At 73.5% G+C, this 57,167-nt stretch carries 49 protein-coding genes and 1 riboswitch (1 of these 50 running past the window's edge); of the genes, 19 read left to right on the top strand and 30 right to left on the bottom strand.

Annotated features, from left to right (window positions below):
* Positions 1-120 precede the first annotated feature (120 nt).
* The 3 genes from ACZ7GX_RS21620 to ACZ7GX_RS21630 all read right to left on the bottom strand — a co-directional run bounded on the left by ACZ7GX_RS21620 (position 121) and on the right by ACZ7GX_RS21630 (position 3,786).
* Positions 121-1,302 (bottom strand): S8 family peptidase, encoded by a 1,182-nt coding sequence (locus ACZ7GX_RS21620; RefSeq protein WP_498778942.1) that lies wholly within the window; start codon positions 1,300-1,302, stop codon positions 121-123.
* Between the two features lie 114 nt (positions 1,303-1,416).
* Entirely contained in the window at positions 1,417-2,364 is a 948-nt protein-coding gene (locus tag ACZ7GX_RS21625) for a DMT family transporter (protein WP_498778944.1), read from the bottom strand.
* 162 nt (positions 2,365-2,526) lie between these two features.
* Positions 2,527-3,786, bottom strand: a complete 1,260-nt coding sequence (locus ACZ7GX_RS21630; protein ID WP_498778946.1) for a cytochrome P450 — start codon at positions 3,784-3,786, stop codon at positions 2,527-2,529.
* A 103-nt stretch (positions 3,787-3,889) separates the two neighbouring features.
* A riboswitch (cobalamin riboswitch) is annotated at positions 3,890-4,002 on the top strand.
* 91 nt (positions 4,003-4,093) lie between these two features.
* Between ACZ7GX_RS21630 and ACZ7GX_RS21635 the strand changes: the two genes are divergently transcribed.
* The 5 genes from ACZ7GX_RS21635 to ACZ7GX_RS21655 are packed head-to-tail and all read left to right on the top strand — an operon-like array spanning position 4,094 to position 9,758.
* Positions 4,094-5,395, top strand: coding sequence for a peptidase (locus tag ACZ7GX_RS21635; protein ID WP_498778948.1), 1,302 nt, complete (start codon positions 4,094-4,096; stop codon positions 5,393-5,395).
* 37 nt (positions 5,396-5,432) lie between these two features.
* On the top strand, positions 5,433-6,257 hold the full coding sequence (locus tag ACZ7GX_RS21640) for a hypothetical protein (RefSeq protein WP_498778949.1): 825 nt from the start codon (positions 5,433-5,435) through the stop codon (positions 6,255-6,257).
* Positions 6,254-7,330, top strand: a complete 1,077-nt coding sequence (locus tag ACZ7GX_RS21645; RefSeq protein WP_498778950.1) for a CbiQ family ECF transporter T component — start codon at positions 6,254-6,256, stop codon at positions 7,328-7,330. The genes ACZ7GX_RS21640 and ACZ7GX_RS21645 overlap by 4 nt, the downstream gene beginning before the upstream one ends.
* Entirely contained in the window at positions 7,327-8,928 is a 1,602-nt protein-coding gene (locus tag ACZ7GX_RS21650) for an ABC transporter ATP-binding protein (protein ID WP_498778951.1), read from the top strand. Before ACZ7GX_RS21645 ends, ACZ7GX_RS21650 begins: the two co-directional genes overlap by 4 nt.
* A complete protein-coding gene (locus ACZ7GX_RS21655) occupies positions 8,925-9,758 on the top strand; it encodes an ECF transporter S component (RefSeq protein WP_498778952.1) in 834 nt (277 codons plus the stop codon). Before ACZ7GX_RS21650 ends, ACZ7GX_RS21655 begins: the two co-directional genes overlap by 4 nt.
* Here ACZ7GX_RS21655 and ACZ7GX_RS21660 read toward each other — a convergent pair.
* The 6 genes from ACZ7GX_RS21660 to ACZ7GX_RS21685 form a co-directional block, all read right to left on the bottom strand.
* The gene (locus tag ACZ7GX_RS21660; RefSeq protein ID WP_498778953.1) at positions 9,703-10,368 is read right to left on the bottom strand and encodes a hypothetical protein; all 666 of its coding nucleotides are present in this window, start codon (positions 10,366-10,368) and stop codon (positions 9,703-9,705) included. The two genes, ACZ7GX_RS21655 and ACZ7GX_RS21660, sit on opposite strands and share 56 nt — an antisense overlap.
* Before the next feature lie 99 nt (positions 10,369-10,467).
* Positions 10,468-11,034, bottom strand: coding sequence for a hypothetical protein (locus tag ACZ7GX_RS21665; protein WP_498778955.1), 567 nt, complete (start codon positions 11,032-11,034; stop codon positions 10,468-10,470).
* Positions 11,031-12,224 (bottom strand): sugar efflux transporter, encoded by a 1,194-nt coding sequence (locus ACZ7GX_RS21670; RefSeq protein WP_498778957.1) that lies wholly within the window; start codon positions 12,222-12,224, stop codon positions 11,031-11,033. The genes ACZ7GX_RS21665 and ACZ7GX_RS21670 overlap by 4 nt, the downstream gene beginning before the upstream one ends.
* A gap of 70 nt (positions 12,225-12,294) precedes the next feature.
* Complete coding sequence (locus tag ACZ7GX_RS21675; RefSeq protein WP_498778958.1) at positions 12,295-13,914, bottom strand: methyltransferase; 1,620 nt, start codon at positions 13,912-13,914, stop codon at positions 12,295-12,297.
* A gap of 73 nt (positions 13,915-13,987) precedes the next feature.
* Complete coding sequence (locus tag ACZ7GX_RS21680; protein ID WP_498778959.1) at positions 13,988-15,364, bottom strand: acyl-CoA reductase; 1,377 nt, start codon at positions 15,362-15,364, stop codon at positions 13,988-13,990.
* Positions 15,361-16,428 (bottom strand): acyl-CoA reductase, encoded by a 1,068-nt coding sequence (locus ACZ7GX_RS21685; RefSeq protein ID WP_498778961.1) that lies wholly within the window; start codon positions 16,426-16,428, stop codon positions 15,361-15,363. The genes ACZ7GX_RS21680 and ACZ7GX_RS21685 overlap by 4 nt, the downstream gene beginning before the upstream one ends.
* 399 nt (positions 16,429-16,827) lie before the next feature.
* On the opposite strand from ACZ7GX_RS21685, the gene ACZ7GX_RS21690 reads away from it, so the two are divergent.
* The gene (locus ACZ7GX_RS21690) at positions 16,828-17,772 is read left to right on the top strand and encodes an ATP-binding cassette domain-containing protein (RefSeq protein ID WP_498778963.1); all 945 of its coding nucleotides are present in this window, start codon (positions 16,828-16,830) and stop codon (positions 17,770-17,772) included.
* Positions 17,769-18,581, top strand: coding sequence for an ABC transporter permease (locus ACZ7GX_RS21695; protein WP_498778964.1), 813 nt, complete (start codon positions 17,769-17,771; stop codon positions 18,579-18,581). The genes ACZ7GX_RS21690 and ACZ7GX_RS21695 overlap by 4 nt, the downstream gene beginning before the upstream one ends.
* A gap of 136 nt (positions 18,582-18,717) precedes the next feature.
* Here ACZ7GX_RS21695 and ACZ7GX_RS21700 read toward each other — a convergent pair whose 3' ends face one another.
* The gene (locus tag ACZ7GX_RS21700) at positions 18,718-21,801 is read right to left on the bottom strand and encodes an ATP-binding protein (RefSeq protein WP_498778965.1); all 3,084 of its coding nucleotides are present in this window, start codon (positions 21,799-21,801) and stop codon (positions 18,718-18,720) included.
* Between the two features lie 384 nt (positions 21,802-22,185).
* Here ACZ7GX_RS21700 and ACZ7GX_RS21705 point away from each other — a divergent pair, with 384 nt between their 5' ends.
* On the top strand, positions 22,186-23,988 hold the full coding sequence (locus tag ACZ7GX_RS21705) for a Crp/Fnr family transcriptional regulator (protein ID WP_498778966.1): 1,803 nt from the start codon (positions 22,186-22,188) through the stop codon (positions 23,986-23,988).
* A gap of 7 nt (positions 23,989-23,995) precedes the next feature.
* On the opposite strand, the gene ACZ7GX_RS21710 is transcribed toward ACZ7GX_RS21705, so the two are convergent.
* On the bottom strand, positions 23,996-25,219 hold the full coding sequence (locus tag ACZ7GX_RS21710) for an FAD-binding protein (RefSeq protein ID WP_498778968.1): 1,224 nt from the start codon (positions 25,217-25,219) through the stop codon (positions 23,996-23,998).
* A 170-nt stretch (positions 25,220-25,389) separates the two neighbouring features.
* On the opposite strand from ACZ7GX_RS21710, the gene ACZ7GX_RS21715 reads away from it, so the two are divergent.
* Entirely contained in the window at positions 25,390-27,192 is a 1,803-nt protein-coding gene (locus ACZ7GX_RS21715) for an outer membrane protein assembly factor BamB family protein (RefSeq protein WP_498778969.1), read from the top strand.
* Positions 27,193-27,366: 174 nt separating this feature from the next.
* On the opposite strand, the gene ACZ7GX_RS21720 is transcribed toward ACZ7GX_RS21715, so the two are convergent.
* The 8 genes from ACZ7GX_RS21720 to ACZ7GX_RS21755 all read right to left on the bottom strand — a co-directional run bounded on the left by ACZ7GX_RS21720 (position 27,367) and on the right by ACZ7GX_RS21755 (position 36,898).
* Positions 27,367-27,774, bottom strand: a complete 408-nt coding sequence (locus ACZ7GX_RS21720; protein WP_498778971.1) for a carboxymuconolactone decarboxylase family protein — start codon at positions 27,772-27,774, stop codon at positions 27,367-27,369.
* A gap of 71 nt (positions 27,775-27,845) precedes the next feature.
* A complete protein-coding gene (locus ACZ7GX_RS21725) occupies positions 27,846-29,363 on the bottom strand; it encodes a class I adenylate-forming enzyme family protein (protein ID WP_498778972.1) in 1,518 nt (505 codons plus the stop codon).
* On the bottom strand, positions 29,360-30,751 hold the full coding sequence (locus ACZ7GX_RS21730) for a CoA transferase (protein ID WP_498778973.1): 1,392 nt from the start codon (positions 30,749-30,751) through the stop codon (positions 29,360-29,362). Before ACZ7GX_RS21730 ends, ACZ7GX_RS21725 begins: the two co-directional genes overlap by 4 nt.
* 130 nt (positions 30,752-30,881) lie before the next feature.
* The gene (locus tag ACZ7GX_RS21735) at positions 30,882-32,435 is read right to left on the bottom strand and encodes a class I adenylate-forming enzyme family protein (RefSeq protein ID WP_498778974.1); all 1,554 of its coding nucleotides are present in this window, start codon (positions 32,433-32,435) and stop codon (positions 30,882-30,884) included.
* A complete protein-coding gene (locus ACZ7GX_RS21740) occupies positions 32,432-33,751 on the bottom strand; it encodes a protoporphyrinogen/coproporphyrinogen oxidase (protein WP_498778976.1) in 1,320 nt (439 codons plus the stop codon). The genes ACZ7GX_RS21735 and ACZ7GX_RS21740 overlap by 4 nt, the downstream gene beginning before the upstream one ends.
* A complete protein-coding gene (locus ACZ7GX_RS21745; RefSeq protein ID WP_498778977.1) occupies positions 33,751-34,674 on the bottom strand; it encodes a UbiA family prenyltransferase in 924 nt (307 codons plus the stop codon). The genes ACZ7GX_RS21740 and ACZ7GX_RS21745 overlap by 1 nt, the downstream gene beginning before the upstream one ends.
* Positions 34,675-34,685: 11 nt before the next feature.
* On the bottom strand, positions 34,686-35,813 hold the full coding sequence (locus tag ACZ7GX_RS21750) for a DegT/DnrJ/EryC1/StrS family aminotransferase (protein WP_498778978.1): 1,128 nt from the start codon (positions 35,811-35,813) through the stop codon (positions 34,686-34,688).
* Positions 35,810-36,898 (bottom strand): DegT/DnrJ/EryC1/StrS family aminotransferase, encoded by a 1,089-nt coding sequence (locus ACZ7GX_RS21755; protein WP_498779140.1) that lies wholly within the window; start codon positions 36,896-36,898, stop codon positions 35,810-35,812. Before ACZ7GX_RS21755 ends, ACZ7GX_RS21750 begins: the two co-directional genes overlap by 4 nt.
* 298 nt (positions 36,899-37,196) lie before the next feature.
* Between ACZ7GX_RS21755 and ACZ7GX_RS21760 the strand changes: the two genes are divergently transcribed.
* The 6 genes from ACZ7GX_RS21760 to ACZ7GX_RS21785 all read left to right on the top strand — a co-directional run bounded on the left by ACZ7GX_RS21760 (position 37,197) and on the right by ACZ7GX_RS21785 (position 42,836).
* Positions 37,197-38,219, top strand: a complete 1,023-nt coding sequence (locus ACZ7GX_RS21760; RefSeq protein ID WP_498778980.1) for a Gfo/Idh/MocA family protein — start codon at positions 37,197-37,199, stop codon at positions 38,217-38,219.
* The gene (locus ACZ7GX_RS21765; protein WP_498778981.1) at positions 38,209-39,027 is read left to right on the top strand and encodes a sugar phosphate isomerase/epimerase family protein; all 819 of its coding nucleotides are present in this window, start codon (positions 38,209-38,211) and stop codon (positions 39,025-39,027) included. Before ACZ7GX_RS21760 ends, ACZ7GX_RS21765 begins: the two co-directional genes overlap by 11 nt.
* A 31-nt stretch (positions 39,028-39,058) precedes the next feature.
* Positions 39,059-40,297, top strand: a complete 1,239-nt coding sequence (locus tag ACZ7GX_RS21770; RefSeq protein ID WP_498778982.1) for a M20/M25/M40 family metallo-hydrolase — start codon at positions 39,059-39,061, stop codon at positions 40,295-40,297.
* Positions 40,298-40,396: 99 nt separating this feature from the next.
* Positions 40,397-41,449 carry an Ldh family oxidoreductase gene (locus tag ACZ7GX_RS21775; RefSeq protein WP_498778984.1) on the top strand — a complete coding sequence of 351 codons (1,053 nt, stop codon included), beginning with the start codon at positions 40,397-40,399 and terminating at the stop codon, positions 41,447-41,449.
* 80 nt (positions 41,450-41,529) lie between these two features.
* On the top strand, positions 41,530-42,417 hold the full coding sequence (locus ACZ7GX_RS21780) for a Gfo/Idh/MocA family protein (RefSeq protein WP_498778986.1): 888 nt from the start codon (positions 41,530-41,532) through the stop codon (positions 42,415-42,417).
* A complete protein-coding gene (locus ACZ7GX_RS21785) occupies positions 42,417-42,836 on the top strand; it encodes a DUF6917 domain-containing protein (protein ID WP_498778988.1) in 420 nt (139 codons plus the stop codon). The genes ACZ7GX_RS21780 and ACZ7GX_RS21785 overlap by 1 nt, the downstream gene beginning before the upstream one ends.
* A 55-nt stretch (positions 42,837-42,891) precedes the next feature.
* Here the strand turns inward: ACZ7GX_RS21785 and ACZ7GX_RS21790 are convergent, their stop codons facing one another.
* The 3 genes from ACZ7GX_RS21790 to ACZ7GX_RS21800 all read right to left on the bottom strand — a co-directional run bounded on the left by ACZ7GX_RS21790 (position 42,892) and on the right by ACZ7GX_RS21800 (position 45,108).
* Entirely contained in the window at positions 42,892-43,434 is a 543-nt protein-coding gene (locus ACZ7GX_RS21790) for an EF-hand domain-containing protein (protein WP_498778989.1), read from the bottom strand.
* A gap of 78 nt (positions 43,435-43,512) precedes the next feature.
* Positions 43,513-44,760 carry a nucleotide sugar dehydrogenase gene (locus ACZ7GX_RS21795; RefSeq protein ID WP_498778990.1) on the bottom strand — a complete coding sequence of 416 codons (1,248 nt, stop codon included), beginning with the start codon at positions 44,758-44,760 and terminating at the stop codon, positions 43,513-43,515.
* A 42-nt stretch (positions 44,761-44,802) separates the two neighbouring features.
* Positions 44,803-45,108 (bottom strand): hypothetical protein, encoded by a 306-nt coding sequence (locus ACZ7GX_RS21800; RefSeq protein WP_498778992.1) that lies wholly within the window; start codon positions 45,106-45,108, stop codon positions 44,803-44,805.
* A 638-nt stretch (positions 45,109-45,746) separates the two neighbouring features.
* On the opposite strand from ACZ7GX_RS21800, the gene ACZ7GX_RS21805 reads away from it, so the two are divergent.
* The gene (locus ACZ7GX_RS21805; RefSeq protein ID WP_498778994.1) at positions 45,747-47,162 is read left to right on the top strand and encodes a pyridoxal phosphate-dependent decarboxylase family protein; all 1,416 of its coding nucleotides are present in this window, start codon (positions 45,747-45,749) and stop codon (positions 47,160-47,162) included.
* Between the two features lie 723 nt (positions 47,163-47,885).
* Here the strand turns inward: ACZ7GX_RS21805 and ACZ7GX_RS21810 are convergent.
* From ACZ7GX_RS21810 to ACZ7GX_RS21825, 4 genes are all read right to left on the bottom strand, one after another.
* On the bottom strand, positions 47,886-48,761 hold the full coding sequence (locus tag ACZ7GX_RS21810) for an LLM class flavin-dependent oxidoreductase (protein WP_498778995.1): 876 nt from the start codon (positions 48,759-48,761) through the stop codon (positions 47,886-47,888).
* Between the two features lie 156 nt (positions 48,762-48,917).
* Entirely contained in the window at positions 48,918-50,093 is a 1,176-nt protein-coding gene (locus tag ACZ7GX_RS21815) for an endonuclease (RefSeq protein WP_498778996.1), read from the bottom strand.
* 146 nt (positions 50,094-50,239) lie between these two features.
* Positions 50,240-50,692 (bottom strand): hemerythrin domain-containing protein, encoded by a 453-nt coding sequence (locus ACZ7GX_RS21820; protein WP_498778998.1) that lies wholly within the window; start codon positions 50,690-50,692, stop codon positions 50,240-50,242.
* Positions 50,693-50,860: 168 nt separating this feature from the next.
* Entirely contained in the window at positions 50,861-51,622 is a 762-nt protein-coding gene (locus ACZ7GX_RS21825) for an alpha/beta fold hydrolase (RefSeq protein WP_498778999.1), read from the bottom strand.
* Between the two features lie 98 nt (positions 51,623-51,720).
* Between ACZ7GX_RS21825 and ACZ7GX_RS21830 the strand changes: the two genes are divergently transcribed.
* Positions 51,721-52,368, top strand: coding sequence for a HemK2/MTQ2 family protein methyltransferase (locus tag ACZ7GX_RS21830; RefSeq protein ID WP_498779000.1), 648 nt, complete (start codon positions 51,721-51,723; stop codon positions 52,366-52,368).
* Complete coding sequence (locus ACZ7GX_RS21835; RefSeq protein WP_498779001.1) at positions 52,352-52,543, top strand: CDGSH iron-sulfur domain-containing protein; 192 nt, start codon at positions 52,352-52,354, stop codon at positions 52,541-52,543. The genes ACZ7GX_RS21830 and ACZ7GX_RS21835 overlap by 17 nt, the downstream gene beginning before the upstream one ends.
* A gap of 10 nt (positions 52,544-52,553) precedes the next feature.
* Here ACZ7GX_RS21835 and ACZ7GX_RS21840 read toward each other — a convergent pair whose 3' ends face one another.
* The 3 genes from ACZ7GX_RS21840 to ACZ7GX_RS21850 are packed head-to-tail and all read right to left on the bottom strand — an operon-like array spanning position 52,554 to position 56,130.
* Positions 52,554-53,552 (bottom strand): iron-containing redox enzyme family protein, encoded by a 999-nt coding sequence (locus tag ACZ7GX_RS21840; RefSeq protein WP_498779002.1) that lies wholly within the window; start codon positions 53,550-53,552, stop codon positions 52,554-52,556.
* Positions 53,549-54,622: a carboxylate-amine ligase gene (locus tag ACZ7GX_RS21845; protein WP_498779004.1), complete on the bottom strand. Its 1,074-nt coding sequence runs from the start codon at positions 54,620-54,622 to the stop codon at positions 53,549-53,551. The genes ACZ7GX_RS21840 and ACZ7GX_RS21845 overlap by 4 nt, the downstream gene beginning before the upstream one ends.
* Positions 54,622-56,130: an FAD-dependent oxidoreductase gene (locus tag ACZ7GX_RS21850; protein WP_498779006.1), complete on the bottom strand. Its 1,509-nt coding sequence runs from the start codon at positions 56,128-56,130 to the stop codon at positions 54,622-54,624. The genes ACZ7GX_RS21845 and ACZ7GX_RS21850 overlap by 1 nt, the downstream gene beginning before the upstream one ends.
* 61 nt (positions 56,131-56,191) lie before the next feature.
* Between ACZ7GX_RS21850 and ACZ7GX_RS21855 the strand changes: the two genes are divergently transcribed.
* The gene (locus ACZ7GX_RS21855; RefSeq protein WP_498779007.1) at positions 56,192-56,629 is read left to right on the top strand and encodes a DUF6098 family protein; all 438 of its coding nucleotides are present in this window, start codon (positions 56,192-56,194) and stop codon (positions 56,627-56,629) included.
* Here ACZ7GX_RS21855 and ACZ7GX_RS21860 read toward each other — a convergent pair.
* Positions 56,626-57,167, bottom strand: the 3' end of a protein-coding gene (locus ACZ7GX_RS21860) for a neutral/alkaline ceramidase (RefSeq protein ID WP_498779009.1). 1,465 nt of this gene lie beyond the right edge of the window; only the last 542 of its 2,007 coding nucleotides appear in the window; its start codon lies beyond the right edge, outside the window; it ends in the stop codon at positions 56,626-56,628. The genes ACZ7GX_RS21855 and ACZ7GX_RS21860 overlap by 4 nt on opposite strands.

Here is a 57,167-nt window from a genome sequence, read left to right on the forward strand (position 1 = left end):
TTTGGGTGTGGGACTCGCCACCTTTTTCCGGGGGGGCGAGGCACTTTTGTTCTGGGTGGACCGTGGGGGTTTCCCCGGCGCGGGGGGGGAGGGCGCAAACCCCCCCCCCCCCGGGGAGGTTCACAGGCCGTTGGTGAACAGCAGGCGGTTGACCGTGCCGCCGGTGCCGCCGCCGCTGACGACGTTCGGCGTGGCGGCGGAGTTCAGCCAGTTGTGCACGGTGGCCGAGGACTGGTCGCCGAACCGCTGCTTGTAGAGCGCGGCCACGCCGGCCACGTGCGGCGTCGCCATCGACGTGCCGCTCATCGTGCCCGAGCCGCCGGTGCGGACGGTGGAGACGATCGAGCTCCCCGGCGCGTAGAGGTCGACGCACGCGCCCGTGCTGGAGAACGACGACCGGGCGTCGGTGTTCGTGGAGGACGCCACCACGCTGGCCGTCTCCACCTTGCGCGGCAGGCGGTCGCACGAGTTGCCGCCGGTGTTGCCCGCCGAGGTGGCCAGGAAGACGCCCGCGGCGATCATGTTGCGGATCGCGGTCTCCAGGCTGGCCGACGCGGTGAAGTTCCACGACGTGTTGGCCACGGCCGGCTTCGTGTGGTTGGCGGTGACCCAGTTGATCGCGTTGAGCGCCGACGTGGTGGTCGCGCCGCCGGAGCAGTTCATCATCTTCACGCCGTGCAGCCGCACGCCCTTGGCGATGCCGTAGGTGTTCGAGCCGATGGTGCCGGCGACGTGCGTGCCGTGGCCGTGGCAGTCGGTGTTGTTGGTGTCGATGCCGTTGTAGTCGAACGTGGCCCGGCCGCCGTAGTCCGCGTGGCCCGGCGTGATGCCGGTGTCGATGATGTAGGCGTGCACGCCCGCGCCGGTGTAGTTGTAGGTGTAGCTGCTGGACAGGGGCAGGTTGCGCTGGTCCACCCGGTCGATGCCCCACGACGGCGGGTTGGCCTGGGTGGCGTCGAGCGCGTCGGTGACCAGCACGTCCTGCTCGATCGTGGTGACCGCGGGGTCGCGGCTGAGCTTGCGCAGCTGCGCCGGGGTGAGCTTGGCGGCGAAGCCGTGGAACGCCGCGTCCCAGACGTGGGTCGGCGTCACGCCCGCCGCGGCGGCCACGCCAGCGCCGCCGCGGGCCGTCGCGCCGAGGGTGACGATGTAGGAGTCCTTGATCGGGTGGACGGTCGCGGACGCCGTCGCGGTGACGATGTCGGCCTCGTGCAGGGGTTCGGCCGAGGCGGTGGTGGCGGTGAGGCCGACGGCGGTGGTCGCGACGGCCAGGACGGTGAGCGTTCGACGGAAAGGACGCACGGGTTGGCTCCTTCTGGTGAACCCGGGCGAGTGCGCCCCGACGCAGGGTTGACGGAGCGAACGGTCACTCGTCCGAGGTCCAGACCAGCAGCCTGACCAGCGCTTATGCCATGGTCAACGGAGGTCGGCCGAACGGCCGCCGCCCCCGTCACGCTCGGTGGAGATAACCGACAACTGGTAACGCCCGGTTCGCTCTCCCGGCCGCTTGGCCGGGGCCAACCGGGTCAGGGCGACACCGACCAGCACCACGGCCATCCCGGCCACGATCCGCGCCGTCAGCGGCTCGTCCAGCACGATCGAGCCCAGCGCGACGGACACGACGGGCAGCAGGTAGCCGACCGTGGCGGCGCTGGTCGGGCCTTCGTCCTCGATGATCCGGTAGTTGAGGACGAACGTGATGCCGGTGCCGAAGACGCCGAGTACCACCACGGCGACGATCGCGGTGGCGTTGGGCGTGGCCGGGGTGTGGTCGAACGGGAGCATGACGGCGGCCAGCCCGGTGGCGGCGGTGAGCTGGGCGGCGGACACCGCGATCGGGCCGCCCTGGCCGACCAGCTTGCGTCCCATGTAGGCGAACGCGACGGCGTAGCCGGCCGCCGCGCCGAGCAGGACGAGGGCGCCGACGCCGGCCAGGCCGTGCCGCTGCCAGGGCGCGAAGATCAGCAGGACGCCGGCGAAGCCCAGGACGAGCCCGGCCACCCGGACCGGCGTGACGCCGCGGTCCGTGCCGATCGCCAGTCCGATGAGGAGCGAGAACAGCGGGGTGGTCGCGTTGAGGACGCCCGCCACGCCCGAGTCGACGGTCTGCTCGCCGATCGCGAAGAGCAGGAAAGGCAAGGCGTTGCAGAAGAACGCCGCGACCACCAGGTGGCCCCACAACCTCGCCGGGAACCTCTGCCGCCCGACCCGCGCCATGACCACCAGCACCGCCGCGCCGAGCGCGCACCGGATCACCGTGATCTGCACCGGCGACAACCCGGTCAGGGCCACCTTGATCCACAGGAACCCCGAGCCCCACAACAGGGCCAGCACACCCAACCGCAGCACACCACGTCCGGTCATGGGACCACCGTCCCCCACGACCGCCTTCAAGAAAAGTGAAACATCATGACGCCACGTTAAGCAGAGCTACAACGTCGCGGGCACGTCCGCCGCCCGAACGGAGAACTCGGGTACCCGAACGACCGCGTCCTGCGTTCGGGACACCCGAGTTCGACGCTCAGGTCAGCGGGTGTGCACGTACAGCGACTCGACGCCGTGCACGATCGACGCGGTCCGGAACGCCGGCCGCTCGTCGGCCAGGCGCAGGTTCGGGAAGCGGCGCAGCAGGGCCGGGTAGGCGGCGCGCAGCTCCAGCCGCGCCAACTCCGCGCCGACGCACCGGTGCGCGCCGTACCCGAACGCCAGGTGCGACGACGACGAACGGCCCGCGTCGAACTCCGAGGCGCCCTCGCGGTTCGCCGCCGACAGCGACACCACGACCACGTCGCCTTCCTCGATCTGCTGGTCGCCGACCCGCAGCGCGTGCCGCGCGAACCGCGGGAACGCCACCTGCACCACGCTCAGGTGCCGCAGCAACTCCTCGACCAACGGCGCGGCCGCCGCGTCGTCGTCACGCATCGCCGAACGCGCGGCGTCGTCCTTCAGCAGCACGATCGCGCCCAACGCGAGCATCGACGCCGTGGTGTCGAACCCGCCGGTCAGCACGCCGTCGGCGAGTCCGGCCAGCTCGACGTCGCTCACGTCGTCGCCGTGCTGCCGGATGATCGAGCCGATCAGGCCGTCGCCCGGGGACCGGCGCTCGCGACGCACGATCTCCTCCATGTAGGACAGCGACTCGGAGATCGCCCCCAACGCCTGCCCCGCGCCGCTGAACACGTCGAACCGGGCCGCCGCCAGCTCCTGGAACCGGTCGCGGTCCTCGTAGGGCACGCCGAGCAGCTCGCAGATGGTCAGCGACGGGACCGGCAGCGCGAACTCCCGCACCAGGTCGACCGGCCCGTCCGCGGCCTCCATCGCGTCCAGTCGCTCGGTGACGATCGCGTCGATGCGCGGCACGAGCCGCGACAGCCTGCGCATGGTGAACTCCGGCGTGAGCAGCTTGCGCAGCCGGGTGTGGTCGGGCGGGTCGGCGAAGCCGAGGCCACCGGGCGACTGCTCCAACCGACCGACGGCGGCGCCGAGCCGCGCGTAATCGTTACTGAACGCCCCTGTGTCGGAAAGCACGTTCTTCGCCTCGTCCTGACCGGTGACCAACCACACCCGCAAGCCGAACGGCACCGGGATCCGGTGCACCGCGCCGGACTCCCGCATCCGCTCCAACTCGGGCACCGGCACCACCCCGTCCCGCTTCAGCGGAACCAGCGCGCGGTCCGGGAGCAGCGCAAACGCCCGTGAACCGATCTTGCCCAACACCCACCGCGTCGCCGAACGCCGTGCGACCCACGCCACCAAACCGTCGCGCACGGACGCCAGAGTCGTCATCGAACACCCCTCTTCCCCAGACTGGATCGCCCGACGGTAACCGTACGTAGGGGTGAGCAGCATCGCGCTAGAGGCGGATTGACACGCCAAGGTCCGTGACAGACGATCGGCAATCGCGCGCGATACGGGGGAAGCCGGTCGAAATCCGGCGCTGACCCGCAACGGTAGGTCCCACCCGGGACGAGCCCGAACACCCGTCGCGCGTGCCACGCTCCTGACACCGTCGAGGTCCACGGGTCGGAGCCCGGGGGAAGTCGGTCACGGCTGTCCGGGGTCCGCTCACGCCTTGCCCCCGGAAAGGCCGAACATGTCGTTGAGACGGACCGCCGCCGTCATCGCCACCGCCGCGGTCGCCGCGCTCGCGGCCGCTCCCGCAGCCTGGAGCCAGGAACGGGTCGCGCCCACCGCGGACGTGAGCGACGCCGCCGCCGGCTGGCTCGCCCGGCAGCTCGTCGACGGCGACCACTTCGAGAACGTCTTCGACGGTGTCGCCTACCCCGACCAGGGCCTCACGCTGGACGCGGTGTTCGCGTTCACCGCGGCCGGCGTGGCGTCCGCGAGCTCGGACAAGGCCACCGCGTGGCTCGCCGAGCCCGCGATCATCGCCAACTACCTGCACTCCGGCGACCCCGCCGAGTCGTACGCGGGCGCGCACGCCAAGCTGGCGTTGGCGGCCCAGGTGCGCGGCCAGGACCCGACGGCCTTCGGCGGCGAGGACCTGATCGCCGGCCTCACCGCGCTCCAGGCGCCGTCCGGCCGGTTCCAGGACAAGTCGCAGTGGGGCGACTACTCCAACGGCTTCACCCAGGCGTTCGCGGTGCTCGCGCTGGACCGCTGGGAGGGCGCGCCGCAGGCCGCCGTCGACTACCTCGTCGGCACGCGGTGCCCGGACGGCGGGTTCCCGCTGGTGCTGGAGGCCGAGGCCTGCGAGTCGCACGTGGACGCGACCGCGATGGTCGTGCAGGCGCTGCTGGCGGTCGACCGGACCGCCGAGGCCGGCACGGCGCTCGACTGGCTGACCGGCGTGCAGCAGCCCGGCGGCGGGTTCCGCGACGCGGGCCAGGCCGGCGAGGGCAACGCCAACAGCACCGGGCTGGCCGCGCAGGCGTTGCGCGCGGGCGGTCGGACGGCCGCGGCGGACCTGGCCGCGAGGTTCCTGACGTCGTTGCAGGTCGGCTGCACGGCCGCGGAGGCGGGGCGGGGCGCGATCGCGTTCGACAAGACCGGGTTCACGCACGCCACCTCGTTGCGCGCGAGCGCACAGGGCGTGCTCGGCCTGGTGGGCGTGAACTTCGCGGACCTCAAGGCGGAAGGCGGCACGCCGGACGCGCCGGTGCTCGACTGCCCGGTCACCACCACGACGCCGACGTCGACCTCGTCGTCCACTTCGGACACCACGACGACCACCACGGACGCCACCGCCACCTCGGACACCGCTGCCACCAGCACGACGACGGCCGCCGTGGTGACCGTGGCGGGCAACCGCGGCAACCTCGCCCGCACGGGCGCGGAGGTCGGTCCGATGCTGTGGATCGGCGCGCTGCTGCTGGTGGGCGGCGTGCTCGCGGTCGGCCTGGCGCGTCGGCGGTACGCGGAGGCGCGGAAGTGACGGCACCTGATCGCGGCACGGCCGCGCTCGTGACACGATGACCGGCCGGTTGCGGCGCGGCCTGACGGCGCTGGCCGCCGTGGGGCTCGTCCTGACGTCCGCACCGCTGACCGCGCGGGCGGCCGACTGCTCGGGCGTCACGGTGGTCGTGGACTTCCGCTCCCTGGGCGGCGGCGTGCAGACGGGCTGCGCGCCGGGCGATCCCGCCTCGGGCACGGCCGCGCTGACCGCCGCCGGGTTCGGCTACACGTTCGCGTCCCGGCAGCCCGGTTTCGTGTGCCGGATCAACGGCAAGCCGAGCAGCGACCCGTGCGTGAACACCTCCCCGACCACCGCGTACTGGGGTTACTGGCACGGCCGACCCGGCGGTTCGTGGGTCTACGGCAACACGAGCGCCGGCGCGTACGACCCCGCTCCGGGAAGCGTCGAGGGCTGGTCGTTCGGCGCGGGTGAGCCGCCGGGCATCGCACCGCCGGCCCCCGCGCCCGCGCCGCAACCGACCCAGCCCGCGCCGCAACAACCCGCGCCGGGTCAGACCGGTCAGCCCGCGCAACCCGGGCAGCCGGCGCAACCCGCGCCACCACAACCGGGTCAGCCGACGCAGCAGACCACCCAGCAGTCCGAGACGTCCGCGTCGACCACGGCCGGGACGACGACTCCGCCGCCCTCGTCGGTGACGACGTCCGGCAGCACGACGTCGGGTTCCACCGCGCCGACGGGCGAGACGTCGGTGGCCGTGGAGCCGACGGCGGGCACGTCGTCCGGCGGCACGGTCGGCCTGGTGGTCGGGATCGTGGTGATCGCCGCGTTGGCCGGTCTGGGGCTGTGGACCGCGCGCCGGCGCGCCAAGGCGACGGAGTGAGCCTGCACCCCGGCGCGTGGTGGCTCTGGGCGCTGTGCCTCGCCGCCGTGGCGGGCCGCACCACCAACCCGGTGCTGTTGGCGCTGGTGATCGCGGTCGCGGGGTACGTGGCCGTGTCCTGCCGGGAGGACACCCCGTGGGCCGGCGCCTACGGGGTGTTCCTGAAGTTCGCGTTGGTGGTGCTCGCCATCCGGGTCGTGCTGCACGTGCTGCTGGGCGGGGTGAGCGGGCCGACGGTGCTGGTGACGTTGCCGGAGATCCCGTTGCCGGAGTGGACGAAGGGCATCAGGCTGGGCGGCCCGGTCAGCGCCGAGGGGCTCGCGTTCGCGTTGTACCAAGGGCTCCAGCTGGCGACGTTGCTGTGCTGCGTCGGCGCGGCGAACGCGTTGGCCAACGCCAAGCGGCTGCTGCGGTCGTTGCCGGCCGCGTTGTACGAGGTGAGCGTGGCGGTGGTGGTGGCGTTGACGGTGGCGCCGCAGTTGGTGGCCAGCGCGCGGTCGGTGCGGCGGGCGCGGGCGTTGCGGGGTGACGTGGTGCGCGGCGTGAAGGCGATGCGGGTGCTGATGGTGCCGGTGTTGGAGGACGCGTTCGAGCGGTCGCTGGTGCTGGCCGCGGCGATGGACTCGCGCGGGTACGGCCGGACGGCGGGGCTGCCGAGGCGGACCAGGGTGGTGACCGGTGCGCTGGTGCTCGGCGGGTTGCTGGGGCTGTGCGTCGGCGCCTACGGGCTGCTCGGCGGCGGCGCGCCGGGCGTGGTCGGCACGCCGATGCTGGTGGTGGGCTCGGCGCTGGCGATCACGGGCTTGTGGACGGGGTCGCGGCGGGTGCGGCGCAGCCGGTACCGGCCGGACCGGTGGGGCCCGCGCGAGCTGGTGATCATCGGGTCGGGGCTGGTCGCGGCGCTGGCGACGTACCTCGCGCCGCAAGACCTGGGCGGCGGCGCGTTGACGCCGAGCACCGTGCCGCTGACCGTGCCCGAACTGCCGCTGCTGCCCGCGGCCGGTCTGCTGTGCGCGCTCGCGCCCGTCATCATCGCCAGGAACGTCGGCGCCAGGAGCAAGGTGAACACGTGATCCGGTTCGAGAACGTCTCCGTCACCTACCGCGACGCCGACGCGCCCGCGTTGGCCGCGGTGGACCTGCACGTGCCGGAAGGCGAGTTCTGCCTGGTGGTCGGGCGGACGGGGTCGGGCAAGTCGACGCTGCTGCGCGCGGTCAACGGCCTGGTGCCGCACTTCACCGGCGGCACGCTCACCGGCCGGGTGCTGGTGGCGGGCCGTGACACCCGCACCCACCCGCCGCGCGAACTGGCCGACGTGGTGGGCCTGGTGGCGCAGGACCCGCAGGCCGGGTTCGTCACCGATTCGGTCGAGGAGGAGCTGGCGTACTCGATGGAGTCGCTGGCGCTGTCGCAGCCGGTGATGCGCAAGCGGGTCGAGGAGACGTTGGACCTGTTGGGCCTGGCGGACCTGCGGCACCGGCCGCTGGCGACGTTGTCGGGCGGGCAGCAGCAACGCGTGGCCGTCGGGGCCGCCCTGACCGCCCACCCCCGCGTGCTGGTGCTGGACGAGCCGACCTCGGCGCTGGATCCCGGTGCGGCGGAGGACGTGCTGGCCGCGCTGCACCGGCTGGTGCACGACCTGGGCATGACCGTGCTGATCGCGGAGCACCGGTTGGAACGGGTCGCGCAGTACGCCGACCGCGTGGTGTGGCTGCCCGGCGGCGGTCTGCCGCCGGTCGCGGGCGAGCCCGGCCCGGTGCTGGCGGACGCCCCGGTCGCGCCGCCCGTGGTGCGGTTGGGCCAGCTGGCCGGGTGGGAGTCGGTGCCGGTGTCGATCCGCGACGCGCGGCGGTTGGCCGGTCCGCTGCGGGACCGCCTGCCCCGGCCGCCGGCGGCGTCACCGCCGCGGTCGGCGGAGTTGGTGCACGCGCGTGACCTGCGCGTGCGCTACTCCGCTGTGGACGCCCTGCGCGGTGTGTCGTTGCGCGTCGGCGCGGGTGAGCGGGTGGCGGTGATGGGTCGCAACGGGTCGGGGAAGTCGAGCCTGCTGTGGGCGGTGCAGGGCACGGGCAAGCGGTCCGGCGGCGAGGTCGCGGTGGACGGCGTGGACCCGGCGACGCTCAAGCCGGGTCCGCGGCGCAAGGCCATCGGCCTGGTGCCGCAGCAGCCCGGTGACCTGCTGTACCTGCACACCGTCGGCGGCGAGTGCGCGCAGGCGGACCGCGAGTCGGGCAAGGCCGGGGGCACGTGCCGCGAGTTCCTGGACCGGCTGGCGCCGGGCATCCCGGACGACCGGCACCCGCGTGACCTGTCGGAGGGGCAGCGGCTCGCCCTGGTGCTGGCCGTGGCGCTCACCCCGTCGCCGCGGGCGGTCCTGCTGGACGAGCCGACGCGTGGCTTGGACTACCCGGCGAAGACGCGGCTCGCGGCGGCGTTGCGCGAGCTCGCCGACGACGGCCACGCGGTCGTGCTGGCGACGCACGACGTGGAGTTCGTGGCGGAGTACGCGAGCCGGGTCGTGGTGCTGGCCGACGGCGAGGTGGTGGCCGACGGACCGACCGCCGAGGTGGTCACCGCGTCCCCGGTCTTCTCGCCGCAGGTGGCGAAGGTGCTCGCCCCGCTGCCGTGGCTGACGGTGGCGGACGTCCGCGCGGCCTTGGCGGCCCGGTGAACCCCCCGGTTCGGATCCGGCCACGCGCCACCCTCGCCCTGGCCGTGGCGGCGGCGATCAGCGTGGTCGCCTTCGGGTGGCCCTTGCTGGTCTCCGCGGACGCCGGCATCGCGCAGGGCGCGACGGCACCGTGGACGTTCGCCCTCCTCCTGCCGCTCGTGCTGGCCGTCGTGCTGGCCGAGATCAGCGAGGGCGGCCTGGACGCGAAGGCCGTGGCGATGCTGGGCGTGCTGTCCGCGTTGGGCGCGGCGATCCGCCCGCTCGGCGCGGGCACGGCGGGGATCGAGACGGTGTTCTTCCTGCTGATCCTCGGCGGCCGGGTGTTCGGGCCCGGGTTCGGGTTCGTGCTCGGCAACACCATGCTGTTCGCCTCCGCCCTGCTCACGGGCGGTGTGGGGCCGTGGTTGCCGTACCAGATGCTCGGCGCGGCCTGGGTGGCGTTGGGGGCGGGTCTGCTGCCGTCGGCGCGCGGCAAGGCCGAGCTCGCGCTGCTCGCCGCGTACAGCGGCATCGCGTCCCTGGTCTACGGGCTGCTGCTGAACCTGTCGTTCTGGCCGTTCGCGTTGAGCGCGGGCAGCACCACGCTGTCCTTCCAACCCGGCGCGCCGATCCTGGACAACCTGGTGCGCGTGGTGGCGTTCAGCCTGGCCACGTCCCTGGGCTGGGACGTCGGCCGCGCGGTCACCACCACGATCCTGGTGCTCGTGACCGGTCCGGTGCTGCTGCGCACGTTGCGCCGGGCCGCGCGCCGGGCGTCGTTCGGCGATCCCCGGTTCACCGGGGCAGTTGCGCCGCCACCTCCGCCAACGCGTCCAGCACCTCCGGCGTGACGTAGCCGGTCGCGATCTCGGCCTCGGCGACGGTGACCGTGGTCCGGTCGCGGTCCGAGCCGTAGTTGGCGCCGGTGAACGCCACGTCGGCGAGCCCGACCTGGGCCGCGCCCAGCGCCTTCACGTCACCGGTCCCGGGCGCGTCCATGAGGGCCTGGAACTCCTGCGCGTCGCCCCGCGAGCCGAACGCGACCCAGGCCACCGCGATCACCGCCGAGTTGCCCACGTCGTCCCCCACGGTGAACAGCACCCGGTCCATCGACGTGCACCCGGTCCTCCGCAGGAACTCCCGCACCGCGCCGAACGCCGCGTCCACGCACGCGGCCTGCTGCTTCTCCGTCCGCTTGAGCCCGTGCAGCCCCATCCGCCGCCACGCGCCGTCGGCGTCACCCCGCCGGGCGAGGTCGCCGCCCTCGGCCTTGCGCTCCTCGACGCTCGGCCCCGGACCGCCACCGCCACCGGAGCCGCCCGCGCTGAGGCCGACCGCTCCCCCGTACCCGACCGCGCTCAGCGCGATCAAGCCGGCCAGCAGCACCGACCTGCTCCGCCCGCCCCCGCCGGCGACCGGCCGGACCCGGCCGCGGTCGTCGGTGTAGAAACCCTTTGGCACCGTGACCTCCTCCCCCTGAGGAAGGTCTAGCAACGCCGAGGGCCCCGAGACCCGAATTTCGCGGAGAACCGCTCGAAGAGCGCAAACCAAACGGTCGGTTCACTGACCGTGCGTGACCCGCCACCGGTCGTAGTCCCCGGGTGTCCGCACGCCGTCGTCCAGCACCGCTCGGTAGAGGTCGAAGCTGCGGTAGTCCGGACGCGAGTGCTTGATCAGCAGGATCGCCGCCCGGGCCGCCGGCGTGATCCGGTCGGGCAGGGTGCGCACGTGCCCGAGGTCGGGCTGGCGCTCCGGCTCGTCCACGAACCAGATGTCCGCGTTCCACTCGGGCCCGGCGCCGTCCCGGTACTTCACGCCCACGTACAGCCCGTCGGGGTAGGCGTCCGGTTCGGCGTTCCAGTGGCGGTCGTCCTTGCGGAACTGCACCACGCGCACCCGCTCGTGCCGGGCGAGCCGGGCGGCGACCCCCACGACGGCGTCCCGGTCCAGCGACGGGCACGCGACCGTGATGTCGATGTCGGGCACCACCATCAGGCCCAACGCGGAACTGCCCGTCCGGACCGGCTCCCCCAGCGCCGAGAGCAGCACGGGCAGCCCGAGGTCGGCCACCACGGCGTCCGCCTGCGCCTGCAAGTCGTCCTGGCGCCGCAGCAACTCGTCGATCACGTGGCCAGTATCGCCGACTTGGGACGTGCGGCGAGCAGCATCGCCAACCCCAGCACCGACATCGCCAGCCCCATGCCGTACGCGGTGCGGTAGCCGAGGTGCTGGGCGAGGCCGAGCAACGGCCCGACGAGCATCGCGCTGGTCTTGTAGGTGTTGGTGAACAGTGTGCTGGCGTACCCGGGCCGGTCGGGCGCGAGGTCCTGGAAGTAGGAGATGCCCAGGCCCATCACCGCCGAGATGACCACGGCGTGCAGCACCTGCGCGGCCATGACCTGCCAGGTCGCCTCGGTGAGGAGCATGATCGTGTAGTACACCAGCGCGACCGCGCCGCCCCCGAGCACGAGCAGCCTGAGGTTGTGCCGCATCGCCAACGCGCCGAAGCCGAGCATCAGCGGGATCTCCAAGGCCGCGCACAGCCCGAGCACCAGGCCCGCGTCCCGGGTCGTGCCGCCCAGGCTCTCGGTCACGAACAAGGGCATCGCCGTCACGCCGAGCGATGTCGCGCACTGCAGCAGCACGAACGCCGCCGCCGCGAGCACGACCTCCCGCCGCAGCCCCGACTGCCGTGCCACCTCGGGCGACGGCGGCGCGGACGGCCCCAGCTCCGGCAGCCACACCAGGATCACGACGACGGCGACCACGTACACCGCGGCGCTGACGGCGAACAGGCCGGTGAACCCGCTGCCCGCGAGCACCAGCGCGCCCAGCGGCGGACCGCCGACCCACGCGATCGACATGGTCGTCCGCAGGCCGCTCATCACCAACGGCGCCTTGGTCGAGCCACTGCGTTCGAGCAGCTGCCGCGCGTAGGCGTACATCTGCGGGATCTGCGCGGACGCCACCGCCCACACCGTGACCGCGACGACCAGCAGCAGCCAGTAGTCCCGCAGCACGGCGAACAGCACCCACGCCAGCCCGCCCGACACCCCGGCCGCCACCAGCAGCGCGCGGCGGATCGCCCGCGAGTCGGACAACCGCCCGAGCAGCGTGCTCACCACCATCGACACCAGTGAGGCGATCAGCAGGAACGCCCCGACCGCGACCGGGCCCGCCCGGACCTCCTTGATCAGGAACAACGACAGGAACGGGCCCGCCAGCGCGTACCCGATGCCCGTCAGCAGGCTCACCGACATCAGCGGCACGAAGGGTCGGGACCTGGGTCGGACCGGGGTTTCGCTCAGCGCGGGCACGGCGGCGATCCTCGTCGCCGGGGTGGGCGACGAGGAAGCCGATTTCCAGCATGCGGACCGGTGAGAGCGCTCACACCGTGGCGCGGGCGACCAGCACCGCCATGTCCAGCGGCAGTTCGCGGATGTCCTCCAGCGCGAAGCCGTTGGCGGCCAACAGCCTCCGGTGCTCCTCGGTGGTCCGCTCGCCGCCCTGCACGGTGTTGACCATCATGTGCACGTTGAACGCCAGCGGCAGCAGCGTGCGCGGGTCGTCCCGGATCGGCCGCTCCACCACGGCCAGCGTCGCGCCCTCCGGCATCGCCGCGCGCACGTTGCGCAGGATCACCGAGCACCGCTCGTCGTCCCAGTCGTGCAGGATCCGGGACAGCAGGTAGAGGTCGCCGCCCGGCGGCACGGGGTCGTGGAAGAAGTCGCCCGCGACGACCGACGCCCGTGCGCCGTGGCCGGCCAGCACGTCGGCCGCGGCGCCGACCACGTGCGGCCGGTCGAACAGCACCCCGCGCAGGCCGGGCGCGGCGGTCAGCACCAGGTCGAGCAGCCTGCCGTCGCCGCCCGCCACGTCGACCACCGTGCCGGTGGCGGGCAGGTCCAGCAGGCCGGGCACCAGTTCCAGGAAGGTCGTGCCCGCCGCCATCGCGCCCTCGAACAGCCGCGCGTCGGCCGGGTGGGCGGCGAAGTGCTCGAAGGGCTGCGCGCCGTACACGTGGCTGAACCCGCTCTCACCGGTGCGGACGGTGTGCTCCAGCCCGCTGAACGACCGGTAGAACAGGCCGCCGTAGATGCGCGCGAGGTCCCGTTGCGAGCCGGGCGCGTCGGCGCGCAGCATCGTGCCCACCTCGGTCAACGACCACTGCTCGCCGGCCCGGCGGAACACGCCCAGCGCGGCGAGGAAGGCGAGCACGCGGCGGAGCTTGTCGGCACGGCAGCCGGTGCGCGCGGCCAGCTCGGCGGTGCCGAGCGGACCGTCGGCGAGCAGGTCGGCGATCCCGAGCTCGGCGACCACGGCCACCGCACGGGTGCGCCACGCGCCCGTCATCAGGTCGAGCATCGAGCGCCGCGGCTGGTCGGGCCGCCCGACGTGGCGCTCCAGCAGCGCGGTGCGCCGGCCGGGGACCCTCAGCTCCAGCCGCGCCGAGGTCGGGCCGCGGAAGTAGAGCATCGTCGCGTGCTCGTGGTCGTTGTAGCCGCCGCCGTCCGCGGTGAGGCCCGCGTCCTGCAACGTCCCGCACACCCCGCGCAGCAGCACGTCGTCGTCGCCGGTCACGCGGAACGCCACGTGCGACTCGGCGTCCCGGTCGGCCTCGGACAACGCCGATCCCCCGGGCACCACGAACAGCTCCACCTCGCGCGCGCTGCCGGCGACGGCGCCGCGCACGATCAGCAGGTCGAGATCCCGCCCGGTCCGGACGCGCAGGCGGTCGCGCACCACCACGCTCGGGCACGGCTCCCGCGCGTCCACGCCGAGCTCGGCCAGCGCCCCGACCACGTCCGACGGCTCCGCCACGGCGACGAGCACCGCGGCGTGCGCGAACTCCAAGTGGCGCAAGACGGACGCGGGTGGATCGCCGCCCAACACCGCGGCCAGCGCGTCGCCGGTGCTCCGGTCCCGCACGAAAGCCACGGTTTCCGCCAACCTGCGGAGGTCTCTCTCCCCCAGCGCGCCGGGCGCGCCGCCCACCGTCACCGACATTGCTGATCCTCCCAGAGGATGGCCGCAGCCCACCCGCGAGCGGGGCACGGCGGATTCGTCACCCCGGGCGGGGCTAAGGTCTGCCGAGCTCCGGGTGGAGCTCGACGTCGCACCAGCGCACGAGGCCGGCGATGCGCGGCTGCCCGTCGTGCCGCCACACCATGGACGGCTTGGTCATCTCGCCGGGCGCGGTCACCCGGCTCGCGCCGAGCACGGCGAGTTCGCGCGCGGTCCGCCGGAACTCCTCGCCGACCGCGCCGAGGCCGACGTTCTGGAAGTGCCCGGCGAACGGGCGCATCGCGTCGACCGCCGAGGCCACGTCCGGCACGGACACGATCCGCGCGACCCGGTTGCCCGCGCCGCTGAGCGGCCGCAGCGCGTCGTCCAGCACCACCGTCCACTCCAGACCCTCGGGCGCCCACACCTCGCTGTCGTCCGAGGTGGCCGCGCGCCACTCGGCGACGAGCCTGCGGTGCTGCAGCACGGTGGCGTCCTGGGCGTCGATCGTCCCGGGTGGGCTGTCCCGCGCCTCCCGCCGCATGGCCGCGGCCAGGTGCTCGGCGATCGCGCGGGCGTGCTCCCGCTGCACCAGGTAGACCTGCGGCGAGAGGCACGCGTGCTGGTCGAAGTCGCTGCAGTCGGCGGCGATCCGGCGCGCCACCTCGGCGGCGCCGAGCCGTGCCGCGTACTCGGCGCCGACGATGCCGAACGACAGCTTGTGCCCGTGCTCCTCGTAGAGCTGGTGCGGCCCGACCTTGGCCCGGATCGCCGCGCACGCCTGGTCGCCGCCGTAGGCGATCACGGCGTCGGCCTGGCCGAGCGCCGCCTCCAGCGTGGCCTCGTCGGCGCGGTCCCAGTAGGTGGCCACGACCGCGTCGGCCAGCACCGGCTCCACGTCGTGCAGGGTGCGCAGGAACGCGGCGGTGAAGTGCGGCTCCTTGGCCGGGACCTTGGCGATCACCGAGGCCTTCACCAGCAGGGCGCGCACCAGCGACCGCGCGGGCAGGCCCGGCACGTTGCCGGAGAACACCGCCAGCACGGTGCGCGGCCCGATCGCCGTGGTGCCGCCGCGGAAGCCGTCGAGCACCTCCGGGTCGCCCAGCTCCCGGGTGAGCGCGGCCAGCAGCGAGTCGGCGCGCAGGGTGCCCAGCTCGGCGTCCAGCGCCCGGTCGATCGTCTCCTCCGACATGCCGGTGACCAGGGCCGCGTTGCGGACCGCGGCGCGACGGGCGGTGAAGTCGCGCTTGGCCCACAGGTCCGCGACCGCGTCGACGGCCTCGACGATCCGCCGCACGGGCAGCCGCCGCAGCTCCTCGTGCGCGGTCCGGAGCCCGTCGCCGACCGCGGCCCAGTCGGCGGGTCGCACGCCGCGCCACTCGTGCGGGCCCGACGTGAGGGTGAACGGCACACCGCCGGCCGTCAGCCACCCCGGCGTCCACGACACGCTCATGCCGCGCCTCCCGTCATCTCGTCCAGGGTCAGCGAGCACCCGCGGCTGCTGCCCGCGATCCGGCCCGCGATCGCCACGCCCTCCGGCCCGGCGATGCCGACGTCGCCGGTGAGCAGCACGTGCGGCCGGTCGAGCAAGGACAGGTCGGTGATCTCCAGCAGGCCGCGGCCCTCCGCGAGGTGCTCGCGCGTGCGGGGGTCGCGGACCTTGGGACCGCCCGCCGGGTGGCTGCCCTTGGGGCGTTCGCCGAGCGGCCCGACCGGGGTGTCGGAGGCGTCGAAGAGCTGGTTGGCCAGCTCGGTCATGCCGAAGATGTTGCCGTGCCGCTCGATGCCGAAGACCCGGCGCACGGCCGCGTGCAGCTCGTCCACGCGCATGACCCGCGAGCGGCCCTTGAACCCGCCGCCGTCCCACATCTGCGAGCCGGGTGGCAGTTCCCAGCGCCTGCCCTGCGCCTCCAACGCGTCGCACACGTTGACGAACGCGAAGGTGCCGCCGATGAGCACCACCGGCAGGCCTTCGGCCACCGCGGCGTCCAGGCGCCGCGCCAGCAGGTCGAAGTCCACCCCGTTCGCGCCGATCACGGCCGTGCTGAGCCGCGGGTCGCCGCACGTCCGCGCCATCCGCACCATGTCGAACGCGATCGCCATCTCCGGCGCGGCCTCCTCGGACGGCACCAACGCCAGGACCACCGGGCGCACGCCGTCGACGGGCCGCAGGTGCCGCCGGGCGTTGGCCTCGACGGCCAGCCCCTTCAGCTCCAGGCCGAGCGCGGAGTAGCGGACGGTGCCGCGGGTGCTCCCGGTCGTTCCGCTGGTGCGGAACACCCGGACCACCGGCGCGTCCGGGAACAGGTGCGGACCTCCGTCCTTGTAGGCGGTGTCGGGCACGCCGACGCCCACGCCCACCTGCTTCCAGTACCGGGCGACGTCCGGTGAGTTCGCCACGGCCAGCTCGACCAGCTGCTCGTGGAGGTCGAGCGGGTCGCCGACACCGTCCTGGACGAGCCGTGCCATCTGTTCGAAGAGCCGCGCGACGTGGGGATCGTCGTGGGCAACGGTCATCGAGGAGTCCTCCTGCGGTGAAGATCGGGCTCGGGACAGGTCAGCAGCGGACGGGCGCGTCGACAAGGTCGGTCCCCGGAACGGATCACCGCTGACCGGGGGTTTTCGAGGGGCACAGGATGACCCAGCGACAGCCTGCGCAGAACCGAACGAGCGCGTTCCGCTTCGGGAAGTGGAACGTCGACCGGTCCTGTCGGTGCCGGCGGGCGGAGGCGGAACGGCCCGGAACGCCTGCGAACGTCTGTGAACGCCCCGGTGCCGCCCGACCGGCGTGCCGGACCGGCGTGCGACCACCGCCGGCCGGCACGTCCGTGACATGCGTCGTGACACGCGTCTGCACGCCCGATGACATGTCCGTCCCGGACCGTCGTCCCCGGACAACAGGGAAAGGGAACGGACATGGAGTACGCATTCGAGGCGGAAGGCCTGGTCAAGCGGTACGGCAAGACGACCGCGCTGGCCGGCGTCGACCTCGCCGCGCGACCCGGGACCGTGCTGGGGGTGCTCGGGCCGAACGGCGCGGGCAAGACGACCGCCGTGCGAATCCTGGCCACGCTGCTGCGGCCGGACGGCGGACGTGCCGCCGTCGGCGGGCTGGACGTGGTGTCGGACGCGGCGCGGGTGCGCCGGCTGATCGGGTTGACCGGGCAGTACGCCTCGGTGGACGAGGACCTGACCGGTGTGCAGAACCTCGTGCTGATCGGGCAGCTGCTCAACCTTCGGACGTCGCAGGCCAAGGCGCGGGCCGCCGAGCTGCTGCGCGACTTCGAGCTCGTCGAGGCGGGCGGGCGGCCGGTCAAGACCTACTCCGGCGGCATGCGGCGGCGGCTGGACCTCGCCGCGAGCCTGGTCGGCCGACCCGACGTGATCTACCTCGACGAGCCGACTACCGGGCTCGACCCGGCCAAGCGGGACGACATCTGGAACGTGGTGCGCACGCTCGTGGCCGATGGCGCGACCGTGCTGCTGACCACGCAGTACCTGGAGGAGGCGGACGCGTTGGCCGACGAGATCTCGGTCATCGACCACGGGCGGGTGATCGCGCACGGCACGCCCGCGGCGCTCAAGCGGATCGTTGGCGGGCAGACCGTGCTGGTGCGGCCCGCGGACCCGGCCCGGCTGGCGGACGCCGCCGCGGTGCTGGCCGAGGTGTCCGGGCACCAGCCGGAGTCGACCGCGCGGGGTGTGGTGACCGTGCCGGTGGACGGCGACGCGGCGTTCACTGAGGTCGTGCGGCGGCTGGACCAGCGGCGGATCTCGGTGACGGAGCTGTCGTTGCGGCTGCCGAGCCTGGACGAGGTGTTCTTCACGTTGACCGGTGAGCACACGGAGGTGGCGGCATGACGACGGTGACGACTTCACCGGTGGTGGCTCGTCCGGCGGAGGCGCCGCGGCCGTTCGCCCTCGTGCGGCACAGCGCGGCGTTGGCCCGGCGGAGTCTGATCAAGACGATGCGGTCGCCGGAGCAGCTGCTGGACGTGACGTTGCAGCCGGTGATCTTCGTGGTGCTGTTCGTGTACCTGCTGGGCGGCGCGGTGTCCGGGTCCACGCACGAGTACCTGCAGCTGCTGCTGCCCGCGATCATGGTGCAGACGACCATGTTCGGCGGGATGGCGACCGGGGTGAACCTGAACACCGACATCGGCAAGGGCGTGTTCGACCGGTTCCGGAGCCTGCCGATCGGCCGGTCCGCGCCGTTGATCGGGTCGGTGCTGGGTGACCTGATCCGGTACGTCGTGGCGGTGGTGTCGCTGCTGGCGTTCGGCACGCTGATGGGGTTCCGGGTGGAGACCGGCGTGCTGCCCGCGCTGGCGGCGTGCCTGCTGGCGATCCTGTTCGCGTTCTCGGTGAGCTGGGCGTTCGTGCTGGTGGGGATGCTGGTGCGGACCTCGGGCGCGGTCCAGGGCATCGGGTTCCTGGTGATGTTCCCGCTGACGTTCGGCACGAGCATGATCGCGCCGGCGGAGACGTTGCCGGGGTGGTTGCGGTCGTGGGTCGAGATCAACCCGGTGACGCACGTGATGGACGCGGCGCGCGGCCTGATGGTGGGTGGCCCGGTGGCCGGTCCGGTGGCGTGGACGGTGGCGTGGTCGGCGCTGTTCGTCGCCGTGTTCGCGCCACTGGCCGTGCAGGCTTACCGCCGTCGCGCCTGACCCGCGGTCTCCGTCTCGCGTGCCCTGCGTTCGAACCGGGTGGTCCGAACGCGGGGCACGCGCGTTCCGGATGTTGGACGCGCGTGCGGTGGGTGTGGGCTTTCGTGGTCCGGGTCGGGCGCCCGTGACGTGGTGGTCAGGTGTCGGGTCGGATCAGGGCGATGGCGTCGGCGCGGTCGAGGGCCGCGCCGGTGGCGTGGGCGAGGTCGTAGGCGGCGTCGCCCACGTCGGCGCGCAGGCGGGCGACGAGGCGGGCCACCTCGGGGTTGCGGGCGTCGGGCGCGCCGCGCAGCTGCTCGGCCGCGCCCAGCGCCCTGGCCGCGTCGGTCGGGTTGCCGAAGTGGGCTTGCACGGCCGCTTGGGCGACCGCGACCCTGGCCAGGACCGGCATGTCCTTGGCCGACATCGCCTGCTCGAAGGCCTCGTGGACGGCCACCACGGCCGCCTCGCGGTCACCGCGTTCCACGGCGAGGTGCGCGCGGGAGGTCAGGATCCGCGCGTGGAACTGCGGTACCACCAACGGCTCGCCCCGCAGCGACTCCCGCGCGGCGTCGTACTGCCGTTCCGCGTCGGCCAGGTCGCCCTCGTACCGGGCCAGGTCGCCGAGCACGAGCCAGGCGAACGCGACACCGCGCGCCGACCACGGCCGCGACGTCGGCTTGGTCAACGCCAGGCACTCGGCCCGGGCCCGCGCCACGTCGCCCAGCTGCACGCGCGCGGTGGCCAGCAGGATCCGTTCGTGGGCCGCGTCGTCGTCGGCGTCCAGTTCGGACAGCAGCCGGATCGACTCCTCCAGCGCCGCGATCGCCTCCTCGGGCTCGCCGAAGCCCAGGTGCGCCTCGGCCGCGCCGGTCAACGCCTGCGCCAGCGCGAACCGGTCGCCCACCTCGCGCAGCCCGGTGATCGCGGTGGTGACGTCCTCCCGCGCGCCGCGCAGGTCGCCCTCGTTCTCCCGCACCGCGCTGCGCACCATCCACAGCACGGCCCGCGCCCACGGGTCGGGCACCTCCAGCCGCCGGTCCACCGCCGCCAACGCCCGTTCCGCGTCGTCGAGGAACAGCCCGAGCATCGGCTCCAGCAGCACGAGCACCGGGTGTTCCTCGCCGGTGGACTCGGCGACCAGCTCGGCGAGCCGGGCGATGTGGTGGTCGATGTCCGTGAACCCGCCCGTGACCGCGTTGTTGACCAGCAGGAACGCGGACGCGACCTGCCGCGCCGGCGCGGGCGCGTCGCCCGGCACGGACAGCGCGAGGCGCAGCCACGGCACCGACTCGGCCCGGTTGCCGCGCATGGTCCAGAACATGCCCATCGCGGCGGCGAGCCGCACGGCCGTGTCCGCGTCGCCGCTGTCGGCGGCGAAGTGCAGCGCGGCGATCAGGTTGTCCCGCTCGGCTTCCAGCCGGGCGATCCAGGTCAGCTGCTCCTTGCCGCGCAGGTGCGGTTCGGCGGTCTCGGCCAGGTCGCGGAAGTACTCGGCGTGCTCGGCCCGCGCCGCGGCGACCCGACCTCCCTCGGCCAACCGTTCCAGGCAGTACTCGCGGATCGTCTCCAGCATCCGGTAGCGGGCGCCGTCCACGACCTGCACCAGCGACTTGTCGACCAGGGCCGCGAGCAGGTCGAACGCGTCGGCGCCGGCGAGCCGTTCGGCGGCCTCCAGGTCGAGCCCCGCCGGGAACACGGCCAGCCGCCCGGCGAAGTCCCGTTCCGGCTCCGACAGCAGGTCCCAGCTCCACGCCACCACCGCGCGCAGCGTCTGGTGCCGGGGCATGGCCGTGCGGCTGCCGCCGGTGAGCAGGCGGAACCGGTCGTCCAGGCGGGCGGCCAGCTGCTCGACCGACAGCGACCTCAGCCGGGCGGCGGCCAGTTCGATCGCCAGCGGGAGCCCGTCCAGCCGCCGGCACACCTCCGCGACGGTCCCGGCGTTGTCCGGGGTCACGGCGAAGCCGGGCCGCACGGCCGCCGCGCGTTCGGCGAGCAGCCGCACGGCCGCGTCACCGTCCAGCGGCGGCACCGGGCTGACCACCTCCCCGTACACGCCGAGGGGTTCGCGGCTGGTGGCCAGCACGCGCAGCCTCGGGCACCGGCCGAGCAGCTCCTCGGCGAACCGGGCCGCCGCGTCGACCAGGTGCTCGCAGTTGTCCAGCACGATCACGGCCTCGGTGCGCGACAGCACGTCCACCAGGCGGGTCATGGTGTCGACCGGCGCCACGGGCCGGTCGACGGCGCGCTGGTCGCGCAGGCCGAGCGCGCCGAGCACGGCGGGCGCCACGTCGTCCGGGTCGGTCACCGGGGCCAGCTCGACCAGCCACGCGCCGCCGGGCAGCCGGGCCGCGACCGTGGTGGCGAGGCGGGTCTTGCCCGCGCCGCCCGGTCCGACGAGGGTGACCAGCCGGTGGCCCGCGAGCTGCCCGGCGACCCGTTCGACGTCGGCGGACCGGCCGACCAGGCTGGTCAGCGGCAGCCGCAGGTTGCCGGCGCGCGGCTGGTCGGCGGGTTCGGCGCGGAGGATCTCCTGGTGCGTCTCGCGCAGTTCGGGGCCGGGGTCGGCGCCCAGTTCGTCGGCGATCCGGCGGCGGACCTCCTCGTAGGCGACCAGGGCCTCGGCCGGGCGGCCGGTCGCGACGAGGGCGCGCAGCAGCAGGGCTTGCAGCCGTTCGCGCAGCGGGTGGCGGGCGGCGAGGTCGGTGAGCTCGGCGACCAGGTGCTCGGCCCGGCCGCACGCCAGGTCGGCCGCGGCCCGGTCCTCCACGACGGCCAGCCGCGTCTCGTCGAGGCCCGCGACGTAGCCGACCGCGAACGGCGCGCCCGCCGCGTCGGCCAACGCCGGTCCGCGCCACAGCGCCACCGCCTCCGCAGCCAGCCGGCGCGCGGTGGACGGGTCGCCCGCGGCCAGCGCGGCCCTGGCCTCGCGGGCGAGCCGGTCGAACCGGAGCGCGTCGACGGCGTCGGCGGGCAGGTCGAGCCGGTAGCCGCCGTGCGCGGACCGCAGCACGTCGGCGGGCAGGGCGCGGCGCAGCCGGGACACCAGCGACCGGACCGCGGCCACCTCGTCGGCCGGGCGGTCGTCCGGCCACAGCGCGTCGGCGAGTTCCTCGGTGGTGACGACCCGGCCGGCGGCCACCGCCAGCCGGACCAGCAGCGCGCGCACCCTGGCGCCGCCGACCTCGATCGCCGTGCCGTCCGCCGTGACCTCCAGCGGCCCCAACACCCCCACCCGCATGCGATCACTGTGCCACGGCGGCCGGCGCGCGGCGCCGCACCCCACGGCCATTCCCGGCCGCCGGATGCGCGTCGGCACGGCCGGAAATCCGAGCGGTCCTCCCGTAGGGCGGGTCGATCTCGCCCAAGACCGGTCGCACGGGGTTCACTACGACAAAAAACTTGCACGGTTTTCCGCAATAGTGCGGATAACACTCGGACATCCGACCATTCGTACCGTAACAATGTCAGGGATGCGCTAACGAATGCCCGGAGCAACCGATATCGCCGCTATGGACGAGGATTCCACTCCGGCGGCACGAGTCCCCGCGGCCGAACGCCGGAACACGGCGTCCGAACGCAGGAACCGCGCCACCGCGGACCGAGCAACCACCTGGGGTGCCGGATGAACAGCCGAATGGTCGAACTCGAAGCAGTACTGGCCCGGTCCGCGCCGGACCGGCAGGCGGCCCGCCGCCTCGCGGTGGACCTGGCGCGGTCGCTGGACGCGCTCAGCGCGCGCCGCGACGTGGACCGCCTGCTGCGCTGCGCCGCCGCCCTGACCCGGATCGGCTCCGCCGACGCCGCGGACGCGTTGCTGATCGCCATGCTGGCGCTGGTCGACCCGACCGGGCCGGAGGCGTCACGGGTGCGCGACCTGCAGGCGCTGGCGTCGGTGGCCCGCGGTCGGCGCGAGCCGGGCACGACCGCGCCGCGCCAGGTGCGCCGCAGGCCCCCGACGACGGCGTTCGGCCGCGGCGCGCCGCTGCGCCAGGTGGTCGGCGACTTCCTCGACCCGCTGCCGGTGGCCGACCCGGTCCCGGTGGGGTCGGTGGCGGTGGCCGTGGAGCGGGCGAAACCGAGCGAGACGGGCGCGCTGGAGCTGGCGTTACAGCGCAACGCGGCGGTGCTCGGGTCGAACCACCCGCAGACGTGCGTGCTGCGGCTGAACCTGATGTGCGCGCGGTTCCGGATCGCCCGCGACCACGGTGACGCCGAGGAGGTCGCCGAGTCGTTGACGGACCTGCGCGACGCGACCGACCGGGCGTTGAACGCGCTGGGCGCGCACCACCCGCGGGCGCTGGTGGCGCAGGCGAACCTGGCGTCGGCGGAGTTCGAGCTGGCCAGGGTGCGGCGGTCCGCCGAACGGGCCCGGCTCGCCCTGCCCAGCCTGCGGTCGGCCGCGGACCGCACCGCCACCCGGCTCGGCGCCGACCACCCGCACTCGGTGATCGCGACGTCGAACCTGGCCTCGGCCGAGCTGGAGCTCGCCCACCTCGACGGCACCCGCGGCCAGTCGCAGCGGCTGCTGGACGTGGTGCGCGACGCGTCGATGCGGGCGGTGTCGGCGCTGGGCGCGGACCACCCGGCCGTGCGGGCGTTGGACGAGCAGCGGCGGGCGTGCGAGGCGTTGCTGTCCGGGGTGGGGCCCGATCCGTCGTTCGAGCGGGGGTACGCCTCGTTCGCGGACGCGGGCCGGTCGCTGGCCACGGCGAAGCCGAGCACGCCCGCGGCGCGGCAGCACATGGCGACGCCGGAGTGGCCGCCGGGCACGTTGCTGGCGCGGCTGCGGGAGAGCAGCCGCCAGGAGCTGATGTCGCTGGGCACCACGGTCCGCTACGCCGCCGACCGGGAGCTCATCGTCCAGGACGCCACCGACACGCACGTGTTCCTGCTGCTCGAAGGCGTGGTGAAGGTGCTGGTCAACGACGCGAGCGGGGACACCGCGGTGCTCACCGTGCGGGTCGCGGGCGACCTGGTGGGCGAGCTGGCCGCCCTGGACCACAAGCCGCGGTCGGCGACCGTCGTGACGTGCGGTGACGTGTCGGCGAAGCTGATCACGAGCGCCGAGCTGCACGGGTTCCTGCACCGCCGCAACGACGGGTTCGTCGAGCTGATCGGCGTCATCGACGACCAGCTGCGGTGGGCCAACCGGCGGCGGCGCGACTTCCTGTCGCACACCGCCGCCGAGCGGGTGGCCCGCGTGCTGGCCGAGCTGGTCGGCGCGCACGGCCGCCAGGAGGTCGGCGGGTGGGTGCTCGGCATCCCGTTGACCAAGGTGGAGCTGGCCTCGATCGCCGGGATGAAGCCGCGCACGGCCGAGAAGGCGTTCGCCGACCTGCGCAAGGCCGGTGTGGTGGTCAGCCACCTGCGGCGCGACGTGGTCGTGCCCGACCTGGAAGGGCTGCGGCGGTTCGCGCGGTTGTGAGCGGCGCTTACGCGGTGAACCAGCCGTCGATCAAGGGGTTGCGGAAGGTGCGGGTGGGGTCGAGCTCGTCGCGCAGCCGCGCGAACCGCGCCCACTGCGGGTACCGCTCGCCGGGGTCGGCCAGCTCGAACAGCTTGCCCCAGTGCGGGCGGGGGCGCCACGGGCTCAGCGCCGCCTCGATCTTGCGGAGCACGGCGCGCACGGCCGCGTCGTCCGGGTGCCAGGTGAAGTGGAACGCCACGCTCGGCCGCTCGTGCACCGGGCTGAGCCACTGGGTGTCGGCGGCGATCGTGCGGACCTCGGAGGTCAGCAGCACGGGCGCGATCTCGGCGGACAGGTCGTTGAGCGCCCGCAGCGCGTCGGCCGCGTGCTCGCGGGCCACGAAGTACTCCGACTGCAGCTCGCGGCCGACGCTCGGGGTGAAGTCGGCGCGGAAGTGCGGCAGCCGTTCGTGCCACGGGCCGGGGACGCCGAGCTGGGTCGTGCAGTGCAGGGCGGGCTGGCCGGGCACCGGGTGCACCGGCTCGGTGGCGGGCGTCGCGCCCGTCCAGGTCAGGTCGTGCCTGGTGTCGGTCGTGCGGTGCTTGGCGAACACGTGGGCCACGCCCTGCCACGTGGTGAAGGCGCTGACGCTGTAGGCGCTGCCGAACACGGCGTCCACGTTCTCGACCAGGGCGTCGAACGGCATGTCCCGGTACACCCGCTGCTCGACGTTGAAGGTCGGCACGACGTCCAGCTCGACGGCCACCACGACGCCGAGCGAGCCGAACGCCACCACGGCGCCGTCGAAACCGGCGTCTCCCCTGGTCAGGGTGTGGATGGTGCCGTCGGCCGCGACGAGGTCGAGCGAGCGGACCAGGCCGGCGAGCGAGGGGATGTCGTTGCCCGAGCCGTGGGTGGCGGTGGCGCACGCGCCGATGATCGTGATGTGCGGCAACGACGGCATGGCGGGCAGGGCGAGGCCGGCGGCGTGCAGCCGTTCGGCGAGGCGGGCCAACCGCGTGCCGGCGCCCACCCGCACCGCCCCGTTGCCGACCTCGAACACCTCGGGCATCCGGTCGAGGCTGATCAGCGTGCCGTCGGTGTCGGCGATCGTGCTGAACGAGTGCCCCGCGCCGACCACGCGTGCCGCCCCGGCCGACCTGACCACGTCCTGGAGTTCGTCGACGGACGTGGGGTGCGCGGTGCGCGCGGCGGAGAAGGTGAAGTTGCCTGCCCAGTTGGTGCTCACCGGGCAGATTCTGCCCCATCGCCACCGGGACGCCGCCGGTCGACCAACTCCACCTCGCCCGACTCCCTCCGCCCGCAGCCACCGCCCGCGATCACCGCCCACCGTCCCGATTACCGGGCGGGGCGGAACGGAATCCGGGTGCTCGCCGTCCCACGCGGGGAGGTGCCGAGATGCTGCGCTACCTGACGGTCGTGGGTGCGTTGTGCGCCGCGTGGGCGCCGTTCCGGTCGGGCGGGGTGCCCCGGCCGGAGGCGGACGTGACGGTGATCGGGTTGGCGGTGGGCGTCGTGCTCGCGGCCGCGTTGGCGGTGGGCGGCGGACGCCCGGCCCGGGTGTTCGCCGCGGTCGCGGGTGCCGGGTCGGCCGTCGCGGTGTGGTGGCTCCTGGTGTCGGATCTGCTGATCGGCTTGACCGGCGACGACCTGCCGGTGTTGGCGGTGGGTTCGCTGGCGGTGGCGGTCGGCGCGATCGGGTTGGCAGGACAGCGCCCGCAGCCGGTCGACGGCCCGGTGAACCAGCCGGCGCCGGTCGGCTCAGGGCAACCTGCCCCGCCGATCCGGAGTTCAGCGGAACACCAAGCGCCGGTCGCGGATGCCGCAGAGCACCCAGCCGGATCAGCCGGAACCAGGCCAGGACCGCAGGCGCAGCCGACCGAAGACGATGCAGCGCAATCGACCGAGGGCGAGCCGGTGGCGTCCGGCGATCACGTGCCCCGGCAGGCCCGGTCCGGTGGGTGGCGGGTTCGGCCCGTCGGGGTGCTCGCGGTGGTTGTCGTCGTGGTGGCGGCGTTCCTGGCGCCGGTGGGGGCGCAGGCGGTGATCGTTCGGTCCGAGACGCGGGATGCTCGGGGGTTTCCGGCCGAGCCCTTGGTGGAGCAGCCCGGTGGGCGGCAGTGGGCTTGGCAGCCGCCCGCCGACGTGGTCGAGGTCGTGCCGGTCCTGCACGGGGTCGCCGTGGCCACGCGGGACGGGGCCGTGGTGGCGTTGAACGGCGCCGACGGGCGGGTGGAGTGGCGGTACGCGCGGCCCGGCGCGCCGATCGGCTCGTTGGTGGCGTCGATCGACCGGCGGACCGTCGTGGTGTCCTTCCGGTCCGTGCACGACACGAGGGCGCAGTCGGTGGTGGTGCTGGACGCGGACACCGGCGCACCCCGGTTCGAGATGGTGGTCCGGTCCGTGCTGGTGGAGACCGACCAGGTGATGCCCGGCACGCGGGTGTTGACGGTGCGCGACCAGGAGGTGATCACCGGCTACGACCTCGGTGACGGCGGGTCTCGGTGGCACTGGTCGCCGCCCGCCGGTTGCACGTCGTGGTTCGGGCAGGTGGCCTGGGGCCGCACGACCGTCCTGGTGCCGGTGGAGTGCGCGGACACGTTGGGTGTCACCGCCCTGGACGAGGCGACCGGTCGGGAGCGGTGGCGGCACGAGGTCCGGCGCGGTGACGCGAACGGCGAGCGGCAGGACATCCGGCTGCGGGCCACGCCGGACGGCGCCGTCGTGCTCTTCCAGACGTTCGGCGCGCGGGACACGCCGGACGCGGTGCCGAACGGACTGCTCGACACCGAGACCGGACGGGTGCTGACCCGGCCGGAACGACCGTGGACCGTGCGCGCCGATGCCGGCGTCACGCCCTTGGTGGAGCAAGCGGAAGCCGGTCAGGTCACCGACCTCCTCGCGCTCGACCCGACCACCGGCGCGACCACACCGCTGTCGATCGAGGCCTGTCCCCGGCGCACGGCGGACCTCACCACGCGCACCACCTACGTGCGCGCGTGCGAGGACAACGGCCGTGAGCTGACCGTGGTGACGCAGCCGTTGGACGGCTCGCCGCCCACGTCCACGCCGGTCCGCCTCGACGGCTCGGGCTCGCGTGGCCGCCGGGACGTCCGGCTCGTCTCCGCCCCCGGCGCGATCGTGGTCACCCGCACGACGTTCGGCGGCACGCCCGCCCCTGTGGTCGGCCTGAGGGGCTGACCACCATCACGCGAGCCCACCGCTGATCGCCAGCCGATTGCAGACGCCGACCACCGCCGCGACCCACACGACCGTCAGCGGCACGCCCACCCCGCACGACGGTCGGCGGCACACCCTCCCCGCACGTTCGGCAGCACGCCCGGCCCGATGGACGGTCTGAAGGGCTGACCACCGTCACCCGAGCCGGGCGCTGATCGCCAGCCGGTTGTAGGCGTTGACGACGGTCGCCACCCATACGACTTGCTGTGTTCGCACCTCGCCCACGGCGTGGATGGCCGCGTCGAGGACGGAGTCCGGCACGTGCCCGTCGTGCACCAGGGTCACCGCCTCGGCCAACGCCACCATCGCCCGTTCCGGCTCCGTGAACGCCGGGTCGGTCCGCCACGAGGAGACGTCGCGCGTCTCCCCCGCCGCCACGGCCGCGTCGCCGTGCAGCCGGATGCAGTAGGTGCACCCGTTGAGCTGCGAGCACCGCAACCGCAGCAGTTCGACGAACCCGACCGGCAGGTCCACGTCGTCCACGGCCTTGGTCAACGCGCCCAACGCCGCGAACCCCGGCCCGGCGAACGGATCAAGTCTCATCGACACCACCTTTCAAGAGAATCCCGGAACATCCCTCACCCCGGCCGCGTGCCGACCGACCGCCGGCCACGTCAACCCGGAAGGCCCAGCGCCTCGCCCCCCGGCCGTTCGGCACCGTGCCGTTCGGCCGCCAGCCGGGTGACGGTGGCGAGGCAGACCTTCCCCGTCCGGCCCAGCGGCAGTTCCGGCACCACCACCAGGCGTTCGGGCAGCTTGCGGCGGCTCAGGCCGCGGTCGAGCAGGAACGCGGTCAGCTGCCCGAGCGACGGCGCGGGTCGGCCGGGGCGCACGGCCACGCACGCGCACAGCCGCTCACCGAGGTCGGCGTCCGGCACGGGCACGCACGCCACCTCGGCCACCTCGGGGTGCCCGTCCAGCGCCCGTTCCACCTCGGCCGGGCTGATGGTGTACCCGCCGCGGATCACCACCCGCTTCAGCCGGCGCACCACGTGCAGGGTGCCGTCGGCGTCGATGAACCCGGCGTCGCCGGTCCGCACCCAGCCGCCCGGCAGGCGGTGCCGCCGGTCCAGCTCGGGCGCGTCGACGTAGCACAGCGGCGTCATCGGCCCCAGCGCGCAGATCTCGCCGTCCACCACGCGGATGTCGGTGACCGCCGGGTCGGGCCTGCCCACCCCGTGCTCCGGCGTCGCCGTGTGGCAGTTCACGCCGTCCGACGACCCGTAGATGTTGATCACCGGGCAGCCGAACGCCGACCGCACCGCCGCCGCCGTCCCCGGCGTCAGCACGTCGCCGCTCGACACCACCGCCCGCACCGACGTCGTGTCCACAGTGGACGCCAGCGCCGCCATCCGCCGCAGCATCGTGGGCACGCCGAACACATGCGTCGGCCGGTGCTCCGCCACCACGCGCAACGCCGACGCCGCGTCGAACCGCCGCACGAGCAGCACCGTCCCGCCCAACCGGCACAGCGTGATCGCCGCCCCGAACGACCCGAACGCCGACGCCAACGGCACCAGCACCAGGTCGCGCGGCACCGCCGTGGCGCCGTGCACCGCCCGCACGTAGTTGCCCCGACCACCGGCGAACGCGTTGTGCGAGTAGGCGACCAGCTTCGGCGCGGACTCCGACCCCGACGACACCAGGATCCGCGCCGGAGCCTCCGGGTCGACCGCCACCGGCGACCACGGCGGCGCCTCCCGGACCGGGTCGGAAGCCGCCAGCAGAGCCTCCGACACGTCCGTGATCACCGTGCTCACCACCGGCGAACCCGTGCCCGCCACCGGCGACACCCCGTCGGGCAGGTGCACCGCCACACCGCCGACCGCCGCTACCGCCAGTTCCGCCACCACCCCCTCTCTCCCGTTCGGCACGTCGACACCGATGATGTCGGACGGGCCATAACCACGGAGTAACCTCGCCTGCCACCTCACCGCCCGGTCCAACGACGCGTAGTCCAACGAGCCGGCGGAGTCGATCACCGCCGTCCGCCGGGGGTGCGCGGCCACCCGCTCCCGGAACAACGAGTACAGGTCCCGGTCCGGGCAGTGACCGGCCGCCACCCAGGACCGGCGCAGCGCGGCGGGCACCAGGTCCCGCACCACCACCCCGGTCGACGACGTCCACGTCATCCGAACTCCCAAGCCGACCTCGGCACCACGCACCCGTCCGCCACCAGGGCCCGCGAGAACCGCCGGTCCCGCGCCAACCCCGCCAGGTCCGTGCACACCGGCACGCTCAACGGCGCCGTGCACCGCCGCGTCGCCCGCGCGTTCAGCCGAGAGGCCGCCGACAGCAGCGACGACGCCACCGACTGCCCCGTCCCCGACCGGATCCGCCCCGCGAGGGCGTCCACGACACCGCGGGCGCACACCACGCCGCCGAACACGTCCACGATCGTCATCAACGACGGCGGCACCCCGGCGTGGGCCTGCACCACGAAGTCCGTGCCCAACGGCGGTCGCGGGCCCAGGGCCTCACCCCAGCCGGACGCGTGCGCGTACACGATCCCGGGCCGCACCCTGGCCACGTCCCGGGCCCGCAACGACCAGGCGGCGGCCTTCCCCGGCCCCCAGTTGTGCAGGAACACGTCCGCGCCCGAGGCCAGCTCCAGCAGCTCACGCCGCCCGGCCACGGTCGCGAGGTCCACGGTCACGACCCGTTTGCCGCGGTTCAGCGCGTGGAACCGGGCGGACACGTCACCGGCCATCGGCGGCACCCCGCGCAGCGGGTCCCCGCCCGGCGGCTCGACCCGCACCACGGACGCGCCCAGCTGCCACAGCAGGTGCCCGGCCATCGGCCCCTGCACCCGGCGGCACGACTCCAGCACCACCATCCCCGACAACGGCAACGCGCCCGCGCGCGGCGACCCGACCGGCCCCGCACCCGCGCCCAACGGCCGCACGACGTACGGCGGCACGTCGTCGACCGCCCGGTGCGCGACCCGCACCAACGTCATCCCGGTCGACGCGGCGACCCGTTCCAGCCGCACGATCGGCAGCCGCGCGGTCAGCCCGGTCAGCTCCGGCGGCAACGGGCACGTCGCCGTGGCGAACCGGTGCTGGAAGGGCCGCCACGCCGACGCCACCACGCCCGCGTCGGCGTCCAACGCCGCCCAGAACCGCCGCCACACCTCGGCGTCCAGCGCCTCGACCTCGAACGCCACCCCGTCCGCGGACAGGAACGGCGGCCCGCCGACACCCGCCGGCACCGGGTCCGGCTCGTCGGCGGTGGCCGCCGCCAGGTACTGCGACACCGCCAGCAGCGCCGCCTGCGCGACCGACGTGGACACCGCCTCCAGCGGGACACCGCGCGACCGCGCCACGTCCAGCGCCGACACCCCGATCGCGTCGAGTTCGGCGGCCACGATCGAGGCGTAGTCCAGGCCGAGCGCCGTCGGCCGCCCGAACCGCCTGCCGTGCACGTGCATGATCCCGCACGCCGCCTGCACGTCCAGCTCACCGCCCAGCGGCAGGTCCACCGGCCCGGACCACGGCACCGCCGTCAACGTCGACGTCATGCCGACCGCCCGGGAACGGCGCGGACGACCGCCGTGGCCGGGAACCCCGACGCCCACCACCGGTGGAGGTCACCGGGCTCGTGGACCGGGGCCACCTCGGTGACGTGCCCGTGGCCGAACGCGGAGGTGGTCACGTCCACCGCCCGCTGCCGTGGGTCTCGGCGGTGCCGGCCAGCCGGGTGAGCAGGTCGAGCCTGCGCACCTTGCCGGTGCCGGTGCGCGGCACCTCGTCCCAGGCCAGCACGTGCGGGTCGGCCATCGGCGGCAGGTCGGCCACCGCCCGCCGCCACGCCACCGGGTCCAGCGGACCGGACGTCACCAGCACCGGGATCGGCGGCCTGCCGGGCGTGCCGAGCACCACGCACTCGACCACCTCGGGCAGCCGGTCCTCGACCAGGTCCTCCACCCGCAGGCAGCTCAGCCCCGGCACGGCGTCCACCTCGCGGTCCAGCAGCCGCACCGCGCCGCCGCGGGTCAGCACCCCGAGGTCGCCGGTGTTCCACCACGGCCCGGTGTTCTTGGCGTGCCACCGGTCCTGCTCGCCGACGTACCCGGCGCAGCGGGCCGCCGTGCGGGCCAGCACCAGGCCGCTGTGCCCGCGCGGCACGGGCGTGAGCGTCACCGGGTCCACCACCCGCAGCCGGGTCCGGCCGGGCACCGGACGTCCCAGGTCGCGGGCGTCGGGCGAGCGGTCGAGCGCGCGGCGGGTGAGGAAGCGGAACGTCAGCGGACCCGTCTCGGTCTGGCCCCAGCCCTGCATCCACAGTGGACGCCTGCGCCGGGAGGCGTGCAGCATCGCCCGGATCGCCGGCGGGTGCATGGCGTCGTAGGTGCTGACGAACAGCCGCACGTCGCGGAACGGGTTGTCCGGTCGCGCGGCCGGCGGCTGCCACCGCACGTAGGCCGACGGCAGCGCCTCCACGGTCGTCGGCCGGTGCCGGGCCAGCACCGGTGCGGCCGACTCGGGGTCGCTGAGCAGCACGACCTTGCGCGGCGCGAGGCAGAACACACTGGCCGTCCAGCAGAACGTGCGGCCGTGCGCGTAGGAGCTCGCGTTGGCGACCACGTCGTCACGGCGCACGCCGATCACGGGCCAGCGCACCGCCTCGAACCGGGCCAGCCGGTGCACGATCGTGCGGGTCGTGTGCACCACGAGCTTGGGCACACCGGTCGTGCCCGAGGTGTGGTTGATGATCAACGGGTCGTCGTCGTGCCTGCGGCGGGGTGCGGGCACGCGCGCGCCACGCACGTCGTCCAACGTCAACGCGCCCGGCACGGGCGAGCCCAGCGACAGCACCCGCCGCGCCAGTCCGACCGGCGGCACGCGGTCGGTGACCAGCACCGCCGGGTCGAGCCGCTTGAGCAGGATCTCCAGCACGTCGTCGGGGAGGTGGCCGGACAGCAGCGCGGGCACCGCGCCGATCCGCACCGCCGCGCACGCGAGCAGGTCGTAGTCGTAGTGGTTGCGCTTCACCACCGCGACCCGGTCGCCGCGCCGCGCGCCCGCCTCGTACAGCCAGGCGGCGGCCTCGCGGACCAGCCCGGCCAGCTGCGGCACGGTGTAGTCGACCCCCGGCCCGTACCCGGCGGGGAGGATGTCGAACGGCCGGTCCAGGTGCACGGTGGTGTGCGTGCCGCGCGCCGCGACCTCGTCGAACAGCGTGCCCATGTCGTGCGGCTTCATGCGGGTTGCCTCCTCGTGCCGGTCCCCGGGGACGCGGCGTGGACCCGTGCCGCGGCACGGCGGCCGGCTCGCACCGCCGCCTCGCTGCACGGGGTCAGGGTCACCCAGTCGCCCGCGTGGTCCACGACCCCGCCGAGACGGGACGCGAACTCGCCGCGCAGCGCCAGGGCGTGCGGTGTGGCTTCGGGCAGGCCGTGGCGGAACCGGTGGACGACCGACCCGGTCACGGCGGCACGCAGGCCGGGCACGAACCGCTCGGCCTCGGCGGCGAGCGCGGACACCACGTCGTCGTCGGTCGCGTCCAGCAGCGCCGGTGCGACGGCCGGGGCGGCGATCACGGTGACCAGGCCGCGGCCCTCGGGCGCGCGGTCGGGGTGCTTGAGGTGGTCGAACAGCACCACCGACACCGACGTGCTCTCCGACCGCGGCACGGCCAGGAGGTACACCTCCGACTCCAGGCGGCGGTCGAGCATCAGGTGCAGCTTCACCATCGGGGTGAACGTGCAGGCGTCCAGGAACGACCGCTCGTGCTCCGGCGGGTTGACGTAGAGCCGGCGGGCGACGGGCGCGGGCACGGCCAGCACCACCGAGCGGGCCCGCCACTCGGCGCCGTCGCCGGTGATCCGGGCGTACCCCGGGCCGGCCAGGACCTCCCGCACCGGGAACGACGTGGTCACGTCGAGCGGTGCGGCCAGCGCGCGGGCCACCACGTCCATGCCGCCGTCGTAGGTGCGCCACGCCGTGGCGGGGCCGATCGCGCCGAGCAGGGCCAGGAACGGCGCGGCGGCCGAGCGTTCCGGCTGCCACCCGAAGAACCCCGACACAACCGGCTGGCACAGGTACTCCAGCACGTCGGGGTGCTGGGGCGCGCAGAACTCGGCGACGGTGGCCGTGCCCACCCGGGACGCCTCGGGCCGTTCGGTGTCGAGCCCGCTCCTCTTCGCCAGGCCGCGCGTGGCGCGCGCGAAGTCCAGCCGGGCCCGCACGGACAGCCCCGCCCCGGTGACCAGGCCCGACGGGTGCGCCAACCCCCGCCGCACCCGCCCGCCGCGCCACACGCCGAGCTGCCGTCCGATCCTGGGCACGTCGTCGAGGCCCAACCGCCGCAACAGCTCCCACGTGTGCGGGTAGCCGCGGCCGGAGATCTGCTCGGCGCCGGTGTCGACCACGAACCCGGACTCGTGGCGCGTGGCCATCCGGCCGCCGACGTGGTCGGCGGCCTCGAACACCCGCACCTCGCGCCCCGCCCGCGCCAGCTCGTGCGCCGCGGCCAGCCCGGCGATCCCCGCGCCGATCACCGCCACGTCGAGGTCCATCACCGCACCACCAGGTTCACCACGACCAGCGTCACCACGGTGACCCGGTGCACGTCGATGCCGATCCGCCGGGCGCGCAGGATGTCGCCCTCGCCGAACCCGACGCGCAGCTGCCTGGCGCGCAGCAGGATCGTGGGCAGCAGCGCGAGCGGGAACCACCACGGGCCGCCGACCAGCGGCAGGGCCAGGACCAGCAGGAACTCGCACGCCGAGACCGCGCGGACGAAGCGCCGGTTGCCGGCGGGCGAGGTCAGCGCCGCCACCGTGGGCCGGCCGACCCGCCGGTCGCCCGCCACGTCGTTGGTGTTGGAGTAGACGCCGAACAGCAGCGGCCCGAGGCCGAAGATCAGGGCCTGCACGACCACCACGCCGTCGATCCGCCCGGTGACCAGGCCGTACGGCGCGAGCACCAGCGCCCACCCCAGCGCGGCCAGGAAGAACTCCTGGAAGCCGTGGTAGCTCAGCTTCACGCCCCACGAGTACTGCAGGGCGAAGAAGTAGGTGACCGCCACCAGCACGACCGTCCACACCGGACGGTGCGGCGCGAGGGCCAGGGCGCCGAGCCACACCGCCGCGCCGACCGCGGCGGTGATCAGCGCGAACCGCAGCACCTGCGGTTCGGTGAGCGTGCCCGCGACCAGCGGTTTGCGGTCGAGCTTGCGGGCCGGCGCGTCCGGCGCGTAGTTGGCGGTGTCGCTGCCGTCGCGGTAGCCGGTGAGGTCGTCCAGCGCGACCATCGCGACGATCACGAACACCTCGCCGACCAGGAACACGCCCATGGTGGTGAGCACGCCGACGTCCAGCCGCAGCGCGGGCGCGAGCAGCGCCCACACCACCAGGACGCCGAGGTAGTAGTCGACGATGTCGAGCTTGGCCAGCTTCACGTACGCGCCCTTGGACCCGGGCGCGATGGCGGTGGTCATTCGAGGTCTCCTCAGCCGTGTGCGCCGGACGTGTCCGCGAACCGGCACACCTCGTCGGCGATGTGTTCCACCTGCGCGTCGGTCAGGTGGGGGTGGATGGGGATGGCCAGTTGGCGTCGTGCGGCGGACGCGGCGGCGGGCCAGTCGCGGCCCGGCTGGGCGTGCCCGGCGAACGCGGGCTGGCGCGGCAGCGGCGCCGGGTAGTAGACGTGCGAGCCGATGCCGTGCGCGGCCAGGTGGTCGCGCAGCGCGTCACGCCGGTCGGCCAGCAGCGAGTAGACGTAGAAGCAGCGCCCGTCCCGTCCCGGCGGAGGGGCGAGCACGCCGCGGCCGGCGAGGTCGGCGAACCGCGAGGTGTAGTACTCGCCGATCCGCGCCCGCCGTGCCAGCCGGTCGGGCAGGGTGGCGAGGCGGCGCAGCTGGAAGGCGGCCATCACCTCGTCGAACCGGCTGTTGTAGCCGATCCGGTGGTGCACGAACCGGTGCGTGCCGTCCTGGCCGTGGTTGCGCAGCATCCGGACCTCGCGGGCCAGCGCCGGGTCGCCGGTGACGACCATCCCGCCCTCGCCGGGCATGCCGAACGTCTTGACCTGCACGAACGAGAACACGCCCGCGTCGCCCCAGGTGCCGGCGGCGCGGCCGGCGAGCACACCGCCCTGCCCGACCGCGGAGTCCTCCAGCAGCCGCGCGCCCGCGTCGGTGGCGATCCGCCGCAACGCGGGCATGTCCGCCATCACCGAGAACACGTGCGCGGGCATGATCACCTTGGTGCGCCCGGTGACGAGCTTGTCCACCTCGGCCGGGTCGACGACCATCGTCCACGGGTCGACGTCGGCGTAGACCGGCGTCGCGCCCAGGACCGACGGCGCGGACGCCAGCGGCGCGCACCCGTAGGCGGGCACGATCACCTCGTCGCCCGGACCGACGCCCATCGCGTGCAGCACCAGCGTCAACGCCGCCGTGCCGCTGCCGCACGCCACCGCGTCGGCGACGCCGAGCGAGTCGCGCAGCACCGCCTCGAACTCCGCGGTGCGCGTGCCGAGGATGAACCGCTGGTCCGGCGTGAGGCCGACTTCCTCCACCACCTCCAGCAGCAGGTCGCCGTCGAACAGGTCGGGCGGGAAGAACGGGATCGTCACGCGCGCTCCCCGAGGTAGAAGGAGCGGATCGCGGCGCACACCCGGTCGACGTCGCCGAGCGGCAGGTCCGGGTACAGCGGCAGCGCGAGGGTGCGGCGGCAGGCCTCCTCCGCGCGGGGGAAGTCGCCGGGCCGGTGGCCGAGGTGCGCGAAGCACGGTTGCAGGTGCAGCGGCGTCGGGTAGTAGGTCTCCGTGCCGATGCCGTGCCCGGCCAGGTGCGCGGCCAGTTCGTCGCGCCGGTCCACCTCGACCGCGTACACGTAGAAGACGCCGCGCACGCTCCCCCGCCGCGGCAGCACGGACGGCAGCTTCCGCACGCCCGGCACGCCGGCCAGGCCGTCGGCGTACCGGCGCGCCAGCACCGCGCGGCGGCGGATGTCGGCTTCCAGCCGGTCCAGCTTGGCCAGCAGCACGGCGGCCTGGACGTCGTCCATCTTGCTGTTCACCCCGACCGCGCCGGCGCCGGTGGAGATGCCGGGGAAGTTGTCGATCGTGCGGCCGAACCGGCCGTGGTGGCGCAGGGCGCCCGCGGTCTCGGCGACCACCGGGTCGTTGGTGATCACCGCGCCCGCGTCGCCGAGCGCCCCGAGGGTCTTGGTCGGGAAGAACGACAGCACTCCCCCGGCGCCGAACAGGCCCGCGTGCACCCCGTCGTGACGCATGCCGATCGCCTCGGCGCTGTCCTCCACGACGGTGAGGTCCAGCCGGCGGGCCACCTCGGCCAGACCGGTCAGGTCGGCGAGGTGGTGGAACAGGTGCACCGGCATGACGAACCGGGCGCGCGGACCGGCGACGGCGGCGACCGACGCCGGGTCGAGCCCGTAGCCGTCCGGCTCGATGTCGGCGAACACGGGTTCGCCGCCCGCGAGCACCACCGAGGACGCCGACGCGATGAACGAGAACGCGGGCACGACCACCTCGTCGCCGGGACGCAGCCCGCACGCCCTCAACAACAACACCAGCGCGTCCGTGCCGCTGTTCACGCCGACGACATGCGCGGCCCCGGTGTACGCGGCCAGCGCCCTTTCCAGCTCCAGCACTTTCCGCCCGTGCGAGTACTTGCCGTTACTGATGACTTCCACAATGTGCCGTCGCGTTATCGGCCACAATCCGGAAAATGTCGCCGATTGCGTGAAGAATGGCACGGTCAGCGCACTCACCTCCGCGGTCACCGCTTCCGGGGGTGAGCGTATGGCAGGTCACCGGGCCGGCGGCCGACCACCGGCCAGTTCACTCTTCCTGGTCAACTCGCCCTCGTGGAGTTGACATACCTTCGCGATTGGGACAACGTCGGGGCCATCAATTGCGAGCTGACATCGCTCATTCCCGATGCCTTCGAGACCGGACGAGACAAGACGGGGCTCAATAGTGCGCACACTCGTCGTGGGACTGGGCCGAGCCGGTGCGGAACTGCACCTGCCGGTGCTGGCCAGGGCGCGGACCTCGGTCCGACAGCTGTTCGACGACCGACCCATCGTGGCGTGCGACCCGCGGCGGCTGCCCGCGGAACGACCCGGCCTGGCGATGGTGGGCAGCCTGGCCGAGGCCGCCACCCTGCTGGACCCGGGCGACACGGTGGCGCACGTGTGCACACCGCCGTCCGTGCGCGCCGAGGTGATGACCGAGCTCGCCGAACGCGGGTTCCGCAACCTCGTCGCGGAGAAGCCGCTCGCCGCCGACACCGACGACCTGGCCAGGGTGATCCGGCTGCGCCGCAAGTACGGCCTGCGGATCGCCGTGGTCGAGCCGTGGCTGACCAGCTCGCTGACCTCGCGGCTGATGGAGCTGGTGCGCGGCGGCACGCTCGGCGAGCCGAAGTCGATCTCGATCGTGCAGAACAAGCCGCGCTTCCGCCGGTCGCTGACCAGGCCGAGCCACCTGACCGCGTTCGACGTGGAGCTGCCGCACGGCGTGGCCCTGGCGCTGCGGCTGGCGGGCAGCGCGCGGGTCACGCACGCGGCCGGCTACGACCTGACCGTGGGCGACGTGGTGGTGCCGCGGATGGGCGGCGCCCGGATAGGGCTGCGGCACAACAGCGGCGTGCGCACGGAGATCAGCTCGGACCTCACCTCGCCGGTGCGGGAGCGCCGCATCACGGTGGAGTTCGAGAAGGGCAGCGCGGTCGGCCACTACGCGGTGAGCGACGACGACGACCACGCGCAGCTCACCGTCACGCTCAACGGGCGGCGCGAGCACGAGGTGCTGCGCGACGACTCGCTCACCGAGTGGGTGCTGCGCGCCTACCGGCTGTTCCACGCGGCGGGCGACCAGCACGCGCGGGGGTTCTCGTTCGCCACGGACGTGGTGCAGCTGCTGTCGGTGGCCAAGAACATCTGCGCCGAGCCGGTGATCCCCGCCGCGCGCGGCGAGGTCTCACCCGGCCCGGTGGCCGCGCATGTCCGCTGAGCCGGTGCTGGCGGGCATCGCGGACGAGGCCGCGCCGGACCTGGCGGGCCAGTTGGCGGTGCTCGCCGAGCTGGGCTGGACGCACCTGGAGCTGCGCACCGTGGACGGGCGGGCGGTGGCGGACCTGGACGACGACGAGTTCGCGGTGGTGGCGAAGGAGCTGGCGGCGCGGGGTGTGGGGGTGGTGTGCCTGGCCTCGCGGATCGGCGGGTGGGCGCGGCCGATCAGCACGCCGTTCGAGGACGACCTGGCCGAGCTGGACGTGCTGCTGCGCCGCTGCGCCGCGCTGGGCACCCGGTACGTGCGGATCATGTCCTACCCGAACGCGGGCCTGTCCGAGCGGCGGTGGCGCGACCGGGTGATCACGCGGGTGTCGATGCTCGCCGAGCTCGCCGGGGCGGCGGGGGTCGTGCTGCTGCACGAGAACTGCTCCGGCTGGGCGGGCGCGAGCGCGGCGCGGGCGCTGGACCTGCTCGACGCGGTGGACAACCCCGCGTTGAGGCTGCTGTTCGACACCGGCAACGGCGTCGCGCACGGCTACGACGGGTACGCGATGTTGTGCGAGGTGGTCGCGCACGTCGAGCACGTGCACGTGAAGGACGCGTCGGGTGACCGGTTCGTGCTACCCGGTTCGGGTGACGCTCGGGTGGCCGACTGCGTGGAGTTGTTGCGCGCCAGTGGTTATCGGGGCGCGTGGTCGTTGGAGCCGCACGTGTCGCTGCGCCCGCACGAGTCGGGCGCGCTCGCACCGGACGCGGCGCCCGCGTTCGTGGCGGCCGGTCGGGCGATGGCCGGGCTGGTGCGGTGATCGGACCCTGGGCGGCGAGGGGAGCCGTGCGGTGATCGGCGAGGACCGCGACCTGTTGCTGCGGCTGCTGGCGATGCCGACCACGGGTCCGCTGGAGACCACCGACGAGGTGTGCCTGTGGGACGCGGTGCACGCGTACTCGGAGGCGGCCGAGTGCTTCGGGATGCGCACCGTGCACCTGGGTCCGGCGCGGGAGGCCGACGTGCTGCGGCACGACGTGCCCTCCGTGGTGCGGGAGGCGATCGCCGAGGACCCGGACTTCCTGGCGCGGCAGCCGAACCTGGTGCTGCGGGTCGGCCAGGCCGAGCCGGTGGTGATGTTCAACGTGCACCTGGACACGGTCGCGCCGTTCGAGCCGGCCGGGTTCGACGGCGTCCGGTTCCACGGCCGCGGCGCGATCGACGCCAAGGGGCCCGCGGTGGCGCTGCTGGCCGGTGTCCGTGCCGCGATGACCGATCCGGCGGTCGGGCGGGACGTGAGCGTGCTGATCCAGGCGGTGTCCGGCGAGGAGGGCGGCGCGATGGGCGTGTTCGGCACCCGTCCGCTGGTCGAGGCCGGGTACCACGGCAGCCTGAACGTGTTCTGCGAGCCGACCGGCCTGCGCTACCTGCCCCGCTCGACGGCCGCGATGACGGCGTGCGTGCAGGTGCGCGGCGAGGACGCGATCGACGACCAGCCGCAGGCGGGGCACAACGCGTCCGTGCTGCTCGGGTTCCTCGCCCAGCACCTGGCGGGCGCGCTGGCCGGGCGGGTGCCGGACGGCCAGGTGTGCGTGGCCGGGCTGCACACGGGCCGGATGCACAACCGCGTGTACGGCGGCGGCGAGCTGCTGCTGAACCTCTCCTACGGCAGCACGGCGTCCGCGCGGGTGCTGGCCGTGGCGCTGGACGCCGCGCTGCGGGAAGGGCTGGCCGAGTTCACCGCCCGCTTCCGCGGCGTGCCGCCGTTCCACCGCACGGCCGTCGACGCGGCCCTGATCACCCGGCTGGTGTGGCGCAAGCGCGGGCTGCCCGCGCTGCCGCCGCAGGACCTGCCGCTGCTGGACGGCATCGTGCCGCGCTGGCCCGCGCACGAGCCCGCGTTCACCTGCGACGCGATCTGGCTGGCCGACGTGCCGGGCGCGCACACCGCCGTCCTCGGCCCCGGAACGCTGGAGGGCAACCAGGCCCACGCGCGCGGCGAGCACGCCGACGTCGCCGACCTCGACCGGTTCGCCGACGTGGTGCGGGACATCGTCGTGAGGTTCGCGCGGAACGCAGGAGCGGCCTAGTGCCCGTTCGCCGGCCGTCGTCCGGTGGCGCGGTCACCGCTCCGCAGTGAGGGCCACGCGAACCCCGTCAACTCCGAACAAGGAACAGGAAGCTGGAACATGACCGTCCTGGTGCCGTATCCGACCCTGCTCGACACCGTCACGGGTGTCTTCCGGGCGCGGGGTGTGCCGCCGGACCGGGCGGCGGTCGCGGCGGAGGCGCTGTGCCACGGCGACCTGACCGGGTCGAGCACGCACGGGCTGGTGAACCTGACCCGGCTGTACCTGCCGCTGTTCGACTCCGGGCGGACGGAACCGGCGGCCGACATGGCGGTGATCGCCGACCTCGGCGCGTCCGTGCTGGCCGACGCGCGTCGGGCGCTCGGGTTGTGGTCGGCGTCCCAGGCGGTGGAGCTGGCCTCGGCGCGGGCGGCGCGGTACGGGATCGGGATGGTGACGTTGCGCGGTGCGACGCACATCGGCTGCGCCGGGTACCACGCGGCACGTGCGGCGGCGCACGGCATGGTGGGGCTGATCGCGTCGAACTGCGGTGGGCAGCGCATCGCACCCGCGCCGGACGGCCGGGAGCCGTTGCTGGGCACGAACCCGCTGGCGCTGGCCTGCCCGGCGGGCGACCGGCCGCCGTTCGTGCTGGACATGAGCACGACCGTGGTGCCGACGGGCCGGGTGCGGGCGGCGGCGCGGGCCGGTGAGCCGATCCCGCCGGGGTGGCTGGCGGCGGACGACGGCACGCCGGTGACCGACCCGGCGGCGTTCGACCGGGGTGACGGGCGCCTGCTGTGGCTGGGCGGGACGCCGGAGACGGGCGCGTACAAGGGTTTCGGGCTGGGTCTGCTGGTGGAGGTGCTGGCGGCGCTGGTGCCGGGTGCGGCCATGGGGCCGTTGTCGTCGGTGTCGCGGGATGACGACATCGGCGTGATGGCGCTGGTGTTCGCGCCGTCGGCGCTGCGGCCGGGGTTCTGGGAGGACGCGGCGGCGTTGTTCGGCGCGGTCGCGGGCGCCAAACCGGTCGATCCGCGCAAGCCGGTCAGCTACCCCGGTTGGCACGAGGGCGAACGCGCCCGGTGGCGACAGGTGCACGGCGTCCCCCTGCCGGACGAGCTGTACGAGGAGCTGCGCTCGATCGCACCTGCCCTGCGGGCCGCCGGATGACCGGGCCACAGGTGCCGGAGTCGAGTGGTTCGCGGGCGGGTGAGCCGGGAACGAGCGGTTCGCCGGAGGGCGAGCGGGCGGTGATTCGGGTCGGTGTGGTCGGGTTGGGGGTGATCTCGCGGTTCTACCTGGCCGCGATCGCGGCCTCGCCGCGCTTCGAGCTGGCCGCCGTGTGCGACCTCGACGAGCGGGCGTTGGCGGGTCACCACGTGCCCGCCTACCGGTCCCACCGGGCGATGCTCGACGCGGGCGGGTTGGACGCGGTGGTGGTGACGGCGCCCAACGACGTGCACGCCGCGGTCGCGTCGGACGCCGTCGAGCGTGGCCTGCCGGTGTGCGTGGAGAAACCGCTGGCCACGACGCTGCGTGACGGGTTGGCGGTGGCCGAGGCGGCACGGGCGCGCGGAGTGGCGTTGTTCACCGCCTTCCACCGCCGGTACAACGCGAACGTGCTGGCGTTGCGCGACAAGCTCACGGGCGCCGCCCCGATCGTGGAGCTCACCGTGCGCTACCTGGAGCGGATCGAGGAGCACGTGGGCGAGGACCGCTGGTACCTGGACCCGGCGCGGTCCGGCGGCGGGTGCGTGGCCGACAACGGGCCCAACGCGCTGGACCTGGCACGGCTGTTCCTCGGCGAGCTGACCCTGGAGTCCGCGCGGGTCACCCGGGTGGACGGCATCGACCGGCAGGCGGTGCTGCACGTGCGGGGCTCCGCGCCGGCGGTGGTGGAGTTGGACTGGTCGCACCCCGGCGAGACCAAGGACGTGACCGCGAGGCTCGCCGACGGGACCGTGCTGCGGGCGGACGTGCTCGAGGGCTTCGAGGAGTTCAAGGGCTCGCTGTGGCACGAGTACGAGGCCGTGCTGCGTGACTTCGCGTCGGCCGTGGCGGCGCGGTCGGCGTGGCGCGACGGCGGGTTGGCCGCGCTGGACCTGGTGGACGAAGTGTACCGACGAGAGGGTGAGTGATGCTGGAGGACGGCGAGAAGCGGGCGGTCGGCAGCCGGGTCGTCAAGGTGCTGGCGCACCGCCGCGACGACCGCGGGATGAGCCTGGAGCCGTTCGCGAGCCGCTGCGTGCGCCGGGGCGAGGTGCACGAGCTGGTGACCACCGACCACGAGGACACGGCGGCGGGCGCGCGGATCGACCGGGTGGCCTTCCTCGGGTTCGTGGAGATCGTCAACGCGGGCGTGATCGACCGCGGCGACGAGGTGTGGTGCGACGGCGAGCTCGTCGGCGAGGTGCTCGGGTTCGACGCCTGCCACCACCCGAACCACTACAACATCCTCATCACCACCCCCGTGCCGCGCACCGGGCCGGAACTCGGCCTGCGCCCCGAGGTGGACGTCCTGTTCAGCCCGGCGGTCGTCGCGGTCCCCGCGTTCTGACCGACGACGACGGCGCCCCGGGAGATCCTCCCGGGGCGCCGTCGTGCTCGTCGGCTCAGTGACCGAGGAGCGGCACGTCCAAGGTGCCGAAGTGGTAGGCGCGCACCGCGGCCACCAGCTCGTCCACGGTCAGCGTCCCGTTGCCGTTGGAGTCGATGGTCCGGAAGGCCTCGACCGCCGACGCGGGGTCCACCCCGATGGCGTCCAGCCACTTGTGGAACTCCGGCGGGCTCACCTCGCCGTCGCCGTCGGTGTCGCACAGGCCCACCATGGCCGCGACCGTCGGCCGGATCACCCGGTTGAACCCGGCGTCACCCTCGGCGAACACCTGCGCCTCGACCACGCTGAGGAACTGCTCCTCGGTCATCGAGCCGTCCGCGCCCACACCGACCTTGGTCGCCAGGAACTCGTACATGGAGATGTAGGCGTCGATCAGCGCCCGTGCCTGCGGTGACGACTTGTCCTCGCCGAACGCCTCGATGATGCGACTGGCCTCGGCCTCGTAATCGGACTTCTCGATGCTGCCGTTGCCGTTGACGTCCCACTTCTCGAAGCGCTTCTTGAGCCGATCGCTCTTGACCGCCGTGGACATGACCATTCGGACACTCCTCAAAGATTCTGCGAAACCTGACGTGCTGCTCCCGGTCCGCGGACCGGCTCCCCGATCACGGGGCCCTCAAAGGCGCATGACCTCCCCTCCCGGCACGCTGCCCGTGACGTCCAGCAGCCGCCGCGAGTTCCTGGCCAGGTGGCCGAGGTCGTAACCGCTGTGCGCGACGAGCAGCACGGTGGCGTCGCTCGCGCGCAGCGCGGAGTCCAGGTCGGCGGCGGACGGCCCGAGCGCGGGCACCTCACCCGCGACCGGGTCGTGGTAGGTCACGTCGACGCCGAGCGCCCTGAGCTCGTCGGCGATCCGGAACGCGGCGGACTCCCTGGTGTCCGGCACGTCCGCCTTGTACGACACGCCCAGCAGGAGTATCCGCGCACCGGCGACGGGCACACCCGCGCGGTTCAGCAGCCGCACCGCCCGTTCGACGACGTAGGACGGCATCGCCGAGTCGACCCGCCGGGCCGCTTCCACCACGCCCAGCCGCGCGCCCTCACGACGGGCCTTGTCCAGCAGGTAGCGGGGGTCGACGGGGATGCAGTGACCGCCGACGCCAGGTCCGGGGGTGAACGGCTGGAAGCCGAACGGCTTGGTGGCCGCGCAGTGCAGCACGTCCCACACGTCCACCCCGAGCTGGTCGCAGAACACCGCGATCTCGTTGACCAGCGCGATGTTCACGTACCGGTAGGTGTTCTCCAGCAGCTTCGCCATCTCGGCCTCGCGGGTGCCGCGGGCCACCACGACGGAGTCGACGAACCGGCTGTAGAAGGTGGCGCAGTGCTTGGTGCACAACGGGGTGTGACCGCTGACGACCTTGGGCGTGTTGCGGACGCCGAACGTGCGGTTGCCGGGGTCGATGCGTTCCGGCGAGTAGCCGAGCGGGAAGTCCTCACCGGCCACGAGGCCGTGCCGCTCCAGGATCGGCCGCACCACCTCGTCGGTGGTGCCGGGGAAGCTCGTGGACTCCAGGATCACGAGGGTGCCGGGGCGCAGGTGGTCGGAGACGGTCTCGGCGGCGGCGCGGACCGCGTCGAGGTCGGGTCGCCCGTCAGGCGCCAGGCCGGTGGGCACGCAGATCACCACGGTGTCGGCGCCCGTGATCACGGCCGGATCGGTGGTGGGGGTGAAGCCGCCGGCGCGCATGGCGCCCAACTCGGTGTGCGACACGTCCAGCACGTGCGAACGGCCCTCGGTGAGCGTGCGCACCACGTCCGGGTCGGTGTCGTAGCCCGCCACCGTCAGACCCGCGGCGGTCGCCGCCGCCGCCAGCGGCAGCCCTACGTAGCCGACTCCGACCACGACCAGATCGAAGGACACCTGCGCCCTCTCCACATCGGTTGGGGTTGACCACCACGGCGGTCAGGCCTTGAAGCTCGCGCCGTGCACGGGCACGTGCGTGCCGTAACCCTTTTCCACCGTGACCAGGGGCGCGAAGCACGTCGGATCGCCGTAGATCGTGACGGCGCCGTCGGTCAGGTTGGCGAGCACGTGCGCTCCTGCCGGCAGCGACTGGCAGCCTTCGGGGTCGTCGTAGGTCTTCAGTGGAGTGACCTCGACGGAGAACACGACCACCCGACCGGTGGCCGCCTGCGCGGCCGGGCTCACCGGGACCAGCACGACGGCCGCGGCGAGCGCGCTGAGCACCACGCCGAACAAGCGCTTCACCCATTGCCTCCTCACTAGACGTAATCGCTGTCCGGAAGCTAACAGTCACCCAGAGCACCGAGCAGTAGTTGAACCGAACACCACTCGGGCAGGTTGGGATCTTCGGCGGTAGTTCATCCGGACGGTCATCGGACGGGCGGAACGAGTGGGTGTCGGTGATCCGACCACCGTCCGAATTCACGAGTTCGAGCGACGCTCACCGGACTTTCCTATGAGTTAAGAGAAATTTCAGACGCAGTCCGTGACGAACCCGCAACAGGGCGGCCACGGCAGGCACACCACCGCACGGACGAGCGCCCGCCCGCGCCCGCCGACGGCAGATCCGGCGGAGCTCGAACGGCAACAGACAGCCGACTACGGACGGTGAGACACTGCCGGGGTGGCGCCTGAGTGCGGTCCACAGTGGACCTACGGCGAGTAACCGGACCAGCCACCCAGGGGACGGCTTCAGGGTGGGGGGTCAGGGATGGCGAACGGGCCGACGGGACCGTGACCTGGCGAGTCCCACGGCTGACGGCTCGACGGAAGCGCTTCGCGACCGGGCGGGACGTCCAGTTTCGGCGAAGTGGACTGGGACGTCGGCGGTGGCCGGTCCTTAGGCTTCGGGCTGCCCCTTTCGTCGACTGGAGGTTTGCGTGGTGGAGGACGTGACGGCCGGGCCCGGATCACCGGAGCCGGCCGACCTGCCGGACGCGGCGGTCACGGCGGACGTGCTCGACGCGACGACCCGTTACGCGGCGTCGATCCTGGCCGCCCTGCCCGACCGACCCGTCGTGCCCGTAGGCGAGGTGACGCCCGCGAGCGATCCGCTGCCGGTGTCGGGGACGGGGTTCGCGGGCGCGCTGGACCTGTTCGCCCGCCGGTGGGCGCCCGGGTTCTCCGCGTCCGCCGGGCCCCGTTACCTGGGGTTCGTCACTGGCGGCAGTACGCCGGCGGGCATCGCGGGTGACTGGTTGGCGGCGGTGTTCGACCAGAACCCGGCCGCGTCGGACGGGTCCTCCGCGTCCGCGTTGGAACGGGAGACCGTGCGGTGGTTGGCGTCGATGTTCGGGCTCGGCGACGTCCACACCGGGGCTTTCGTCACCGGGGCGACGATGTCGAACTTCGTCGGGCTCGCCCTCGGTCGGGAATGGCTGGGTGAGCGGGCCGGGGTGTCGGTGGCCGAGTCGGGCGTCACCGCGCTCGGCCCCGTCAAGGTGTACTCGGGTGCGCCGCACTCCAGCACCTACAAGGCGCTGTCGATGCTCGGACTGGGCCGGGACAGCCTGCGCCTGATCCCCACCCTGCCCGACCGCGAGGCGATCGACGTCGCGCAGCTGGCCGCCGAACTCGACGGCACGCCCGCCATCGTGGTCGCGAACGCCGGAACCGTGAACACCGCCGACTTCGACGACCTCCGCGCACTGGTCGAACTGCGGTCGCGCACACCGTTCTGGCTGCACGTCGACGCCGCGTTCGGCGGCTTCGCGGCCCTCTCCCCCGCCTTCACCCACCTCGTGGACGGCCTCGCCGACGCCGACTCGATCTGCGTCGACCTCCACAAGTGGCTCAACGTGCCCTACGACGCGGCCGTCCAGTTCACCCGCCGCCGCGACCTCCAGGTCGAGGTCTTCCGCAACTCCGCCGCGTACCTCGGCCTGCCGACGGAGGACCCGGACTTCGTCCACCTCACCCCGGAGAACTCCCGCCGCCTGCGCGCCCTGGCGACCTGGTTCACCCTCACCGCCTACGGGCAGGACGGCCACCGCCGGATCGTCGAACGCACCGTCGACCTCGCCCACCGCCTCGGCGACCTGCTCGCGGACACCCCCGGCGTGCGCCTCCTGGCGCCGGTCCGGCTCAACGTCGTGTGCTTCACCCTCGCCGACTCACCGACCCCGGACCGCATCGCCGAAGTCGCCCGCCGCATCGCGTCGGGCGGCGCGACCTTCCTCACCCCCACCGTCTACAAGGGACAGCCCGCCCTCCGTGCGGCCTTCAGCAACTGGCGCACGGAGCCGTCCGACCTGACCACGATCCACACCGCGATCGCCGACGCGTGCACGGACCTCTGAACGGCTTGCCCACGGCCTGGACAACGCAGCCGGCCCTGCGGCAGGCCGACGCGAAGGCACGCACACCTGCTACCGCAGGGTCCTCGACTTCGCTCCGGCTGCCCGGAGGCTTCGGGCACGACCTTTTGGCTCGGCGTTCAGACGCGGCACTCGCCTGGTTGGCCGGGGACTGTCGCCGCCTTCGACAGTGACGCCGGTGGTCGAGCGGGTGCTGCGGTTCGGGGCGGCGGAACCGAGCTGTCGACGGACGACCAAGGCTGCTGATCATCGCCAAGGCCACGGCTCCCACGAACTGGCGGGCTTCCGCACCGAACCAGGCTCCGATCCCACCTGCCAGCACGTCAGGACAACGTCGGCACCAACACATCGGTGAAGCCCGGTTAGGCGGAACCGACCTGTCGACCGACGGCCAGGGCTGCTGATCGTCGCCAACGCGGTCACAGCTCCCGCGAACTGGCGGCTTCCGCGCCGAACGCGACTCCGATCCCGCCGGCTGGCACGTCGGGACAACATGGGCAGCACGTCGGCGGCCACGGTGTCCAGGATCCTGACTGGAGAACGGCCGTCCGCTTCCGGTCACGGCGCCAGCACATCGGCGAAGCCCGGTTAGGCGGAACCGAGCTGCCGACGGACGGCCAGGGCTGCCGAGCATCGCCGACGAGGGTCACAGCTCCCGCGAACTGGCGGCTTCCGCGCCGAGCGAGAGTCCGACCCGCCGGCCCGTCAGGACAAGGTCGGCAGCACCTCGGCGGCCACCGTTTCCACGATCGCCTCGTCGCCGGCGAACGGGCCGTCCGCTCTTGGCCACGGCACCAGCACGTCGGTGAAGCCCAGGTCGTCCGCACGGCCCAGGAAGTCGCGGTAGCACTCGACGCTCGACAGCGAGAACACCGGCGCGGCGTCGGTCTGGAGGAAGCGGCGGACCGACGCCCGGTCCCGCGACTCGGCGGCCAGCGCCTCGTCGAACCGCGCCGACAGCTCGGCCAACGACTTCCACCACGAGTCCAGCGAATCCCGAGCCGAACCCACGGTCACCCACCCCTCGCCGTGCTTCGCGGCCAACGCCAGCGCTCTCGGACCGTTCGCCGCCAGGATGAACGGCGTACGAGGCCGTTGCACGCAGCCGGGAGCGTTCCGGGCACCCACGGCCCTGTAGTACTCGCCCGAGTAGTCGACCCGATCCTTGGTCAGCAAGGCGTCCAACAACTCGACGAACTCCTCGTACCGGCGCGCCGGGCTCGCGGCCTTGGTCGTGCCGCCGAACACCTCGACGTCGTAGCCGCCCACCCCGCCCGCGCCGACGCCCACGGCGAGCCTGCCGTCCGACAGGTCGTCCAACGCCATCACGTCACGCGCGAACGGCAGCGGGTGGCGGAAGTTCGGCGACGCGACCATGAACCCCAGCTCGATCCGCGACGTCGCCACCGCCGCCGCGCTCAACGTGGGCACCGAGCCGAACCACGTGTGGTCGACCAGCGGACCCCAGCCCAAGTGGTCGAACGTCCACGCGTGGGCGAACCCGTACGCCTCCGCCGCCAACCACCGCGGCTTCGCCTCGGCCCAGCGGTACTCCGGCAGGATCGTGATCCCGGCACGCATGACTCCCCCTCTGATCGAACAAGCGATGCGTTCATTCGAACAGAGGAGGCGTGAGTGGTCAACACCGGATCGGGTGATCTACCGGCCGCCGACGCGCGAACGCCCGGCCCCGACCTCCACCGAGGAGTCGGGACCGGGCGTTCACCGGGCGCGGACCTAGCCCCAGATCGACGTCGCCCACTCGGGGTGGTCGATGAACGGGTTGCGGTTGCGCTGGTAGCGGTCGTAGATCACCTGGTTGCGACGCTTCTCGAACGCGTCCGGCGGGTCCTGCGCGTGCCACCGCAGGAGGACCGACAACCTGCCGTGGTACGGCGCGGTGCCGTTGTTGACGTTGTCGTTCATCTCCAGGTTCGGGTAGCCGTCGCCGCCCTCGTACCGCACCGCCATGTAGAACAACATCCGCGCGACGTCGCCCTTCACCGCGTTGCGCGGCTCCCACGAGTCGGCGTCGGTGTAGTTGCCGGGAGCCTCGCCGACCGCCGAGCCGCCCAGGTCGAAGTCCTTGTTGCCCCGCTCGGCGTTCACCGACACGTCCGTCGGCCGCAGGTGGTGGATGTCGGTGCCCGGACCGGTCGCGGTGCCGAAGTCGCCGTGGGACTTGGCCCAGACGTGCTCGCGGTTCCAGTCGTCGGGGTCACCGCCGTTGGTGGTCTTGCTCTGCGAACGCCCGGTGTAGAGCAGGATCACGTTGGCGCTGTTGCCGGGGTCCTGGTCGGTGACCTTCAACGCCTCCCACACCTGGTCGTACGACAGCTTGGTGTTGGTCCGGATGATCCCGTTCAACGCCGTCTTCAACGACGAGCCGGTCTTGCCGAGCGCGTTGCGGTAGTACGTGTCGTCGTAGCCGCCGCCGGGAGCCGTCGTGGACGTGGCGGTCGGCTGGGTGGTGGTGGACGTCGGCGAGGTGCCGCCGTGGGCGAACGCGGTCGGCGACGTGAGGCCCGCGTGCGAGAAGTACGCGGTCAGCGGACCGGTGACGTCGATCCGCGCGCCGAGCAGGCCGGGGTTGGTCCGCAGGCCCCACTGGGCCCGGAACGCCGACGTGATCTGCACGTACAGCATCTGGCTCGTGCTCGTCTGGGTCGGCGAGTCGGCCAGCGCCAACGCGTAGTCGGACGGGAAGTTCGACCGCACCACGGTGTTGGTGGCGGTGGGCTGCCCGACGACGTAGCCGCGCACGGTCGCGGAGGCGCCGTCCTGCCGGCCGACGGCCTGGGCGACGGTGATCGGCGTGGCGCCGGCGGCAGCGGTGGGAATCAGCAGGGCCGCCGCGACGGCGACGACGGAAACGACAACGGCGAGGGGGTTCAGCAGGGGTCGTGGTCGCACGATTGGATGTCTCCTCCCGAGCGCGGCGCAGGGTTGCCGCGCGCAGGCAGGATCGCACGAAAGATCACACGTCCGAGTGAATGATCACGAAACATTCGTCACGGGACGAGTAGCCTTTCAGTCAACACTGAAGCTATTAAGGGCACTTACGCGTCATAGCCGGTGGTGGCGCGCGTGATCAGCTCCGCGTCGGCCTCACCGAGCCGCCCGGTCAACGCCGACAGCACGTCCGCGATCTTGCGCTCTTCGTAGGTGAAGTGCGTTTCCATCAACGCGGCCACGCCGGCCAGCTCGCGCTGCAACACCTCGGGCTCGACGTCGCCGAGCTTCCCCAGCGCGGCCAACGCGTCCGACACGATCCGGTGGTCGCGGCCCAGCTCGTCGAGCACCGGCCGCAGCTCCGGGTGCTCCCGGGCCAGCACGGGGAACACGCCGTCGTCCTCCGCGGTGTGGTGCCGCTCCAGCGCGGCGCAGAACGACAGGCAGTGCGACCACAGGTCGCTGACCTGCGCGCCGTCGGCCAGGCCGTTGCTCAACGCCTCCAGCCGCTCGCGCAGCGCGATGTGCGCCTGCACGAGCTGGTTCCCGAACGCCTCCAAGCGCGACGACGGTTCGATGACGTGCTCACCTTCGGACGGGGACCATGATCGCGGGCACGGGACCACCAGACCGTCTCCGCCGGAGAACCGCGCCGCCGTCACCCCCACCCGCCTTTTCGATCTTCTCACGGTCCCCGGCGCACCCGATCGCCGGGCGGGGGTTCGCGGTCAGCTCGCCGCCGACACCCGCTCCCGGCTCCGCGCCCACTCGGCCAGTCGCGGCGCGAGGAGCCGGTACACCTCGGGGTCGAGGCCCATGCCGGTGTGCGTGCTGTTCACCTCGACGCAGTCCGCGCACGGGTCGGCGCACAGCTCCCAGGGCGCGATGAGGTCGTTGCGGGAGAACACGGCGATGGCGGGCACCTTCAACGGCTGCGCCATGGCCGCGGAGTTGGTGTCGTAGCACGTGCCCGCGAAGCAGTCCTGGTCCAGCAGGCCCGGAACGCCGGCACTCGACAACCGCGCCATCGTCCGCGCCACCCGCATCACGCTGGGGTGCGCGCCGAGTTGGTCCAGCACCGGGCTGGCGAGCATGACGAGCCCGCGCACGAGTTCCGGCCTGCGCACCGACACCAGCCTGGCCAGGCCACCGCCGCGGCTCTGCCCGAGCAGCACCACCCGCCCGCCGGTCGCCTCGGCGTGCTTCTCCAGCCTGCGCTCCAACCGGTCGACCAACTCCGACGTGCAGCCGACGTTCATCCCGATCCGGGCGCCGATCGGCGCGTAACCCCGCTTGCTCAGCCAGGTCCTGGCCAGTCGCAGGCTCCAGTCGCCGAAGCCGAAGCCCGGCACGAGCAGCACGCCGAGCCCGCGTCCCTCGTCGCGGTCGACGGCGCGCCACGCCGGGTGGGCCAGCAGGCGCGGGATGCCGAGCAGCGCCACGAGCACCTGTTCGCGGGCCACCGCACGGGTCACCTTCACCACGCCCATCCGACCTCCCTGCGTCGTCGCCGGGTCACTGGGATTCCCCGTTTCGAGCGGTCCATACCTCCCCGTTTGTCGACGCAGGGGCCGGGAATAACAGTCCTATGTGGTTGTTGAGGCCGCCGGGCGTCTACCGGCCCCAGGAAGACACGTGGTTGATGGCCGAGGCCTTGGCGGAGGCCGGCATACCGAGTGGCGGCCGGGTGCTCGACGTGTGCACCGGCACCGGCGCGCTCGCGGTCGCGTCGAAACTGGCGGGCGCACGTGAGATCACGGTGGTGGACGTGAGCAGACGCGCCTTGCTCGCCGCCTGGGTCAACGCCCGGTTGCGCGGCACGTCGGTGCGCGTGCGGCACGGCGACTTCGGCGACCTGGTCGGGGACGGCGAGTACGACGTGATCACGGCCAACCCGCCGTACGTCCCCAGCGAGGGCTTGCCGGACCGCGGGCCCGCGCGCGCCTGGGACGCCGGTGCGAACGGCCGTTCCGTGCTCGACCGGCTGTGCGCGGTGATGCCGTTGTTGTTGGCGGACAAGGGCATGGGGCTCGTGGTGCACTCCGGGCTGTGCGATCCGGACGTCACCCTGAGGCAGTTGCGCGGCGGTGGCCTGAAGGCGTCGGTGGTGGCCCGCCGCACGGTCGCGTTCGGGCCGGTGATGCGCGGGCGGGCGGAGTGGTTGGCCCGGCGCGGGCTCATCGACCACGGCCAGGAGCACGAGGAACTGGTGGTGATCCGTGCCGACGCCGCGTGACGCCCGGGTGGTGACGGTCGTGCCCGGTGGGCCGATCCTGGTGGAGGGACCGGTCGAACTGCGGCTGGAGGACGGCGAGGTGGTGTGCTCGGACCGGTTCGTCGTCGCGGTGTGCGCGTGCCGCCGCAGCAAGCGTTACCCGCTGTGCGACACGAGCCACCGCAAACGACGTTGACCGATGTGCTTCAGAGGGGCAGGCGCAACGCCGTCTGCCCCTCTTCCCACGCGCCGAGCAGGTGGTCGCCGAGCCGTTGTTCGAGCAGTTCCGTGGCCTGCACGCCGAACACCACCGACGCGGTCAGCTCGGGCTCGCGGGCCAGCAGGTCGCCGATCACGTCCCGCCGCATCACCTGCTCGTGCACCGCGTCCGCCTCGATGTGCTCGGTGAAGAACTCCACGCAGTCCGGGTGCGCGTCCAGCCGTGCCAACGCCTTCGCCATGCGGGTGGCGCTGGGCGCGGTGGTGATCTCGGCGGCGGCGAAGTGCCCCACCAGCGCGCCGCGCAACGACCGGTGCAGCCCGCACAACGACATCAGGTTGACCGTCGCCAGCATCACCGCGGGAGCGTGCTCCAGGTACCGCAGGTAGCCGTTGTCCAGCCCGGCGCCCGCGAGCAGGTCGGCGAACAACCGCGAGTGCATGCGGTCGCCGCGCCCGCCACCGAACTCGTCGAACTCGACGGCCACCAGCGCCGCCTTCGCCGCACCGCGCAGGCGCGGGATCACCCACGCGTGCGGGTCCGCCTCCTTCAGGTGGTAGATCGAGCGCAACGCCAGGTACTCGCGCATGTGCCACCACTCCCCCTCGTCCTTGAGGAAGTGGCTCACGCCCGCGCCGTCGACCGGCTCCACCAGCAGCTCGTCCAGCACACCGCCGATGTCCTCGCCACCGGGCACGTCGGCCCGCAGCGCGTCCAGGAACACCTGTTCCAACTTGGCGCGGAAGCCCAACAGCCCCGGGTCCCACTCCCAGGCGTCCGACACGTCCGCGAAGCCCTGGTAGTGCAGCTCGTAGCACACGTGCAGGGCCAGTTGCAGGTCTTCGCCGTACGGTTCGGCCGACACGTGCGACGGCAGGCCGGCCGCCGGCGGGTCGCCGCGCAGGGCGTCCAGGACGGCGGCGGACAGGGGGCCGCGCGGCGCGGGCAGCACCGCTCGGTCGAGGGCAGGGTCCACAGTGGTCATGACCGTGGACTACCCGCTCCGGTCGGGGTGCACGCGAGCATCTCCACGGCGGCCTCGGGTGATCCCGCCCTCAGCTGCCGTTGCGCGCCCGTTCCCCGGTCGAGCACGTCGCGCACCAGTGCGCGGACGAGGTCGCGGTCGTCGCCCAGCGCGTCGGACACGTGCTCCAGCAACGCCTCCACCAGCTCGACGGCGGGCACCTGACGTGCGGTGACCGGGTCGACCCCCGGGCCGGACAGCCCGTGCCGCGCCGCCGACCACACGGCCGCCGCCAGCACCTGGTCGTCCAGCTCGGGCGCGGCTCCCGCGGTGCGGGCCGTGTCGACGAGTGCCCTGGTCAGGCCCGCTTGGAGCACGGCGTCGTCCACCGTGGCCGCGGTGTCGGCGGCCCGGACCTCGACGGTCGGGTACCGCGGTGACGGCCTGGCCAGCCAGAACGTCTGGCTCGCGTCCACCAGCGCGCCACTGGCCACCAGTCGGGCCACGCTCGCGTCGTGCTCGGCGGCCGTGCGGCAGAACGGCGGCACGCCCGAGCCGGGGAACCGCGCCTGGTCCATCATCCGCCAACTCGCGTAGCCGGTGTCGCGATCCCGGTCGAACGGCGAGTTGCCGCCGAGCGCCAGCAGCGTCGGCAGCCATCGCCGCAGGTGGTTGACCACGTGCACGGCCGTTTCCCGGTCCGGCACGCCGACGTGCACGTGACAGCCGCAGCACTGGTAGCCCTCCACCTGGGCGCGGTAGGTCGACCCGACCCGCTCGAACCTCTCCCCCGCGCTCAACGCCGGCCGTGGGTCGGCCAACGGCGGCGACCCCGACGCGACCAGCCACAACCCCTCGGCGTGAGCCGCGTCGGCCCACTCACGCCGACCGGCCGCCAGCTGCTCGCGCAGCTCGTCCAGGTCGCCGCACACCCCGGTGGCGAACTCCACCTGCACGGCGCTGAGTTCCAGGTGGGCCTTCGCGCCCGGCGGCAGGTCGCGCACGCGTGCCAGCACGTCCGCCGCCCGTGCCGCGGGACGGCGCGTCGACGGGTCCACGAGGAGGAACTCCTCCTCGACGCCCACCGTCATCAGGCGGGATCGCGGCGCGGCAGCGGCTTGGTCGCCGGGCCTTCCAGCACGGCGCCGTCCACGTCGAACCGGGACCCGTGGCACGGGCAGTCCCAGCTGCGTTCGGCGGGGTTGAACCGCACCAGGCAGCCCAGGTGCGTGCAGCGCAGGGACACGCCGTGCACGCCGCCCGCCTCGTCGCGGTACACCCCGGCCTTGCCCGTGCCGTCGCGCACCACCCGCGCCTCGCCGACCGGCACGTCCGCGACCGAGTCGACCTCGGCGGACTTCAGCCGGTCGCCGACCAGGTCGACGGCCACCTTCGCGTTCAGCGCCGCCAGCTTCGGCGTGGCGCCCAGGGTCAGCCGGTGCGGGCTGAACCGCGACGCCAGCGGGTTCTCCCGGCCCACGATCAGGTCGGTCAGCAGTTCCGCGGCCATGGTGCCGTTGCTCAGGCCCCACTTCATGAACCCGGTCGCGCCGTACAAGGTGGACGAGCCCGGGACGTAGGGGCCGATCATCGGCAGGTTGTCGTAGGACGTCGGGTCCTGCGCGGACCAGCGGTGGGTGACCTCGGCGATGTCCCAGTGCTCGGCGGCGAACTTGGTCAGCTCCTCGTACGGCTCGCCCGGCGACGTGCCGGCGGCGTGGCTGCGCCCGGCGACGATCAGCAGGTCGCCGGACCTCGCCAGCGACCACGTGGTGCCGCCCGCGCTGATGCCCAGGCCCGTCGGCGGTGTGCCCGACGCCAACCGGATCGCGACGCAGTAGGAGCGCACCGGCTCCAGCCGCGCGAAGTACAGGCCGCGGTCCAGGATCGGGTAGTGCGTGGCGATCACCACGCGTTCGGCGACGACGGTGCCCTCCTCGGTGTGAACGCGGCACGGCGTGCCGTCCTCGATGCGGAGCACCCGGCTCGCCTCGTAGACCCGCGACCCGTCGCCGTCCACGGCCTTCGCGAGGCCGCGCACGTACTTCACCGGGTGGATCGCCAGCTGGTCGTCCAGCCGCACCGCGCCCGCGACCGGGAACGGCACGCCCATCAGCTCGCCGCGGTCGCGCGACACCGGCAATCCCGCCTTCACGGCGGCCTCGGCCTCCTTCTCGACCGCGTCGAGGCCCTGCTCGTCGAACGCGAACGTGTAGGCGGGCATCCGGCGCAGGTCGCAGTCGATCCCCACCTCGGACACCAGCGCGGCGACCCGGTCGACGGCGGCGGCGTTGCCGGAGGCGTAGTCGGCCGCGGCCTCGGCGTTGTGCTTGCGCTCGATGGTCGAGTACACAGTGGACTGCAGGGCGGTCACCTTGGCGGTGTTGTTGCCGCTGACGCCGCTGCCGACCCGGTCGGCCTCCACCACCACGACCCGCAGGCCCGCGCGCTTGAGCAGCAACGCCGTGGTGATACCCGTGATGCCACCGCCGACCACCGCCACGTCCACCGCCGTCTCGCCGGTGAGCGCCGGGAACCGGCCGTGCGGTATCGCCTCGGACCACAGCGAGTGGCGGGCGGTCGTGGTCGCTTCCGTCATGCTCTAGCTGATACCCGGGCATTCCGTGTTCGAACCTCCGTCCCCGCGGTAACCCCGGCGCATGCGCACCTTCACCGATCTCGCCGACCTGGTCGCCCTGGTCGAGGACCGCGCGCCCGCCCGCGGGCTGTACGTGCGCTGGTCGCGCGGCCCGGAGGCGGACAGCGACCGGCGCAGCCGGGACGGGTTGAGCGGCGTGCGGCTGCCCGGCCTGTCCGCCAACGCGCTGGCGGTCGAACCCTGGTGGGGCGACAGACCCCTGCGGCTCTGGGTGGCCCGGCGCCTGCACGACTACCGCCACCTGCGGGAACGCCGCGGGCCGGGCACCCGACCGTGGATCCTGGAGGGCACCGAGGTCGGTCGCGGCCCGGACAACGAGCCCCTGGTGGAATGCCGCCACCCGATCGGGTGGATCACGGATGACGTGCTCACGGAGTGCGAGCGCCTGGTCGAGGAGCATGCCGCCACGACGTGGGGCCCCCTGGACCGCGAGGGCTAGCTGACGGTGAACGTCCTCGTGGCGCCGCTGAACGGGGTGATCGCGCCGGTCCAGCCGCTCTTCCAGTCGCCGCGGTGGACGATGCGGTAAGTGCCCGAGGGGGTGTCGGCCGGGATCGTCCACGTGACCGTGGCGTTCGAGTTGGCCACGCCGTCACGCTGCCAGCGGTAGCGGGTGGACCAGTCGCCGTCGTCCGCGTGCCTGGTCCAGGTGCCGTCGACGAGGCGCTGCACCTCCAGGAACGTGCCGTTGCGGCGGAGGTTGTTCTTCGGGTGCCCGGTCACGAACACCGCCGTGGCGGTCTGGCCGCGGGCGTAGGCGGTGGCGGGTTGGGTCAGCACCTGGCCGAAGGAGTGCCACGGGGCCTTGTCGTCGAACACCACTCCGGTCTGGAGGTTGAGCTCGGTGAACGGCGGCTTGGTGGGCGTGGGGCCGGGCGCGAGCGGCGTGCCGGCGCGCAGCGACGCGGCGAGCGCGGCGAACTCCTGCTGGTAGGCGGGCAGGGTGTTGCGGCCGAACAGGGTCGAGCCGCCCTCGT

The sequence above is a fragment of the Actinosynnema sp. NPDC037264 genome (assembly GCF_055603705.1).

Coding starts and splice junctions, on each gene's coding strand:
- ACZ7GX_RS21625 (WP_498778944.1), bottom strand. CDS start 2,364: ATGACCGGACGTGGTGTGCTGCGGTTGGGTGTGCTGGCCCTGTTGTGG.
- ACZ7GX_RS21630 (WP_498778946.1), bottom strand. CDS start 3,786: ATGACGACTCTGGCGTCCGTGCGCGACGGTTTGGTGGCGTGGGTCGCA.
- ACZ7GX_RS21635 (WP_498778948.1), top strand. CDS start 4,094: ATGTCGTTGAGACGGACCGCCGCCGTCATCGCCACCGCCGCGGTCGCC.
- ACZ7GX_RS21640 (WP_498778949.1), top strand. CDS start 5,433: ATGACCGGCCGGTTGCGGCGCGGCCTGACGGCGCTGGCCGCCGTGGGG.
- ACZ7GX_RS21675 (WP_498778958.1), bottom strand. CDS start 13,914: ATGTCGGTGACGGTGGGCGGCGCGCCCGGCGCGCTGGGGGAGAGAGAC.
- ACZ7GX_RS21680 (WP_498778959.1), bottom strand. CDS start 15,364: ATGAGCGTGTCGTGGACGCCGGGGTGGCTGACGGCCGGCGGTGTGCCG.
- ACZ7GX_RS21685 (WP_498778961.1), bottom strand. CDS start 16,428: ATGACCGTTGCCCACGACGATCCCCACGTCGCGCGGCTCTTCGAACAG.
- ACZ7GX_RS21690 (WP_498778963.1), top strand. CDS start 16,828: ATGGAGTACGCATTCGAGGCGGAAGGCCTGGTCAAGCGGTACGGCAAG.
- ACZ7GX_RS21695 (WP_498778964.1), top strand. CDS start 17,769: ATGACGACGGTGACGACTTCACCGGTGGTGGCTCGTCCGGCGGAGGCG.
- ACZ7GX_RS21700 (WP_498778965.1), bottom strand. CDS start 21,801: ATGCGGGTGGGGGTGTTGGGGCCGCTGGAGGTCACGGCGGACGGCACG.
- ACZ7GX_RS21705 (WP_498778966.1), top strand. CDS start 22,186: ATGAACAGCCGAATGGTCGAACTCGAAGCAGTACTGGCCCGGTCCGCG.
- ACZ7GX_RS21715 (WP_498778969.1), top strand. CDS start 25,390: ATGCTGCGCTACCTGACGGTCGTGGGTGCGTTGTGCGCCGCGTGGGCG.
- ACZ7GX_RS21720 (WP_498778971.1), bottom strand. CDS start 27,774: ATGAGACTTGATCCGTTCGCCGGGCCGGGGTTCGCGGCGTTGGGCGCG.
- ACZ7GX_RS21725 (WP_498778972.1), bottom strand. CDS start 29,363: ATGACGTGGACGTCGTCGACCGGGGTGGTGGTGCGGGACCTGGTGCCC.
- ACZ7GX_RS21730 (WP_498778973.1), bottom strand. CDS start 30,751: ATGACGTCGACGTTGACGGCGGTGCCGTGGTCCGGGCCGGTGGACCTG.
- ACZ7GX_RS21735 (WP_498778974.1), bottom strand. CDS start 32,435: ATGAAGCCGCACGACATGGGCACGCTGTTCGACGAGGTCGCGGCGCGC.
- ACZ7GX_RS21740 (WP_498778976.1), bottom strand. CDS start 33,751: ATGGACCTCGACGTGGCGGTGATCGGCGCGGGGATCGCCGGGCTGGCC.
- ACZ7GX_RS21745 (WP_498778977.1), bottom strand. CDS start 34,674: ATGACCACCGCCATCGCGCCCGGGTCCAAGGGCGCGTACGTGAAGCTG.
- ACZ7GX_RS21765 (WP_498778981.1), top strand. CDS start 38,209: ATGTCCGCTGAGCCGGTGCTGGCGGGCATCGCGGACGAGGCCGCGCCG.
- ACZ7GX_RS21775 (WP_498778984.1), top strand. CDS start 40,397: ATGACCGTCCTGGTGCCGTATCCGACCCTGCTCGACACCGTCACGGGT.
- ACZ7GX_RS21785 (WP_498778988.1), top strand. CDS start 42,417: ATGCTGGAGGACGGCGAGAAGCGGGCGGTCGGCAGCCGGGTCGTCAAG.
- ACZ7GX_RS21790 (WP_498778989.1), bottom strand. CDS start 43,434: ATGGTCATGTCCACGGCGGTCAAGAGCGATCGGCTCAAGAAGCGCTTC.
- ACZ7GX_RS21810 (WP_498778995.1), bottom strand. CDS start 48,761: ATGCGTGCCGGGATCACGATCCTGCCGGAGTACCGCTGGGCCGAGGCG.
- ACZ7GX_RS21825 (WP_498778999.1), bottom strand. CDS start 51,622: ATGGGCGTGGTGAAGGTGACCCGTGCGGTGGCCCGCGAACAGGTGCTC.
- ACZ7GX_RS21830 (WP_498779000.1), top strand. CDS start 51,721: ATGTGGTTGTTGAGGCCGCCGGGCGTCTACCGGCCCCAGGAAGACACG.
- ACZ7GX_RS21840 (WP_498779002.1), bottom strand. CDS start 53,552: ATGACCACTGTGGACCCTGCCCTCGACCGAGCGGTGCTGCCCGCGCCG.
- ACZ7GX_RS21845 (WP_498779004.1), bottom strand. CDS start 54,622: ATGACGGTGGGCGTCGAGGAGGAGTTCCTCCTCGTGGACCCGTCGACG.
- ACZ7GX_RS21850 (WP_498779006.1), bottom strand. CDS start 56,130: ATGACGGAAGCGACCACGACCGCCCGCCACTCGCTGTGGTCCGAGGCG.
- ACZ7GX_RS21855 (WP_498779007.1), top strand. CDS start 56,192: ATGCGCACCTTCACCGATCTCGCCGACCTGGTCGCCCTGGTCGAGGAC.